At 65.0% G+C, this 56,681-nt stretch carries 51 protein-coding genes (2 of these 51 running past the window's edge); 27 read left to right on the top strand and 24 right to left on the bottom strand.

Features of this window, described 5'->3' with window-relative positions; translation table 11 throughout:
• The 7 genes from gcvT to ACT53K_RS11980 all read left to right on the top strand — a co-directional run.
• A protein-coding gene (gene gcvT / locus ACT53K_RS11950) for a glycine cleavage system aminomethyltransferase GcvT (protein ID WP_476228876.1) crosses the window boundary here: on the top strand, positions 1-802 show its 3' portion. The gene continues 362 nt to the left of window position 1, outside the view; only the last 802 of its 1,164 coding nucleotides appear in the window; its start codon lies off the left edge, out of view; its stop codon occupies positions 800-802.
• A gap of 1 nt (position 803) precedes the next feature.
• Positions 804-1,175 carry a glycine cleavage system protein GcvH gene (gene gcvH / locus ACT53K_RS11955; protein WP_476228877.1) on the top strand — a complete coding sequence of 124 codons (372 nt, stop codon included), beginning with the start codon at positions 804-806 and terminating at the stop codon, positions 1,173-1,175.
• Positions 1,176-1,311: 136 nt separating this feature from the next.
• Positions 1,312-2,670, top strand: coding sequence for an aminomethyl-transferring glycine dehydrogenase subunit GcvPA (gene gcvPA / locus ACT53K_RS11960; RefSeq protein ID WP_476228878.1), 1,359 nt, complete (start codon positions 1,312-1,314; stop codon positions 2,668-2,670).
• Positions 2,667-4,241: an aminomethyl-transferring glycine dehydrogenase subunit GcvPB gene (gene gcvPB, locus ACT53K_RS11965; RefSeq protein ID WP_476228879.1), complete on the top strand. Its 1,575-nt coding sequence runs from the start codon at positions 2,667-2,669 to the stop codon at positions 4,239-4,241. The genes gcvPA and gcvPB overlap by 4 nt, the downstream gene beginning before the upstream one ends.
• Before the next feature lie 319 nt (positions 4,242-4,560).
• Positions 4,561-6,906, top strand: a complete 2,346-nt coding sequence (locus ACT53K_RS11970; RefSeq protein WP_476228880.1) for a S9 family peptidase — start codon at positions 4,561-4,563, stop codon at positions 6,904-6,906.
• A 185-nt stretch (positions 6,907-7,091) separates the two neighbouring features.
• The gene (locus ACT53K_RS11975; protein WP_476228881.1) at positions 7,092-7,595 is read left to right on the top strand and encodes a CcdC protein domain-containing protein; all 504 of its coding nucleotides are present in this window, start codon (positions 7,092-7,094) and stop codon (positions 7,593-7,595) included.
• Positions 7,592-8,215: a DUF938 domain-containing protein gene (locus ACT53K_RS11980; protein WP_476228882.1), complete on the top strand. Its 624-nt coding sequence runs from the start codon at positions 7,592-7,594 to the stop codon at positions 8,213-8,215. The genes ACT53K_RS11975 and ACT53K_RS11980 overlap by 4 nt, the downstream gene beginning before the upstream one ends.
• Here the strand turns inward: ACT53K_RS11980 and ACT53K_RS11985 are convergent.
• From ACT53K_RS11985 to ACT53K_RS12015, 7 genes are all read right to left on the bottom strand, one after another.
• Entirely contained in the window at positions 8,190-9,098 is a 909-nt protein-coding gene (locus ACT53K_RS11985; RefSeq protein ID WP_476229052.1) for a DMT family transporter, read from the bottom strand. The two genes, ACT53K_RS11980 and ACT53K_RS11985, sit on opposite strands and share 26 nt — an antisense overlap.
• A gap of 86 nt (positions 9,099-9,184) precedes the next feature.
• The gene (locus ACT53K_RS11990; protein ID WP_476228883.1) at positions 9,185-10,735 is read right to left on the bottom strand and encodes an alpha-N-arabinofuranosidase; all 1,551 of its coding nucleotides are present in this window, start codon (positions 10,733-10,735) and stop codon (positions 9,185-9,187) included.
• 91 nt (positions 10,736-10,826) lie between these two features.
• A complete protein-coding gene (gene rfbD, locus ACT53K_RS11995; protein WP_476228884.1) occupies positions 10,827-11,717 on the bottom strand; it encodes a dTDP-4-dehydrorhamnose reductase in 891 nt (296 codons plus the stop codon).
• On the bottom strand, positions 11,717-12,775 hold the full coding sequence (gene rfbB / locus ACT53K_RS12000; protein ID WP_476228885.1) for a dTDP-glucose 4,6-dehydratase: 1,059 nt from the start codon (positions 12,773-12,775) through the stop codon (positions 11,717-11,719). The genes rfbD and rfbB overlap by 1 nt, the downstream gene beginning before the upstream one ends.
• A gap of 3 nt (positions 12,776-12,778) precedes the next feature.
• Complete coding sequence (gene rfbC, locus ACT53K_RS12005; RefSeq protein WP_476228886.1) at positions 12,779-13,345, bottom strand: dTDP-4-dehydrorhamnose 3,5-epimerase; 567 nt, start codon at positions 13,343-13,345, stop codon at positions 12,779-12,781.
• Positions 13,342-14,220, bottom strand: coding sequence for a glucose-1-phosphate thymidylyltransferase RfbA (gene rfbA, locus ACT53K_RS12010; RefSeq protein ID WP_476228887.1), 879 nt, complete (start codon positions 14,218-14,220; stop codon positions 13,342-13,344). Before rfbA ends, rfbC begins: the two co-directional genes overlap by 4 nt.
• A gap of 60 nt (positions 14,221-14,280) precedes the next feature.
• Positions 14,281-15,699 carry an exopolysaccharide biosynthesis polyprenyl glycosylphosphotransferase gene (locus ACT53K_RS12015; RefSeq protein WP_476228888.1) on the bottom strand — a complete coding sequence of 473 codons (1,419 nt, stop codon included), beginning with the start codon at positions 15,697-15,699 and terminating at the stop codon, positions 14,281-14,283.
• A gap of 652 nt (positions 15,700-16,351) precedes the next feature.
• Here ACT53K_RS12015 and ACT53K_RS12020 point away from each other — a divergent pair.
• Together ACT53K_RS12020 and ACT53K_RS12025 are read left to right on the top strand one after the other, a co-directional pair.
• Positions 16,352-18,538 carry a type I secretion system permease/ATPase gene (locus ACT53K_RS12020; protein WP_476228890.1) on the top strand — a complete coding sequence of 729 codons (2,187 nt, stop codon included), beginning with the start codon at positions 16,352-16,354 and terminating at the stop codon, positions 18,536-18,538.
• The gene (locus tag ACT53K_RS12025; protein WP_476228892.1) at positions 18,535-19,929 is read left to right on the top strand and encodes an HlyD family type I secretion periplasmic adaptor subunit; all 1,395 of its coding nucleotides are present in this window, start codon (positions 18,535-18,537) and stop codon (positions 19,927-19,929) included. The genes ACT53K_RS12020 and ACT53K_RS12025 overlap by 4 nt, the downstream gene beginning before the upstream one ends.
• Before the next feature lie 151 nt (positions 19,930-20,080).
• Here the strand turns inward: ACT53K_RS12025 and ACT53K_RS12030 are convergent, their stop codons facing one another.
• Genes ACT53K_RS12030 through ACT53K_RS12060 form a run of 7 tightly spaced genes read right to left on the bottom strand, consistent with a single transcriptional unit; the run spans position 20,081 to position 26,670 of the window.
• Positions 20,081-20,785: an FkbM family methyltransferase gene (locus ACT53K_RS12030; protein WP_476228893.1), complete on the bottom strand. Its 705-nt coding sequence runs from the start codon at positions 20,783-20,785 to the stop codon at positions 20,081-20,083.
• 39 nt (positions 20,786-20,824) lie between these two features.
• Positions 20,825-21,535: an exosortase-associated protein EpsI, V-type gene (gene epsI / locus ACT53K_RS12035; RefSeq protein WP_476228894.1), complete on the bottom strand. Its 711-nt coding sequence runs from the start codon at positions 21,533-21,535 to the stop codon at positions 20,825-20,827.
• Positions 21,519-22,421: an exosortase V gene (gene xrtV / locus ACT53K_RS12040; protein WP_476228895.1), complete on the bottom strand. Its 903-nt coding sequence runs from the start codon at positions 22,419-22,421 to the stop codon at positions 21,519-21,521. The genes epsI and xrtV overlap by 17 nt, the downstream gene beginning before the upstream one ends.
• Entirely contained in the window at positions 22,411-23,121 is a 711-nt protein-coding gene (locus ACT53K_RS12045; protein WP_476228896.1) for a CpsD/CapB family tyrosine-protein kinase, read from the bottom strand. Before ACT53K_RS12045 ends, xrtV begins: the two co-directional genes overlap by 11 nt.
• Entirely contained in the window at positions 23,121-24,473 is a 1,353-nt protein-coding gene (locus tag ACT53K_RS12050; RefSeq protein ID WP_476228897.1) for a Wzz/FepE/Etk N-terminal domain-containing protein, read from the bottom strand. The genes ACT53K_RS12045 and ACT53K_RS12050 overlap by 1 nt, the downstream gene beginning before the upstream one ends.
• Before the next feature lie 26 nt (positions 24,474-24,499).
• Positions 24,500-25,405, bottom strand: coding sequence for a polysaccharide biosynthesis/export family protein (locus tag ACT53K_RS12055; RefSeq protein ID WP_476228898.1), 906 nt, complete (start codon positions 25,403-25,405; stop codon positions 24,500-24,502).
• A gap of 14 nt (positions 25,406-25,419) precedes the next feature.
• A complete protein-coding gene (locus ACT53K_RS12060; protein ID WP_476228899.1) occupies positions 25,420-26,670 on the bottom strand; it encodes an outer membrane beta-barrel protein in 1,251 nt (416 codons plus the stop codon).
• 284 nt (positions 26,671-26,954) lie between these two features.
• On the opposite strand from ACT53K_RS12060, the gene ACT53K_RS12065 reads away from it, so the two are divergent.
• Positions 26,955-27,206, top strand: a complete 252-nt coding sequence (locus ACT53K_RS12065) for an XrtV sorting system accessory protein (RefSeq protein ID WP_476228900.1) — start codon at positions 26,955-26,957, stop codon at positions 27,204-27,206.
• A gap of 40 nt (positions 27,207-27,246) precedes the next feature.
• Positions 27,247-28,692 carry an ATP-binding protein gene (locus ACT53K_RS12070; protein ID WP_476228901.1) on the top strand — a complete coding sequence of 482 codons (1,446 nt, stop codon included), beginning with the start codon at positions 27,247-27,249 and terminating at the stop codon, positions 28,690-28,692.
• On the opposite strand, the gene ACT53K_RS12075 is transcribed toward ACT53K_RS12070, so the two are convergent.
• Together ACT53K_RS12075 and welK are read right to left on the bottom strand one after the other, a co-directional pair.
• On the bottom strand, positions 28,675-29,541 hold the full coding sequence (locus ACT53K_RS12075; protein WP_476228902.1) for a glycosyltransferase family 2 protein: 867 nt from the start codon (positions 29,539-29,541) through the stop codon (positions 28,675-28,677). The two genes, ACT53K_RS12070 and ACT53K_RS12075, sit on opposite strands and share 18 nt — an antisense overlap.
• Positions 29,538-30,545 carry a beta-1,4-glucuronosyltransferase WelK gene (gene welK / locus ACT53K_RS12080; protein ID WP_476228903.1) on the bottom strand — a complete coding sequence of 336 codons (1,008 nt, stop codon included), beginning with the start codon at positions 30,543-30,545 and terminating at the stop codon, positions 29,538-29,540. The genes ACT53K_RS12075 and welK overlap by 4 nt, the downstream gene beginning before the upstream one ends.
• A gap of 176 nt (positions 30,546-30,721) precedes the next feature.
• Between welK and ACT53K_RS12085 the strand changes: the two genes are divergently transcribed.
• Positions 30,722-31,645, top strand: a complete 924-nt coding sequence (locus ACT53K_RS12085) for an EpsD family peptidyl-prolyl cis-trans isomerase (RefSeq protein ID WP_476228904.1) — start codon at positions 30,722-30,724, stop codon at positions 31,643-31,645.
• 47 nt (positions 31,646-31,692) lie between these two features.
• On the opposite strand, the gene ACT53K_RS12090 is transcribed toward ACT53K_RS12085, so the two are convergent.
• Positions 31,693-32,640, bottom strand: a complete 948-nt coding sequence (locus ACT53K_RS12090; protein WP_476228905.1) for a glycosyltransferase family 2 protein — start codon at positions 32,638-32,640, stop codon at positions 31,693-31,695.
• A gap of 206 nt (positions 32,641-32,846) precedes the next feature.
• Between ACT53K_RS12090 and ACT53K_RS12095 the strand changes: the two genes are divergently transcribed.
• From ACT53K_RS12095 to ACT53K_RS12135, 9 genes are all read left to right on the top strand, one after another.
• Positions 32,847-34,865, top strand: coding sequence for a right-handed parallel beta-helix repeat-containing protein (locus tag ACT53K_RS12095; protein ID WP_476228906.1), 2,019 nt, complete (start codon positions 32,847-32,849; stop codon positions 34,863-34,865).
• Between the two features lie 80 nt (positions 34,866-34,945).
• Positions 34,946-36,226, top strand: a complete 1,281-nt coding sequence (locus ACT53K_RS12100; protein ID WP_476228907.1) for a lipopolysaccharide biosynthesis protein — start codon at positions 34,946-34,948, stop codon at positions 36,224-36,226.
• A 10-nt stretch (positions 36,227-36,236) separates the two neighbouring features.
• On the top strand, positions 36,237-37,868 hold the full coding sequence (locus ACT53K_RS12105) for an O-antigen ligase family protein (RefSeq protein ID WP_476228908.1): 1,632 nt from the start codon (positions 36,237-36,239) through the stop codon (positions 37,866-37,868).
• Between the two features lie 21 nt (positions 37,869-37,889).
• On the top strand, positions 37,890-38,528 hold the full coding sequence (locus ACT53K_RS12110; protein ID WP_476228909.1) for a class I SAM-dependent methyltransferase: 639 nt from the start codon (positions 37,890-37,892) through the stop codon (positions 38,526-38,528).
• Positions 38,529-38,543: 15 nt separating this feature from the next.
• A complete protein-coding gene (locus tag ACT53K_RS12115; protein ID WP_476228910.1) occupies positions 38,544-39,701 on the top strand; it encodes an acyltransferase family protein in 1,158 nt (385 codons plus the stop codon).
• A 12-nt stretch (positions 39,702-39,713) separates the two neighbouring features.
• On the top strand, positions 39,714-42,062 hold the full coding sequence (locus ACT53K_RS12120) for a hypothetical protein (protein WP_476228911.1): 2,349 nt from the start codon (positions 39,714-39,716) through the stop codon (positions 42,060-42,062).
• A 126-nt stretch (positions 42,063-42,188) separates the two neighbouring features.
• A complete protein-coding gene (gmd, locus tag ACT53K_RS12125) occupies positions 42,189-43,250 on the top strand; it encodes a GDP-mannose 4,6-dehydratase (protein ID WP_476228912.1) in 1,062 nt (353 codons plus the stop codon).
• A complete protein-coding gene (gene fcl / locus ACT53K_RS12130; RefSeq protein ID WP_476228913.1) occupies positions 43,240-44,199 on the top strand; it encodes a GDP-L-fucose synthase in 960 nt (319 codons plus the stop codon). The genes gmd and fcl overlap by 11 nt, the downstream gene beginning before the upstream one ends.
• Before the next feature lie 483 nt (positions 44,200-44,682).
• A complete protein-coding gene (locus ACT53K_RS12135) occupies positions 44,683-45,150 on the top strand; it encodes a DUF1203 domain-containing protein (protein ID WP_476228914.1) in 468 nt (155 codons plus the stop codon).
• Here ACT53K_RS12135 and ACT53K_RS12140 read toward each other — a convergent pair.
• A complete protein-coding gene (locus tag ACT53K_RS12140; protein WP_476228915.1) occupies positions 45,137-45,433 on the bottom strand; it encodes a hypothetical protein in 297 nt (98 codons plus the stop codon). The genes ACT53K_RS12135 and ACT53K_RS12140 overlap by 14 nt on opposite strands.
• A gap of 67 nt (positions 45,434-45,500) precedes the next feature.
• Between ACT53K_RS12140 and ACT53K_RS12145 the strand changes: the two genes are divergently transcribed.
• From ACT53K_RS12145 to ACT53K_RS12155, 3 genes are all read left to right on the top strand, one after another.
• Positions 45,501-45,968, top strand: coding sequence for a hypothetical protein (locus tag ACT53K_RS12145; RefSeq protein WP_476228916.1), 468 nt, complete (start codon positions 45,501-45,503; stop codon positions 45,966-45,968).
• 3 nt (positions 45,969-45,971) lie between these two features.
• Positions 45,972-46,742 (top strand): hypothetical protein, encoded by a 771-nt coding sequence (locus tag ACT53K_RS12150; RefSeq protein WP_476228917.1) that lies wholly within the window; start codon positions 45,972-45,974, stop codon positions 46,740-46,742.
• 196 nt (positions 46,743-46,938) lie between these two features.
• Positions 46,939-47,121 carry a hypothetical protein gene (locus ACT53K_RS12155; RefSeq protein ID WP_476228918.1) on the top strand — a complete coding sequence of 61 codons (183 nt, stop codon included), beginning with the start codon at positions 46,939-46,941 and terminating at the stop codon, positions 47,119-47,121.
• Between the two features lie 195 nt (positions 47,122-47,316).
• Here the strand turns inward: ACT53K_RS12155 and ACT53K_RS12160 are convergent, their stop codons facing one another.
• Entirely contained in the window at positions 47,317-48,297 is a 981-nt protein-coding gene (locus ACT53K_RS12160; RefSeq protein ID WP_476228919.1) for a nodulation protein NodZ, read from the bottom strand.
• Between the two features lie 111 nt (positions 48,298-48,408).
• Here ACT53K_RS12160 and proS point away from each other — a divergent pair, with 111 nt between their 5' ends.
• Entirely contained in the window at positions 48,409-49,941 is a 1,533-nt protein-coding gene (proS, locus tag ACT53K_RS12165) for a proline--tRNA ligase (protein ID WP_476228920.1), read from the top strand.
• 119 nt (positions 49,942-50,060) lie between these two features.
• On the opposite strand, the gene ACT53K_RS12170 is transcribed toward proS, so the two are convergent.
• Both ACT53K_RS12170 and ACT53K_RS12175 read right to left on the bottom strand, forming a co-directional pair.
• Positions 50,061-50,711, bottom strand: coding sequence for a FliH/SctL family protein (locus ACT53K_RS12170; protein ID WP_476228921.1), 651 nt, complete (start codon positions 50,709-50,711; stop codon positions 50,061-50,063).
• Positions 50,712-50,724: 13 nt separating this feature from the next.
• Entirely contained in the window at positions 50,725-51,762 is a 1,038-nt protein-coding gene (locus ACT53K_RS12175; protein ID WP_476228922.1) for a flagellar motor switch protein FliG, read from the bottom strand.
• Between the two features lie 90 nt (positions 51,763-51,852).
• Between ACT53K_RS12175 and ACT53K_RS12180 the strand changes: the two genes are divergently transcribed.
• Both ACT53K_RS12180 and ACT53K_RS12185 read left to right on the top strand, forming a co-directional pair.
• Positions 51,853-54,657, top strand: a complete 2,805-nt coding sequence (locus ACT53K_RS12180; protein ID WP_476228923.1) for a hypothetical protein — start codon at positions 51,853-51,855, stop codon at positions 54,655-54,657.
• A 3-nt stretch (positions 54,658-54,660) separates the two neighbouring features.
• Positions 54,661-55,074, top strand: coding sequence for a flagellar basal body protein (locus tag ACT53K_RS12185; protein WP_476228924.1), 414 nt, complete (start codon positions 54,661-54,663; stop codon positions 55,072-55,074).
• A gap of 275 nt (positions 55,075-55,349) precedes the next feature.
• Here the strand turns inward: ACT53K_RS12185 and ACT53K_RS12190 are convergent, their stop codons facing one another.
• The 3 genes from ACT53K_RS12190 to ACT53K_RS12200 form a co-directional block, all read right to left on the bottom strand.
• Entirely contained in the window at positions 55,350-55,859 is a 510-nt protein-coding gene (locus tag ACT53K_RS12190) for an FxDxF family PEP-CTERM protein (RefSeq protein WP_476228925.1), read from the bottom strand.
• Between the two features lie 258 nt (positions 55,860-56,117).
• Positions 56,118-56,543: a flagellar protein FlgN gene (locus tag ACT53K_RS12195; protein WP_476228926.1), complete on the bottom strand. Its 426-nt coding sequence runs from the start codon at positions 56,541-56,543 to the stop codon at positions 56,118-56,120.
• A protein-coding gene (locus tag ACT53K_RS12200) for a rod-binding protein (RefSeq protein WP_476228927.1) crosses the window boundary here: on the bottom strand, positions 56,540-56,681 show its 3' end. The gene runs 173 nt beyond the window's last position; only the last 142 of its 315 coding nucleotides appear in the window; its start codon lies beyond the right edge, outside the window — the gene reads right to left on this strand; it ends in the stop codon at positions 56,540-56,542. Before ACT53K_RS12200 ends, ACT53K_RS12195 begins: the two co-directional genes overlap by 4 nt.

The following is a 56,681-nucleotide window of genomic DNA, read 5'->3' on the forward strand; positions in this document are numbered from 1 at the left end:
TTTCGAGATCGAGGGCGGCACGATCTACATGGTCGTCAACGGTGCGACCAAGTGGGACGATCTCGGCGTGTTCCGCGAATTCCTGCCCGACGAAGTGACGATCAACCATCTCGAAGATCAGGCGCTGCTGGCGCTGCAGGGGCCGGAAGCGGTCACCGCGCTCGCCCGCGTGCTGCCGGGCGTCGAGAAGCTGGTGTTCATGACCGCCGGGGCGTTCGAGTGGAACGGCAACCCGCTCTGGGTGAGCCGGTCGGGCTATACCGGCGAGGACGGGTTCGAAATCTCGCTGCCGGGCGAGGCCGCCGAGGCGTTTGCCGACCTGCTGACTGCACAGCCCGAAGTGAAGCCGATCGGCCTGGGTGCGCGCGACTCGCTGCGCCTGGAGGCCGGTCTGCCGCTCTATGGCCATGACCTCGACCTGGAGACCACGCCGGTCGCTGCCGATCTCGGCTTCGCGCTGTCCAAGCGCCGCCGCGAGGAGGGCGGGTTCGCCGGTGCCGAGCGCATCCTCGCCGAGCGTGAGCAGGGCAGCGCCATGAAGCGCGTCGGCCTGATCGTCGAGGGCCGGCAGCCGGTGCGCGAGGGCGCGGCGGTGGTCGATGCCTCGGGCGCGGAAGTCGGCAAGGTCACGTCGGGCGGCTTCGCGCCGAGCGTGCAGAAGCCGATCGCGATGGCCTATGTGCCGTCGGCGCTTGCAGCGGCCGGCACCAAGATTACGCTTGTCCAGCGGGGCAAGCAGCATTCCGCGGAGGTCGTTGCGATGCCCTTCGTACCCCACCGCTATGTCCGAAAGGGAGCGTGACATGAGCCGTTATTTTACCGAAGATCATGAGTGGATTGATGTCGACGGCGATATCGCGACGGTCGGCATCACCGAATACGCCCAGAGCCAGCTCGGCGACATCGTGTTCGTCGAAGTGCCCGAAGAGGGCAAGGAATTCGCCAAGGGTGACGATGCCGCGGTCGTGGAGAGCGTGAAGGCGGCATCCGACGTGTACGCGCCGGTTGCGGGTACGGTGATCGAAGGCAATGCCGACCTCGCCGACAACCCTGCGCTGGTGAACGAGGATCCCGAAGGCGACGGCTGGTTCTTCAAGATGACGCTGGCCGACACCAGCGAGCTGGAAGAACTGATGGACGAGACCAAGTACCAGGCCTTCGTCGCGAAGCTGTGATCTGACTCTCCCCCTCCCGCTTGCGGGAGGGGTTAGGGGAGGGGGTGGCAGCCGCTAGTCCTTCCCGCAGAACTTTCAGCCCCTCCCCCGACCCCTCCCGCAAGCGGAAGGGGAGAAGAGGGAAGAAGGAACAACGATGCGCTACCTGCCCCTTACCCCGGCCGACCGTCAGGCGATGCTTGGCACGATCGGCGCCCAGTCGATCGACGATCTGTTCGTCGACGTGCCCGAAAGCGCCCGCCTGAGCGGCCCGATCGCCGGCCTGCCGATGCATGCGTCGGAGCTCGCGGTCGAACGCCACATGACGGCGCTCGCCCGCAAGAATCTGGCGGCCGGCGAAGCGCCGTTCTTCCTGGGGGCAGGGGCCTATCGCCACCATGTGCCGGCCTCGGTCGATCACCTCATCCAGCGCGGCGAGTTCCTCACCGCCTACACGCCCTACCAGCCGGAAATCGCGCAGGGCACGCTGCAGATGATGTTCGAGTTCCAGAGCCAGGTCGCTCGGCTGCTGGGCTGCGACGTCGCCAACGCCTCGATGTACGACGGCTCGACCGCGTGCTGGGAAGCGATTACCATGGCCCGCCGCGTCACCAAGCGCGGCAAGGCGATCCTCTCGGGCGGCCTGCACCCGCATTATGTCTCGGTCGCCAAGACGATGGCGCGCTTCACCGGCGACCAGCTCGTCACCAGCCTGCCGGTGCTGAGCCCCGAGCCCGACACGCTCGACCTGATCAACGCGATCGACGTCGACACCTCGTGCGTCGTCGTCCAGTACCCCGACATTCTCGGCCGCATCGAGGACATGTCGGCGCTGGCCGATGCCTGCCACGCCAAGAAGGCGCTGCTGATCGCCGTCGTCACCGAGCCGGTGGCGCTGGGGGCGATCAAGGCGCCGGGCGAAATGGGCGCGGACATCGTCGTCGGCGAGGGCCAGTCGCTGGGCGTCGGGCTCCAGTTCGGCGGCCCCTATGTCGGCCTGTTCGCCTGCTCGGAAAAGCTGGTCCGCCAGATGCCGGGCCGCCTTTGTGGCGAGACCGTCGACGCCAGCGGCAAGCGCGGCTTCGTGCTGACGCTCTCCACCCGCGAGCAGCATATCCGCCGCGAAAAGGCGACCTCGAACATCTGCACCAGCTCGGTGCTGTGCGCGCTCGCCATGTCGGTGCACATGACGCTGCTGGGCGAGAAAGGTCTGCGCCAGCTCGCCGAATTGAACCATGTCGGCGCCAGCGCCGCCGCCGATCGCCTGGCCGAGGTGAACGGAGTGGAACTGGTCACCGACCGGTTCTTCAACGAATTCACCCTGAAGCTGTCAAAGGAAGCACGGCCCGTCGTGCGCCAGCTGGCCGACAAGGGCATCCTGGCCGGCGTGTCGCTCGGGCGGCTCTATCCGGGCGTCGAGGCGCTGCAGAACGGCCTCGTCGTCGCGGTCACCGAAACCACCACGGAGGAGGACGTCGAGACGCTTGCCTCCGCACTCGAGGAGGTGCTGGCATGAGCACGATCAATCCGTCGGGCTGGCGCCCCACCACGCCGTCGCAGGATGGCGGAAATGCCGAGGCAACCTTCACCGGCAACCGCGCGCTGATGCTGGAAGAGGCGCTGATCTTCGAGATCGGTTCGGCCGACACCACCGGCGTCGATTTTGTTGAAGCCCCCGCGGGCAAGTCGCGCCTGGGCGGCATGGAGCGCAGCAAGGCGATCGGTCTGCCGGGCCTGTCAGAGCCGGAAGCGGTGCGGCATTACACTCGCCTCAGCCGCCAGAACTATGCCATCGACCTCGGCCTGTTCCCGCTGGGCAGCTGCACGATGAAGCACAATCCGCGCCTCAACGAGCGGATGGCGCGCCTGCCGGGCTTCGCCGACATCCACCCGCTCCAGCCGGTCGATACCGTGCAGGGCGCGCTGGAGGCGATCGACCAGCTCGCGCACTGGCTGATCACGCTCACCGGCATGCAGGCAGTGGCGATGAGCCCCAAGGCCGGTGCCCATGGCGAGCTCTGCGGCGTGCTGGCGATCCGCGCCGCGCTCGACGCCAAGGGCGAGACCGCGCGCCGCATCATGCTGGTGCCGGAGAGCGCGCACGGCACCAACCCGGCGACGGCGGCCTTCGCCGGCTTCGCGGTGGAGGACATTCCCGCGACTCCGGAAGGCCGGGTGGACGTGGCGGCGCTCAAGGCGCGGCTGGGGCCGGACATTGCCGGCGTGATGATCACCAACCCGAACACCTGCGGGCTGTTCGAGCCGGACCTGAAGGAAATCTCCGACGCGGTTCATGCGGCGGGCGGCTATGTCTATTGCGACGGCGCCAACTTCAACGCGATCGTCGGCCGGGTTCGCCCGGGCGATCTCGGCGTCGATGCGATGCACATCAACCTGCACAAGACCTTCTCCACCCCGCATGGCGGCGGCGGCCCGGGTTCGGGGCCGGTGGTGCTGTCGGCGGCGCTGGCGCCCTATGCGCCTTTGCCCTTCGTCGAGAAGACGGCGGACGGCTATCGCCTCGTCGAGGAAGAGAATGCCGAGGAGCATCATGCCGGCACCTTCGGCCGCATGACCGCTTTCCACGGTCAGATGGGCATGTTCACCCGCGCGCTGACCTATATCCTCAGCCACGGCGCCGATGGCCTGCGCCAGGTCGCCGAGGATTCGGTGTTGAATGCGAACTATGTGCTGCGCTCGATGGAGGACGTGCTCGACGCGCCCTTCGCCAAGACCGGCCCGTGCATGCATGAGGCGATCTTCAGCGACAAGGGCCTTCCCGAGGGCTTCTCGACGCTCGACATCGCCAAGGGGCTGATCGACGAGGGCTATCACCCGATGACGGTGTATTTCCCGCTCGTCGTCCATGGCGCGATGCTGGTCGAGCCGACCGAGACCGAGAGCAAGGCGGCGCTCGACCAGTTCATCGGCGCGTTCCGCTCGGTCGCCGCGCGCGCCCGCAACGGCGAGCCGGCGCTGAAGGCTGCACCGCACTTCGCACCGCGCCGCCGGCTCGACGAAACGCTGGCCGCGCGCAAGCCGGTGCTGGCGTATAAGGACGCGGCGCCGGCCGAGGCGGCGGAATAAACGACCAAGGATAACCGGGCGGGGGAAACTCCCGGGTCGCAGGCGCCGGTCGGACGTGGAAGCGTTCGACCGGCGTTTTGCGTTTTGGTTAGGCGCAGCTCCACGCGCCGCGAGGGCTGTGGGTGACGCCTGCCGAGCTCACGCCGACCACCCACCATTCGCCTGGTGGCCCGGGCTATTGCGATCACCGCCACCGGCCTGCATAAAAGCCTTCGCCCGTTGCGCTGCAGTCGGGCCGCGCGGGTGAGCGACGGGAGTGACGAGCCGTCGTCGATCCTTCCCGCGTGTTGCCGGATCCTCTCCTTCGGAAAGTTTCTCGATGCGTTTGATCGCCTGCTGCCTATTGGCTTCCATCACCGCCAGCACGGCGACCGCGCAACAACGGCCGGCCGTGACGGCCGCCGACTATACGCGCGCCATGCACCAGTTGAGCCCGTGGACGGCGCCGCTGGTCGACCATGCGGTGCGCTCGGCGCATTGGATAGACGCGCGGCACTTCTGGTATGTGGACATGGACCATGGCGTGCCGACGATCATGCTGGTCGATGCGACCAAGGGCACCAAGGCACCGGCGTTCGAGGCGAAGGCGCTGCGGGAATCGCTGCAGGCGGCCGGGCTCAAGGCAGCGGACCCGACGAAACTCTATATCGAGGGCTTTGAGCCGGATCTCGACAAGAACACCGCGGTCCTGAGCGTTGGTGGCAAGCGGTATGTCTGCGCCATGGCGCAGCCCTATGGTTGCAAGGAGTCGGCTGCGCCGAACGCCGGGCAGATTGCAGGTTATCTGGCCCGGCGCGGCCCTGCCGAGGCGGTGCTTTCTCCAGATGGCAAGCGCGCGGTCTTCGTGCGCGACTGGAATCTGTGGGTACGGGACATGCGCACCGGGGCAGAGCGTCAGCTGACGACCGATGGCGTGAAGGATTTCGGCTACGCGACGGACAATGCTGGCTGGAAGCATTCGGATCAGGCGATCGTGATCTGGTCCCCTGACTCCAAGAAGCTGGCGACTTTCCAGCAGGATCAGCGTGCGGTGGCCGACTTCACCACCACGACGACGCAGGTTGGCCACTCGAAGACGGATACGTGGAAGTACCCGTTTGTGGGCGACAAGGAGATCATTCGCATTCAGCGCGTCATTGTCGATGTGGACAATGCGCAGGTGATCCGTTTGAAAATGCAGCCGGATCTGCACCGGTCTTCACTGTGCGACGATGTCGTGTGCGGTGACGGCCCGCAGGACATGCAATGGTCGAAGGACGGCAAGACGCTCGCCTTCGTGTCAACTTCGCGCGACCACAAGGTGGAGACGGTGCGCATCGCCGACGCGAGCAGCGGTGCGGTGCGCGACGTTTTCACCGAGACGGTGCCGACCTGGTTCGACAGCGGCTACAACGACGAAGAAATCAACTGGCGCTACCTGTCCGAGCGCGGTGAGATTCTCTGGTGGTCGCAACGCGATGATTGGGGCCATTATTATCTGTACAACGCAAGCACCGGGAAGCTCGTGCGGCAGGTTACGCAGGGGCAGTGGAACGTCGACCACCTGGTCTATCTCGACGAGCGCTCGGGCAAGATGCTGGTCGCCGGGGTCGGAAGGGAGCCGGGCGTCGATCCCTATTATCGCAGTATCTATGCGCTCAACCTCAAGGGCGGCAAACCCAAGCTGCTGACACCCGAGCCGCAGGACCATATCGCCATCCCGTCGAGCGACGGACGCTACTTCGTGGACATCTACTCGACGCCGCAAGAGCCGCAGACCGCGGTGCTGCGCCGTGCGGACGGATCGGTGGTCGAGGCGCTGGCGAAAGGCGATGTGACGCGGTTGCGGGCGGCGGGCTGGCAGGCGCCGGAGAGCATTGCCGTTCAGTGCAGCGACGGCAAGACTTTGTGCTACGGCCTGCTGTTCAAGCCGGCTGGGCTCGATCCGCAGCGCAAATATCCGGTAATCGATTATATCTATCCGGGCCCGTTCATGGGGACGATCGCCTCGCGGCAGTTCTCCCCGTCGATGGGGGATGCGGGGGCGCTGGCGCAGCTGGGCTTTGCCGTCGTGGAGATTGACGCGCTGGGAACGCCGCGTCGGTCGAAGACCTTCCAGGACTTTTATTATCACGACATGGGCAAGCAGGCTGTCCCCGACCAGGTCAGCGGCATCAAGGATCTGGCCAAGCGGAACCCGTGGATGGACATCGACCGCGTGGGCATCTGGGGCCATTCGGGCGGCGGCAATGCGACCGCGGCCGCGATGTTCCTCTATCCTGACTTCTTCAAGGTCGGGATCGCCGAAAGCGGGAACCACGACAACCGCAATTATGAGGACGATTTCTACGAAAAGTATCTCGGCTTGCTGGAGACCAACGGGAGCAAGACGAACTACGACCTGCAGGCCAATCAGGACATTGCCCGGAACCTGAAGGGCAAGCTGCTGCTCGCGCACGGCATGCTCGATGACAATGTGCCCGTTTCCTCGACGCTGCTGGTGGTCGATGCGCTGGAGAAGGCAAACAAGGATTTCGATCTGGTCCTGTTTCCGCGCGCACATCACGGCTACGGCGATCAATCCAATTACATGATGCGGCGCCGGTGGGACTATTTCGTCGAGAATCTGATGGGAGCGACGCCGCCGAAGGAGTTCAAGATCGGAAGGCCGGGCGCCGGCGAGTGAAGTCGCGCAAGCCGGGGGCAGGCGGAGGGCCGCGTTAAACAGCGCGGTCCGCGGAAGCGCACTGCGGATTTCGATCGGCGGAGTTGCGGGCCGGCGAGTGGATGACGTTGGCGTCGGTCCTGCGGGATTTTGACCCCACCGCAGTTCGCCCTATGTTGCGCCGCGTCGCCTCCGGGGGGATTCGCATGCAGTTCGATACGCCGCACCTGATCCGTTACGGCATCACCGCGCTGGTGGTGGCCCTGGTACTCGCGTTCCGCCTGCGCCGCATGTCGAAGGCGCGGCCGCTCACCCTTGAGCGGCTGTGGATCATTCCCGCACTCTACGCGCTGCTAGTCGTCAGCTTGTTCGTGCAGACGCGGCCGAGCCTGGGTGGCTGGGCGCTGTGCGCCGCCGCGCTGGTCGTCGGGGCCGCGCTCGGCTGGCAGCGGGGCAAGCTGATGCAGCTGACCGTCGATCCCGGGACGCACCAGCTCAACCAGAAGGCGTCGATTGGCGGCCTATTGTTCATCGTCGCGCTGATCGGCATGAAGATGATCGGCCAGGCGGAAGGTTCGGCGCTGCACCTCAACGTGATGCTGCTGACGCAAGCGTTCAGCATGATGGCGCTGGGTCTGTTCACGGCGATGCGGGTAGAGATGTATATTCGTGGCCGGAGGATGCTGGCCCGCGCCCGCGGCATCGCGTGACGGATCGGGCCTGGCTGGCGCCGCGCGAAGGCGTGCGGCGCCACGCTCCCGCGACGCTTCGCAACCGCGCGCCGATTGCGGCGGTGTTGGACGAGTTGCTTCCGCCGGTCGGCTTTGTCCTGGAAGTGGCGAGCGGCAGCGGCGAACATTGCGCCGTTTTCGCCGAGCGTTTTCCCACGCTTGTCTGGCAGCCCAGTGACCCGGACCCCGAGGCGTTGGCGTCGATAGCGGCATGGTGTGAAGGGCTGGCCAATGTCCGGCCGCCGCTGGCGCTGGATGCGGGCGCGGTTCAATGGCCCCTGTCCGCCGCGGATGCGCTGCTCTGCATCAACATGGTCCATATCAGCCCGTGGGAGGCGACACTTGGCCTGATGGCCGGGGCAGGGCGATTGTTGCCGCCGGCCGCGCCGCTGATCCTGTATGGTCCTTATCGTCGTGCCGGCGTGCCTACCGCAGCATCGAACGAGGCGTTCGACCGATCGCTCAAGTCGCGTAATCCCGCATGGGGGCTGCGCGACCTGGAGGCGGTGGAAGCGGCCGCCGCAGCCGAAGGGCTGGCGTTCGATCGGCTGGTCGAGATGCCGGCAAACAATCTTATAGTGGTGTTTCGTCGTAGCTGATGTGCTCGCGCGCCAGCTTGTGCTCGCGCCACACAATGTAGAGGCCGCTGGCGATGATCACCGGGGCGCCCAGCCAGGTCGCCGTCGTCGGCAGTGCGCCGAACAGCAGCCAGCCATAGAGTGTCGCCCAGATCAGCCCCGAATAGTCCATGGGCACTACGGTAGAGACCGGCGCATAGCGCATCGCGCCCGTAAGCGCGAGTTGCCCGACGCCGCCAACGAGCCCGGTCGCGATCAGCAATGCCCAGGTAACCGCGTCGTGCGCGCGCAAATGGAAGAGGTAGAAGACGCCGAGTACCGGGACCGACAGCAGTGAAAACCAGAAGACGGTGGTGCCGGAGCTTTCGGTGCGCCCGATCTGGCGCAGCGTGATCGCTACGATGGCAACGAACAGCGCCGCGAGCAGCCCGACCACGGCTCCGAACAGCGGTATCGCCTCCCCGCCCGGATGGACGACGATCAGCACGCCGGCAAAGCCCAGGATCACGGCGCCCCAACGGTGCCAGCCGGTCGGCTCGCCCAGCACCAGCGCGCCCAGCAGCGTGGCGAAAATCGGGACCGTGAACTGGAAGGTCTGCGCTTCGGCCAGCGGCAGCAGGATGACCGCACCGAAGGTGAAGATCATGCCGGTCAGGCCGATGGCGGTGCGCCAGACATGGGCGCCGAAGCGCTGCGTGCGGATCGATGCAAGGCCGGGGCCCATCGCCACCCATAGCGTGACCAGCGGCACCGCCCAGAACTGGCGGTGGAACATGCTTTCCACCAGCGTGGCGCCATGGGCTTCGGCAAGCTTCACCAGCGCCGACATGGTCGACAGGCAGGCGATGGCAAACAGCCGCAGCGCCAGCCCCTTCATCACACGGTCGGATCGCTCGTTCGACACGAGAACCGGGTTAGGGATGCCGGCGCCGGGCAGCAACCCTGTTTCATGCGGAGGCGCCGGGCATTGCCGGCGCCTCCGCACAAAGGTCATCGCAGGTCGAGCATCACCACCGATTTCGACGGCAGCGTCACCGTCAGCGTGTCGCCGGAAAGGCTGGCGCCGGTAAAGGCGGCCGGCTTCACGGCATCGGGGGCGTCAAACGTGTTGTGCGCGTCCATCGTCGGTGCGGTCAGGATGCGGCCGCTCACCTGGCTGCCGGCGACGCCCTCCAGCTTCACCGTCACTGTGGCCGGCGCGTTGGGGTCGACATTGGTCATGCCGATATGGATGACGCCGTCGGTGCCGCGCACGGCACTGGCGCTTACGGCGGGCATGGTCCACTGGTTCTTGCTGTACCAGCGTGACTTCACTTCGACCGGGAGCACGGTGCCGTCCTGATAGGCCTTGTACAGGTCGAACGCCCAATAGGTCGGGGTGCGGACCATCTTGGCGCCGTCGGTCAGCAGCATCGACTGCAGCACATTGACCATCTGGGCAATGTTCGCGCCGCGCAAACGATCGGTGTGGCGGGCGAAGATGTCGAAGTTCAGGCTGGCGACCAGCGCGTCGCGCAGCGAGTTCTGCTGATAGAGGAAGCCGGGGTTGGTGCCGGGTTCGACATCGTACCAGGTGCCCCATTCGTCGACGAGCAGCGCGACGCGCTTGGCGGGATCATATTTATCCATGATCGCCGCATGGCGCGTGACATATTCGTCCATTTTCAGCGTCTTGGCGAGCGTGCGCGCCCACTGGTCCTCGTCGAACCCGGTCGCCGCGCCCTTTTTCGACCACTCGTACGGAATGGTGTAGTAATGCACGCCGATGCCGTCGAAATGGTTGCCGGCCTTGCGCATCATCACCTCGGTCCAATTATAGTCCGAGGCATTGGCGCCGCTGGCGATCTTCATCAGCTTCTGCCCGTCCGGCACCTTGACGAAGGTGGAATAGCGGCGCGTCACGTCTGCGGCATATTCCGGCTCCATATTGCCGCCGCAGCCCCACAGTTCGTTGCCCAGGCCGAACATGGTGAGGTTCCACGGCTTGGCGCGGCCATTCGCAGCGCGCTCCTTGGCGAGGCTGGAGCCGGTGGGCGAGGTCATATACTCGACCCATTCGGCCATTTCGAACGGCGGGGCGGAGCCGACATTGCCCGAGACATAGGGCTCGGCGCCGACGAGTTCGCTATAGTCCATGAATTCATGGGTGCCGAAGGCATTGTTCTCGGTCACGCCACCCCAGTTGGTGTTGATCTTCACCTTGCGCTTGGCGCGCGGGCCGATGCCTTCGCGCCAGTGATATTCGTCAGCGAAGCAGCCGCCCGGCCAGCGGACCACCGGCACGCGCAGTTCGCGCAGTGCATCGATAACGTCCTTGCGATAGCCCTTGATGTTCGGAATCTTGCTGTCGGTCCCGACCCAGATGCCACCATAGATGCCGTGGCCGAGATGCTCGGCGAACTGGCCGAACAGGTGCCGGTCGAACTTCGGCGCCGGCTGGCTGCCATGGACGATCACCGTTTCCTGGGCACGCGCGCCGGAAGCAAGGCTGAGCCCGGCAAGGACAGGCAGCAAGGCGTGGAGTAGCGGACGAGTTTTCATTCTTGGCCCCGAACTTGTGGCGGGCAGGAAGCGCCCCGCATGCCGTTGGTAAACCGAGCGGCGCGCGGGCGGCAAGAAAAATTACTCAGACTTATTGTTGCGCAGGCGTGCGTGTCTCCGCGAGGATGCGGGCCACCACAGGTGCCAGCGCGCTGCGCCAGGGCTGTGCCCGATAGCCGAAGTCCTGCGCGAAGCGGCTGCAGTCGAGCCGCGAATTGGCCGGCCGCCGGGCCGGGGTGGGATAGGCGCTGGTCGGAATGCCGGAGACGCTGGCAGTCGGGCCGCCGTGCTTCTCGCTCTCGGTAAAGATCGCGCGCGCGAAATCGGCCCAGTCGGTCTCGCCTGCACCGGCGAAATGCCAGGTGCCGCGCGACGCGCCATGCTGCTGCCAATGGGCGATGACGGCGAGGATCGCGCCGGCAATGTCGAGCGCGGAACTCGGGCAACCACGCTGGTCTTCGACCACGCTGAGACTGTCGCGTGTCTCCGCCAGCCGTAGCATGGTCTTCACGAAATTATGGCCGAACGGGCTATACACCCAGGCAAGGCGGACAATGGCGTGATCGGCGCCCGATGCCCACACCGCTTCCTCACCCGCCAATTTGGTGGCGCCATAGACGCCTAGCGGGCCGGTCGGGTCGTCTTCGCGCCAGGGACGGTCGAGGCTGCCGTCAAACACATAGTCGGTTGAAAGATGCACTACGGGGGCGCCGATCCGTGCCGCAGCGCGGGCCAGCACGCCCGGGGCCTCGCCATTCACGGCCATGGCGATATCGGGTTCGCTTTCCGCCTTGTCCACCGCCGTATAGGCTGCGGCGGATACGACCAGATCGGGATGGACACGCGCCACCGTCGCCTCGATCGTCTCTGGCTTGGCAAGATCCAGCGCCGGCCGCGCGGCGAACACCAGCTCGTGTCCCTGCGCGACTTCGGCAAGGCTCTGCGCGATCTGGCCGTCGCGTCCGGTGATCAGGATGCGCATCAGGCCGTCTGGCCCAGCCGCTCCCCGGCATATTTGCCGGATCGGATCGGCTCCCACCACCATGCATTGTCGAGATACCAGTCGATCGTGCGCGCGATGCCGGTCTCGAAATTCTCCTCGGCCTTCCAGCCGAGTTCGGTTTCCAGCTTGGTTGCGTCGATCGCATAGCGCCGGTCATGGCCGGGGCGATCGGCTACGAAGGTGATCAGTTCGCGGCGCTTCTTGCCGTCGGCCAGCGGCACGCGCTGGTCGAGCAGGTCGCAGATCGTCTCCACCACTTGCAGGTTGGTCCGCTCGTTGCGGCCGCCGACATTATAGCTCTCGCCGACCCGTCCCTTGGTGGCGATGGTCGCCAGCGCCTTGGCGTGGTCATCGACATACAGCCAGTCGCGGACATTCTCGCCCTTGCCATAGACTGGCAAGGGCTTGCCTTCGAGCGCGTTGAGGATGGTCAGCGGGATCAGCTTTTCCGGGAAGTGGAACGGCCCGTAGTTGTTCGAGCAGTTCGACAGCACCACCGGCAGGCCATAGGTATGGCCCCAGGCGCGAACCAGATGGTCGCTCGCGGCCTTCGATGCCGAATAGGGCGAGGAGGGGGCGTAGGGCGTTTCCTCGGTGAAGATGCCGCTATCGAACGGCAGATCGCCGAACACTTCGTCGGTCGAGATATGGTGGAAGCGGAAGCCGTCGCGCTTCTCGCCTTCCAGCCCGCGCCAATAGTCAAGCGCCGCCTGAAGCAGCCGGAAGGTGCCGACGACATTGGTTTCGATGAACGCGCCGGGGCCGTCGATCGAGCGATCGACATGGCTTTCGGCGGCGAGGTGCATCACCACATCGACCTGCTCTTCGCGCAGCAACGGCAACACCGTGGCGAGGTCGCCGATATCGGCCTGGACGAAGCGGTAATTGGGCGCATTCTCGATCGCGGTCAGCGACGCCAGATTTCCGGCATAGGTCAGCTTGTCGAGATTGATGACGCGCGCGCCCTGGCGAACGAGGTGGCGTACCACGGCCGAGCCGATGAAGCCGGCGCCGCCGGTGACGAGAAAGGTCTGCATCGCTCAGCCCTGGTAGAAGAAGGGGGTGTTGAAGCTGGCGAAGGGCGGCGCCTCCGCGTCCTTCGCCGAAAGGACCGGCTCTACGCCAATGTCCGGCCATTCGATGGCGAGATCGGGGTCGTTCCAGCGGATCGCCATTTCATCGTTCGGCGCATAGCGGGCGCTGACCTTGTAGAGAATCTCCGTGTCCGGCGCGAGCGTCATGAAGCCATGGGCAAAGCCCTTGGGGATCAACACCTGATTCCATTTCTCGGCCGAGACCTCCAGCCCGATCCACTGGCCATAGGTGGGCGAGCCGCGCCGGATATCGACCGCCACATCATAAATTGCGCCGCGCAGCACCCGCACCAGCTTTGCCTGGGCAAAGGGCGGCGCCTGCAGGTGCAGCCCGCGCACCGTGCCCGCCTGGGCGGAGAAGCTCTGATTGTCCTGCACCCAGCGGACGTCGACACCCTCGGCGTCGAGCACGGACTGTTTGAACACTTCCGAAAAGAAGCCGCGATGGTCGCCATGTTTGGGGGGCGTCAGTTCCATCAGCCCTTTGAGCGGCAGGTGGCGTACCTCGGTCATGCCGTCTGCACCCGCTTGCGCAGATAGTCGGCATAGCCGGTCTTGCCCAGGCCAGCGGCCCGGCGCAGCAGATCTTCCGCGCTCAGCCAGCCCATTTCATAGGCAATTTCTTCGGGGCAGGCGATCTTCACGCCCGTGCGGTGTTCGAGCGTGCGGACGAAGGCGCCGGCCTCGTGCAGGCTGTCATGCGTGCCAGTATCTAGCCAGGCATAGCCGCGCCCCAGCCGCGTGATCTTCAGGTCGCCGCGTTCAAGATAGGTGCGGTTGACGTCGGTGATTTCCAACTCGCCCCGCGCCGAAGGGCGGATCGAGCGGGCGATGTCGACGACATCCTGGTCGTAGAAATACAAGCCCGTCACTGCCCAGTTGGATTTGGGCTGGGCGGGCTTTTCCTCGATGCTGGTGGCGATACCCGTGTCGGGATCGAAGCCGACGACGCCGTAGCGCTGCGGATCGTCGACGTGATAGGCGAACACATTCGCACCGCCCTTTGCCGCCTCTGCCGCGGCCGCCTGGCAGCGCTCGCCCATCTTTTCGCCATGGTAGATGTTATCCCCCAGGATCAGCGCACTGGGGCCACCGCGCACGAAGTCCGCGCCGATGATAAAACTCTCAGCCAGCCCGTTGGGCGCTGCCTGCTCGGCATAGCTGAGGTTGATGCCGAAGGCCGACCCGTCGCCCAGCAGCGCCTGGAACAGGGGCAGGTCGCGCGGCGTGGAAATGACCAGAATGTCGCGGATACCCGTCAGCATCAGCACCGACAGGGGATAGAAGATCATCGGCTTGTCATAGACCGGCAGCAACTGCTTCGAGATCGACAACGTCGCCGGATACAGGCGGGTGCCGCTGCCGCCCGCCAGAATAATCCCCTTCATCAAACCCCCTTCGTTCCACCCCGGCGCGGGCCCGCCATGCGGCAGGTTCGCCACCGCCTATCAGAATGCGTTGGAATGTACGATCACCCGCAGCGTCTTCACCAGGATCGTCACGTCGCGCCAGATGTCCCATCCGTCGATATATTCCATATCCGCCTGTAGCCGGTTGACCAGATCGGCGCGCTTGTCGGTGGCGCCGCGAAAGCCGCGAATCTGGGCAAGGCCGGTCATGCCCGGCTTCAGCGAATGGCGATGCCAATAGCGCTCATCGATTTCCCAGAAATAGTGATCGGCGGCGCGCGAGCCGAGCGCGTGGGGGCGCGGACCGACTACGCTCATGTCGCCGCGCAGCACGTTGATGAGCTGCGGCAGTTCGTCGATGCTGGTGCGGCGAATGAACCGGCCGACCCGCGTGATGCGCTGGTCATCGCGGCTGGCCGATACGGTGCCGTTCGCATCGCACTGCGCGACGCGCATCGAGCGGAACTTCAAGATCTTGAACAGCCGGTTGCCGCGGCCAACGCGGTCCTGCGCGAACAATACCGGCCCCGGCGATTCCAGCCGGATCGCGATCGCCACCAGAACCATCAGCGGTGCCAGCACCATCAGCGCGGGCAGGGTGATCGCCAGGTCCAGCGCGCGCTTCTTCGCGCGGTTCGGCATGCTGAGCGGGCCCTGCGACACGATCAGCGTGTCGCGCCCGCCATAGCTGTCGACGCCGATCGCCCCCAGCGCGCGGAACTGCGGCACCAGTATCTCGCCCTTGATGTTCATCCCCTTCAGCAGCAGCGCCCAGACGGCGCGGCGCTCCTCGGTACAGGCGACGACGACGCGGTCGAACCCCATCACTGTGTTGCCTAGCCGCTGGAGCATCTGCGGATCGCGCGGGTTGGGAGAGAGGTTGACGATCCGCGCGTCGAGCGCGACGGCGCCTTCCGCCACGTCCATCGCCACGCCATCGACGATCACCAGCTCGTCGAGCAGCTTGCCGCCGGTCGTACGGCGTACGTGGCTGCGGAACACCAGCCTGCCGGCAGCGATCAGCAATAGCGCGCAGAACGCCCCGGCGACGAGCTGCGCGCGCGACAGCGGCAGTTCGGTGGTCAGCAAATAGCTGCCGAGCAGTACGACCAGGATCGCGAAGAAAAAGGCGGAAAGTATGCCCTTGATGCCGCTCAGCGGATAGCGCAGCGCGTGGATGGAGTAAGTGCCGCTCGCGATTGCAATGCCCAGCGTGATCGGAAGGACAAAAAAGCCGACATTGACGCCCGCCAGCGAAAGCCAATGCCCCTCGCGTACGGAGGCGGCAAGGCAGAAGCCGAGCAGCACCGCAACGCCGTCCAGCAGGACCAGTTCGATATAGAGCATCAGCCGCAACAACGACTTGCGCCACATCGTCCGGGGTGGATGCGGGACCGTTGCGTGTACGTCCGCCCGTCCATGCGCCTCGAACGTGCGCTGTGCTTCGAAAGCGTTCATAGCCTTGCCGGATTCCCTCAACGGAATAAACGCATTTTCAGCGGCCGAGTCGGTCCGTTGCATCGCACCATAGCCCTCCCCCACAGCCATAATACCAACCAGTGCGACCAGCGGGTCTAATTCTGGGACGAAGAAGGATAATTAAAACAATGCTATGAGCCGGGTTATTGCGAGCAATCCATACCCTTTGCCGCGCCCGGCATCCCTCCGCGCCGAAGCCGCTTCTCTAGAGAAAGTGTATTAAATGTGGAATAACAAAGGTAAGTAAAGTTGCGGGCGTCGGTGCGGTGGGGCGTTCGCCAGCAATGGAAGTGGCGATCCTTGGCCTGGGACCAGCGGGCCCATCCTGTCATCGATTTGCCGATACGCGCGAATCGACAGTGCTGGCGCGAACATGACGCCTCCCGGAACACAGGCGCGTCTGCACAATGCGCGCAGCGCTACCTTGCGTTAATATCGCATTTGCGGAGATTAGGTTCCTTCGGCAATGCGACCGGCTACCGGAATTCAGCGCCGACCCGTGTGTTCGTGAAATGGCTATGAAACAGCCATTTAGCTAGGTAGTAGTGCGGGCGTTAATAATTAACTGAGCGTTTACCAAAGTAGGTCAGAGTCGCCCGCAAACGACCCTTGTCGGAGGCTGTGTCCCGAAATGATACGCGATGATTTGCAGGCGCGCCTGCGAAGCGCCCTTGCGGCTGGAGCCACGGCCGAACGCGAAAGCGCCGCGCGGGAGTCGGGCCTTCAGTCGCTTTCGGCGCTGCTGGCGGTGCACCGCATCGGCGTCACGCCCGAGCAACTGCGCCACGAACTCGGCCATGCCGATGCGGCCAGCGCTGACGATCTGATCCGGCTTGCCAAGCGCCATCACGGCGTGCGCGCCAAGGCGGTCGAGGTGCCGCGCGGTGCGCTAGCCCGGCAGCCGCTTCCGGCGATCGCGGAAGGCCCCGAGGGCTGGTTCCTGATCGGCGGGCTGACCGAACATGGCGTCATCATCCAGCGTGCCGGGCAGGCCCCGGAGCAGGTCGACCGCGAGGGACTGGACGCGCTGTGGTCGGGCACGCTGATCCTGCTTACCACCCGTGCGGTTGCCGCGCCGGGCGCGCGGTTCGGCTTTGGCTGGTTCGTGCAGCAGATGCAGCGCTATCGCCGCCTTCTGCTCGAAGTTCTGGGCATCACCTTCGCGCTCAACCTGCTGGGGCTGGCGGCGCCGCTGCTGTTCCAGAGCGTGATCGACAAGGTGCTGATCCACAACAGCATGAGCACGCTGAGCGTGCTCGCCTTCGCCTTCCTCGCGGTGTCGGTCTGGGAAGTGGCGCTGGGGTGGATCCGCACCCGCATCTTCACCGAGACGGCGCAGAAGATCGACGTGGAGCTGGGCGCCCGCCTGTTCCGCCATCTGCTCGCGTTGCCGCTCGACTATTTCGAGAAGCGCCGTGTCGGCGACACCGTCACCCGTGTGCGCCAGCTGGAGACGATCCGCGAGTTCCTGACCAACGCATCGCTCAGCGTGATGATCGACCCGCTGTTCACCGTCGTCTTCCTGGCGGCGATGCTCTTCTATTCGCCGATGCTGTTCGGCATCGTGCTGGTGTCGCTGGTCGCGTATGCGCTGGTGTCGTTCGCTGTTGCCGGGCCGCTGCGCGCACGGGTCAACGACAAGTTCGAGAAAAGCTCGGCCAGCAACGCGCTGCTCGTCGAAAGCGTCGCCGGCATCCACACCATCAAGGCAACCGCGGTCGAGCCGCACTGGCAGAACCGCTGGGAGCATCAGCTCGCCGCCTATACCGCATCGTCGCAGCGGCTGATCAACGTCGCCAACACGGGCAGCCAGGCGATCGAGCTGATCTCGAAGCTCAGCTTCGCGGCGATCCTGTTCTTCGGCGCGCAGGCGGTGATCGGCGGGGCGATGACCGTCGGTGCGCTGGTCGCGTTCAACATGTTCGCCCAGCGCGTCGCGGGGCCGGTGGTCCGCATGGCGCAGTTGTGGCAGGACTTCCAGCAGGTCCGCATCGCGATCGAGCGGCTGGGCGATGTGATGAACCATCCCGTTGAACCGCGTCCCGCCTCGGCCGCCACCCTGCCGGTGCTGCGTGGCGCAATCCGGTTCGAGAATGTCAGCTTCCGCTACAGCGAAGACACGCCGCCGGTGCTGAGCGACATCACCATCGACATTCCGGCAGGGTCTTCGCTGGGGATCGTCGGCTCCTCCGGCTCGGGCAAGTCGACGCTGGCCAAGCTGCTCCAGCGCCTCAATACGCCGGATATCGGCCGGGTGCTGGTCGATGAAGTGGATGTTGCCCAGCTCGACCCCGCCTGGCTGCGTCGCCAGATCGGCGTGGTGCTGCAGGAAAACCTGCTGTTCAGCCGTACGATCCGCGAGAATATCGCGCTGTCCAACCCCGCCATGCCGTTCGAGCGGATCGTCGGCGCGGCGACGCTGGCCGGTGCGCACGACTTCATCCTGCGCCAGCCGCGCGGGTATGACACCGAGATCGTCGAGCGCGGCGTCAACCTGTCGGGCGGCCAGCGCCAGCGGCTGGCGATCGCCCGTGCGCTGGTGGGCAACCCGCGCATCCTGGTGTTCGACGAAGCGACCTCCGCGCTTGATGCCGAGAGCGAGGAGCTGATCCAGACCAACCTGCGCGCGATTTCGGCCGGGCGCACCATGGTCATCATCGCCCATCGCCTGTCGGCGGTGCGCGCCTGTGACCGGATCATCACGCTGGAACAGGGCCGGATCGTCGAAAGCGGGCGGCACGAGGACTTGCTGCGCCTGGGCGGCCGCTATGCCGACCTGTATCGCCGCCAGAGCGGCCTTGGGGAGATTGCCGCATGAACGCGGTCGTTCCGTTCGACGCCGCCCAGCGCGGCCGTGGCTTGCTCCGCCCGCTGATCGGGCATCGCGAGCGCGATTACGATACCGAATTCCTGCCCGCCGCGCTCGAGATCGTCGAGCGGCCGGTATCGCCGACCGCGCGCATCACCGGCCGGGTGATGCTGGTCGGGCTGGCGGCAACGGGCCTGTGGCTCACCTTCGGCAAGGTCGAGGTCGTCGCCCCCACTGAAGGGCGCATCGCCCCGGTGGGTGAGACCAAGATCGTCCAGTCGCCCGAAAGCGGCATCGTCCGCCGCATCCTGGTGGGTGAGGGGCAGAAGGTGCAGAAGGGCCAGGTGCTGATCGCGCTCGATCCCACCGTCTCCACCGCCGAGGCTGAACAGGTGCGCGTCGGCCTGCTCAGCGCCGAACTGGAAGTGGCACGCAACACCGCGGTGATCGACGCGCTCGACAGCAAGGGCTTCCGCTTCGTCGCGCCCGATGGTGCGACGCCGGCCGATGTCGAAACCAATCGCGGCCTCGCCCGCGCCCGGCTGAGCCAGATCGAGGCGATGGCGGCGAGCGGCCGTTCGGACAGCGGCGCCGCTGCCTCCGCTTCGGCCGAGGCGCAGGCACAGGTCCGCAAGCTCGAACAGTCGCTGCCGCTGCTCGAACAACAGATCGCCGCCAACGAGACGCTGGCCGCCAAGGGCTATGTCTCCAAGCTGCGCGTCGTCGAGATGCGCCGCCAGCTCATTTCCGAGCGTCAGGATCTCGCCGCCGCCCGCGCCAGCGTGTCGCGGCTCGCCCAACAGTCGCGCAGTACCGCCAGCGGCTCGCTCAAGTCACGCGAAGAGGCACGCGCCGCGATCCTGCAGGATCTGGTCAAGGCCGAAGACGATGTCCGCGCCCGGCGCGAGGAACTCGCCAAGGTCACGCTGCGCAGCTCGTTCCGCGAACTGCGCGCGCCGGTGTCCGGCACGGTGTCGCAGCTCAGCGTCCATACCGAAGGCGGGGTGATCGAAGGCGCCAAGCCGCTCCTGTCGATCGTGCCCGACAATGCCCGGCTGGAAGCCGAGGTGATGATCCAGAACCGCGACATCGGCTTCGTCCGCACCGGCATGCCGGTGAAGGTAAAGCTCCAGGCCTTTCCCTATACCCGCTACGGCATGATCGGCGGCACGGTGACGGCGATCGCGCCCGAGGCAGTGCAGGTGAAGGAAGGCCAGCCGCCCGCCTATAAGGCCCGGATCGCGCTGAACCGCAGCTATATCACTGCCGACGGCGCGAAGATCCCGCTGCGCCCGGGGCTGCTCGCTTCGGCGGACATCGTCACCGGCAAGCGGACGCTGCTCAGCTACCTGGTCGGCCCGGTGCTGGAAACGGGGACCGACGCGCTGCACGAGCGGTGAGAGGGTTCGTTCGCTCCCCTCCCTGCAAGGGAGGGGCCGGGGGTGGGTCCGCCGCCGCAGGCGGCGGGTCTCGCTGTCGGCGAAGATGTAGATTCTTTGAAGCGCGCAGACGCGCGCACCCACCCCAACCCCTCCCTTGCAGGGAGGGGCGTCACCCCCCGCGCACCAGCGCGCGCTGGACGAACAGGTAATTGTCGCGGTCAATATCGGCCAGCGCATAGCCGATACTGCGCAGCGCGCGGATCGTCCGCGCGACCTTCAGCGTCGAGGTGGGGCTGTCGAATTCGACGCAGAACAGGGTGGGGCGGATATTGTCGCGGACCATGCTGTCGATGATTTCTTTCCACGCGCCTTCCACATCCACCTTCAGCAGGTCGATATGGTCATGGCCCAGCCTGGCCATGATCGTCGCCAGCGTCATGCATTCGGCCTTCACCGATTCGCCGGTGAGGTGGACATTCTTGACCGAGAGGTTGATCACCCCGTCGGCCGGCATGAAGAACTCCAGCGTGGTATTCTCGCTCCACACGCCGATCGGCAGGAAGGTCAGCCGGTCGCGCGGATAATCGAGCATGTCCATATAGGCGACGGCATTGGGCGTGGGATCGAACGACCAGACCCGGCAACCGCTCTCGGCCAGCTCCAGGTCGAACGACGCCTCGACGCCTACGCCGACGCAATAGCAGATCATGTCGCGCTGAATGGCCGTGGCCGGCACCCGCCACGCGCCATGGTTCTTCCCCATCGTCACGATAGGAGCGGTCTCCGCGGTGCGATAGAGCGCCGGGATCAGGTGGCGCGCAGCGTGCTTGTTGAGGCCGTTGTACAGGCGGCGGAGATTTCCCCGGATGTTCAACTGCGTCTCCTGTTTGTTGGATTGCCCGGCGGGCGGAATTCAGACCGCGTGGCTGCCTTGCGCGGCCACCGCCCGCCCGAACTGGCGGCCGATCAGCGGATCGAGCAGCGGGCGCGGCAGCGTGTCGACCAGCTGCCGCGCGAAATCGAGGTTCACCGCCAGCCCGGCGGCGGCGTCCTGGATCACCGTGGAGATGCGGACGAGCACGCCGTCGACGATCAGCCCCTGCACCTGGCTCTTCAGCCGCGCCATCAGTTGCTGGTTGCCGTCCTGCGGCAGATAATCGCCCACCCGCGCCCAGTAGAGCACCTGTTCGGTGCGGTTGAAGCTGGTGGCGGTGATCGCCCGGCCCGGCAGTTGCACGCCGCCGCTGACCGGAATCATCTGCGGATGGCTGTCGGTGACGGTGAAGCCGAAAAAGGGGTAGCAGATTTCCGGCCGGTGGAGTTGCAGCAGGTCGGTCTGGGCATTGCCATAGGCGATGAGCAGCATCACCACGGCGCCGTCCTCACGCGAGAAGACGCGGCTGACCACCTGGTTGTACAGCTTGTCTTCCAGGCTGCCTTCGCGCGGCGGGGCGATCAGGCCGGCACTGTCCTCCGCCTTCCACGGGCCGAACGCATGGGGCAGCGCGGCGTCGAGCTTGGTCGCGCCCAGCAGGTCCATGCGGTTGCGCGGCTTCATCGCCGCCGCGCTGCCGGCTGCGACGAAACAGCCTGCGCCGATCAGCAGGTCACGCCGGTTGAACATGCGGCCTCCGGCGCATCAGGGAAATCCGTTCGACCAGCCAGTCGATCGCGAAAATACCCAGCAGCGCGACGACGAACATCACGAAGCCGGTGGTGTTGTGGAGAAAGCTCTGCGCCGCTGCGTCGCCCCAGTAATAGGTGATCAGCACCAGCGCGACGATGCGGATGATGTTGGCCACCACCGCTACAGGAATCACCAGCATCGCGATGAACAGCGCATAGCGCCATGACGGCTTGTTCTTGATGTAGATGTAGAGGAGCGTCACGACCACCAGGCTCGACAGCGAGCGCAGGCCGGAACAGGCATCCTCCACCAGCAACTGATAGGGGCCGATGAACAGCGTGACGCCCTGCCGCAGGATCGGATAGTCGAACGCCGTCAACAGCCCGGTCGCGGCATAGGAGACAAAGGCCTTGAGCGGCGCCGTCACCCGGTCGACCACCCAGCCGGGTGGCGGAACCAGGAAGAACAGCCACAGCACCGGAAACCAGCAGGCCCGGATCGCCCGGCCACCGAAATACAGGTAACCGGCCGAGACCACCGCTGCGACCATCCCGGCAGTTTCCACGCTGATGAAATCGAACACCCGGCCGCAGACATACAGAAGCAGGGCGGCCAGCAGCATCAGCGTGCCGGCCAGCAGGTTGCCGGGGCGACGCAGCGCCTCGATCGTCACCCGCTGGCGCGCGAGCATCCAGACGCCGGTGGCGAGCACGATCGGCCCGTGCACGCCGCCTTCGGCGCTCCACACCTGCCGGCCGAGCGTGAAGAAGGTCGGCACCGCCAGCGCCAGCAACCCCGCTATGGCCAGCCATGCGCCGCCGGGTGCCGGGCGCGCCGGCGCGCGCACGTCCGGCGCGGCCAGCGTCGACACGTCAGTAGCCATTCATCACGCAACCGACGACATGGGCACGGTCGGCGCGCAGCATGCGGCTGAGCGTCGTGACATCGCGCAGATAGGTCGAATCCTTGCGCGCGACGATCAGGCCGTACCCGGCGACGTTGGCGACGCGCTGGGCGTCGGCGCAGCGGTTCGACGCGGTGGTGTCGAAAATCGTCAGGTCGAACTCGCGCAGCAACTGCGCCACCAGCTCGCGGAACCGCTCGGAGGAGAGCAGTTCCTGCGGGCTGTGCAGCACCTGCCCGGCGGGAATTACCGATAGCTGGTCGAGCCCGGTCTGGTGCAGGATCGAATCGATCGAGACATCGCCCGACGAGAGATAGTCGGCCAGACCCAGCTGTGGCGCAGTGATGCCGAAGGCAGTGCCGATCGACGGATCGCGCAGATTGGCATCGACCAGCGCGGTCTTGATACCGATCTGCGCCAGCGCGGTCGCCAGATTGACCGCAATGAAGGTGCAGCCGACGCCGGCCGAAGGCGCGCAGATCGCCAGCGCGCGGCGGCCCTCGCGCAGATGCTGGGCGACGATGCGCGTGCGGATGCCGCGGATCGCTTCTGCCTCGATGCCGTTCGGATCGGCCAGGACGAGCTGATATTCCAGCACGTTCAGCGTCTCGGGTACCGCCGGGGTATAGCCCGAGCGGTCATAGTCGGGATGGTTCGCGGGGGAGGTGATGCTGTCCATTATTCCGCTGCCACTTCCTGGGGTTCGTCGATATCCTGTGCCGACTGGAAGCCGCGGCGCAGGCGGCTGGGCAGCGTGAAGCTCGATTGGACGACGCCGAACACCGGCGCTTCGACGGCGGTTTCCAGATCCTCCGCGCTGCGCACCCGGCGGCCGAGCAGTTCGACGAGCAGCGCGATCAGCACGCCGATGCCCAGACCGAAGCCGGCGGCGCCGCCCAGGATCAGCGGGACATTGGGGTAATAGGGCTTTTGCGGCGCGGCAGCTTCGCCCAGCGTCGACATGCCGGCATCGTTGCTGCTCGCTTCCAGCCTCAGGTCGGCGACGCGCTGCGCGGCCTTCAGATACTGGTCCTGCTTGAGCTGCACGTCGCGCTGCAACTCGTTGAGCTTGTCCACCTGTTCGCGGTTTTGCAGCACGCGCGACCGCTGGGCATTGGCGGCGCTGACGATCGCGCCGCGATTAATCGTGCCGGCAGCGACGCTCTGGGTGCGTTCCTTGGCGGCGGCCTGGGCATAGACCTGGCGCTGGCGCTGGAGCGCCTGGAACGCCGGGTGGTTGGGGCCAAGCGTGGTGGCTGCCTGCTGGATTTGCTGGTCGATCGCGGCAAGCTGCATCTGCGCCGGGCCCATGCCGGTGCTGACGGGGGCCGCGGCCGGGGCGCCTTCGGCGGCGGCGGTCTGGCCTTCGAGCTGTTCCAGCTTCTGCGTATCGAGGTCCGATCCGGTGCCGGTCAGGACGATGCCCGACTGTTTGGCATAGGCGGTGCGGGCGTTGACGGCACCTTCCAGCGCCTTGCGCGCGGCATCTGCCTGCTGGCTGTACCATTCGGCCGATTTTGCCGCGGTTTCGCGCTTGTAGGTCAAGCTTTCGGTCAGGAATGCCGAGCGGATCATGTTGGCGATCTGTTCGGCCTGATCGGGCCTGCTGGCCGAATAGGCGATTTCGAGGATGTTGCTCCCCTCAATCACATTGGCCTGCGTGTTCTGGATGATCTGGTCGGCCAGCCAGCGGCGGATGTCGCCGCTCGCGGCCGCTGGCGAGGCGTTGAACGCAGCGATATTCGCCGGATCGTTCGCCCAGCCGAGCTGGTCGACGACGCGGCCGGCGGTGCGATAATCCTCGATCAGCTCGATCTGCGTCTGCACATAGGCGCGCATGAACTGCGAGCTCATCACCTGTCCGGTGACGGGATCGGGCTTGAACGTGTCGAGCACGATCCGCGTGCTCGCCTTGTACCGTTCCGGCAGGAACTGGATGACGATGGCGGCGGTGACGACGCACACCAGGAACGACGGCAGGATGATCCAGCGTCGCGCCCAGAGGATCCGGAAAAACTGAACTATACTCACCGTATCGCCTCGCGATTGGAGAAGGGTCAGAAGGCGCGCTCGCCCACCACCACGACGTCACCGGGCTTCAGAGGATCGTCCATCTTCAGCTTGATTTCGGTGCCGTCGCGCGTGACCTTGACGCGCTTGGCCGACCCCGAAGGCGTCAGACCGCCACCGCGCGCCAGCGCCCGTCGCAGCGTCATGTCGGACCGGAATCCGTACACGCCCGGCGCATTGACCTGGCCGTAGATGTAGAATTGCTCCGCCTCGGGCACGAATATCTTGTCGCCGGGCTTCACCACCGGATCGGCATCGGCGCCGCCCTGGGCGAGCTTCTGATAGTCGAGCTTCTGGCTGGTGCCGTCCTGATGGGTGAGCATGACATACTCGCCCGCCGTCTGGCGCAGGCCGCCGGCGCGGGCGATGATTTCGCTGACATGATAGCCGCGGTCGACCGGCTGCAGACCGGCATTGCCGACCTCGCCCAGCACCACGACATAGTTGCTGACGAAGCTCAGAATTTCGACGCTGACGATCGGCTTGGCATAATAGCCGCCGGCCTTGAGCTGTGCGCCCAGCTTGTCGGCGAGCGACACGGCGGTTTCACCTGCCACGGGCACGCTGCCCAGATAGGGCAGGGTTACGGTGCCGTCGGCGCGCACGCGCGAGCGGGTCTTGAAGTCCGACTGGCCGAGCACGTCGATTTCCAGCACGTCGTCCGCGCCGATGCGATAGCCGGCGGGTGCGGGGACGCCGACGCCGTCGACGGCGCCGGGTTGCGCCATCGGTGCCGACGGTGCGGTCGTGGCGGTCGCCGGCGGGGTCTGTTGCTGCATCGTCGCGCGCGGGGCGCTTGGCGCATTCGGCACGGTGCGTGTCGGAATCTGCGCGGCTGCCGGCGTGGCAGCCGCAGAGGCGAGCAGGAGGAGGGAGGTCAGCTTGAGGTGCATGGCGAAACCCTCGGTCATAGAGCCAGGAAAGTGGTGAGGCTGACGCGCTTCACGTCATAGCCGAAGAGCTGCACGTCCGAGGTGCGCTTCTGATAGCTGCCGTCGAGCGAGAAGCGCAGGCGGCGCGTGGCGCGATAGGCCAGCCCGGTGCTGAGTGTCAGCACGTCCTCGCTGCCCGAAACCGCCACGGGGAAGGCGGGGGACGCGACGAACTGGCGGTGGCGGTAATTGGCGCCGGCGTTCCAGGTGAACTGCGTCGTCAGCTGCTTCGTAAAGGTGGCGCCGATCGTCGTCTGCACGTCATAGCTCACGCCGATCAGCTGCGAAGGCTGGGCCGCACGGCTGCCGATCACGGCAATCTGGAAGAAGTCGCCGCTATAGGTGGCCGACAGATCATAGCCGATGCCGCTGAACTTGCGGGTGGCGCTCAGCTTGGGATCGACCTTGGTGTAGTTGACCGATCCGCGGAAGTTCAGCCGGGTGCCGATCGTACGCTCCAGCTGCACGCCGGCGGCGTAGCTTTTCACGCCGTCGCGTTCGCCGCTCGTGGTCGGCCGGTGGAGATAGCTGCTGTTCGAATAGCGGCCGAACAGCGCGATCGTGCCGATCGCCGGTGCCCCATAGCCCAGCTGGCCGGTAAGGCTGGTGGTGTTTGCGTCCGCGAAGCGCCGCAGCGCGGTGCTGTTGCGGGTCTCGGCATGGCTCACCGCGATCGACGGGCGCAGGCCGATGGCGCCGCCGCAGCCGATGTCGCCGGATATGCTGCGGTCTTCCTCGGTATTGTTGATGCTTTCGGCGGGCGTGCCGATCACCACATTGCCGATATCGCTGAGCTGGCGGGCATAGCTGCCTTCGACATGGGCGATGCAGGTCGCGGCCAGCCGCTGGTCCGCACCCGCGGTAAGGTTGATCCGCTCGCGGTTCAGCCGGGTATAGCGGCGGTAGAAGTTATACCCGGCACTGCCGGTCAGATAGATGTCGCCGCCGGCCCGGGGGAGGAACAGGTCTACGTTCAGGCTGGGGGCGGCGCTGATGTCGTCGCGCGGGCGGCCGCTGCTGGTGCGCGTGTCGCTCAGCAGCACATCGCTGTCATATTGCAGCTTCACCGCGGCATCGAGATCGATGTGGCGGGTCTGCTGCTGTTGCTGCCGCACCTGCGCCACCGCCGGATGCGCGGCGAGGATCGGGCAGACTGCCGCAGTCAGGAACGCTGTACGGCGCCATGCGTTCGTTCCTGATCGTGTCGGAATGGTATCACCCTGCACGCAAATCCCCCAAGAATCTTATGCCCATTAACAACAGGATTACTTACAAGCAACCAATCTGCGCCGAAGGTGCTGCACGGTCTGTCGCGCATGTCCCGTTTTGTATCATCGCGCTCCGAAATCTTATTATGACAACGGAAATGAGCTGAATTGCAGCGGATTTGCTTTTAACGCTGTGTTATAGAAGATTAGCCATCTGGCGAGCAACGCAGATCGCTGCTAGGCGTTCCAGCCTCTCGAAAGGGTTGGGGCCGGCCGGTTGTCGCCTTAGGGAAGGGGTATGCATGCAAACGCCCTATGACTGGGTCACGATCGCCATCTTCGCGGGGCTGATCGTCATTTTCCTGCAGCGTTCGCAGGAAGACTCGGCAGTGCGCGATACGATGCTCAGCTATTTGCCGCCCGCCCTCGGCTGCGCGGTCGCGAACTACCTGGGCAACGAGGAATATCACGCGTTCGCGATCCTCACGATCGCACTGGTGATCGCCTATGTCGCCCTGATCATCAAACCCTATGAGTTTTTCCGGCGGCGCTGAGCGGTGCCGTATCCGTTGCCAATGAGTATGAGGTGAGCGAGTGGCGGGACGTTCTGCGCTGAGGTTTCTGTGGCCCTTTTCCCGCCGGGAGGCTGCGGAAGAGGAATTCGCAGGCACGCCTGGCTACACCGCCGCGGCGGCCCGCGAGGGCGGTGCTTCGGCGCGGATGCGCCCCGAATTTCCGGGTTTTCGCGCGACGGCACTCGACCGCCCGCTGGAGCGCAAGCGGAACGAGCGGCGCGAAATCACCCGCGCCCGCTTCGCCATCGCCAGCTATCTGACACCCACCCAGCCCGTGACCGACCGGTCCAGCTTCGCCGGGCGGCTCGGCATGCTCAGCCGGCTCATTTCCGCGATCGAGACTCAGCGCAGCCATGTCGTGCTCTATGGCGAACGCGGCATCGGCAAGACCTCGCTGTTGCATGTGCTGACCGACGTGGCGCGCGAATCGAGCTATATCGTCAGCTACGCGACCTGCGGCGCGACGACCGACTTTGCGGAGATGTTCCGCGCGGTGCTGCAAGATGTGCCGATGCTGTTCCACCGCGGCGTGGCGCCGACGACAGGCGAGGCCGAGAGCGGCGCCAGCCTGGCCGATCGGCTACCGGCGGGCACGTTCGGATCGCGCGAACTGGCCGATCTGTGCGCCGAGATCACCGGCACCCGCGTGCTGATCGTGCTCGACGAATATGACCGCGTCACCGATCCGTTTTTCCGCCAGCAGGTCGCCGAGCTGATCAAGAACCTGTCCGATCGGGCGGCGCGCGTGCAACTGGTCATTGCCGGTGTCGCATCGAACCTGCAGGAACTGGTCGGCTATGTCCCGTCCATCCGCCGCAACATCATCGGCCTGCCGATGCCGCGGTTGCAGGAAGTCGAAGTGCAGGAAATGATCGCGCTGGGTGAGGCGGCGTCGGGCGTTCGCTTCGATCCGAAGTTCGGCCATCTCATCAGCCTGCTGGCACTTGGATCGCCCTATCTGGCGCGGCTGCTCTGCCATCACGCCGCGCTCGAGGCGCTCGATCAGGGGCGGTTGACCGTCGATCTGGGGCATTTGCGGTCGGCGCTCGATCTGGTGATCAGCGAGAATGAAGGCCGGATGGCACCGCGCACCGTGACGGAAATGCGCCGCTTCCTCGCCCAGAACGACACCCAGATTGTCGCCGCCCTGGGCGAAGCATCGCGCTCGGCCGATGGTTGGTTTACCGCCCGGACCATTGCCGACCTGCTCGGCTCGGGCCGCAGCGTCGCGCAGATTGAAACGTCGCTTCGCGGCCTGATCACAGCACTGGGGCTGGAGACCGACGTGGAGGATGGCGAGACCCGCTATCGCTTCGTCGACGACAATCTGCCGATTTATCTGTGGCTGGTGATCGCCCGCGAACGGCTCAACAACGGCAAGCTCGACAATGCGTCACCGTCGCCTGCCCCGGAGCTGCGGGCTACGAAGCCAGTGCTGGGCGATCTCTCAAAGGTTAAACCCTAGGCACTGGCGCACGCCGGCGCTGGCCCGCCACAGGCGGATGCGGACCATGGTGGCCAGCGCGGCGGCGCGCGAACCGGCAATGTCGGGCGCGCGCAGGATGCGGGGGGCCTCCAGCGCCATCATGCCCGGCAGCAACATCGAGCGGACGAGCCAGCGCGCCCGGCCGTTGGGCCGTTCCTTGTGGAACAGGAACAGCTCACGTTCGATGCGGCGCGTCTTGCCGAGCAGCGCCTTGTAATCATCGCGCGGCGGGTGGCCGACGGCTGCGTCGGGCGCATAGCCGATGGTAAGGCCGGTCGCGATCGCGCGATGCGACCATTCCATGTCCTCCGACACGCCGGTACGAAAGCCGCCGACCCGTTCAAAATCGGCGCGCATCACGAACAGATTGCCGGAACCAGTGAAGTTCTTCTTGCGAACATAGCGTTCATTGTCGAACGCCACGACCATCTCCAGCGCCTGCGCACCGTTCAGCCGTCCCTCTGGGCGCAGCACGAACACCTTGCCACCGACGAAATGGCCAGGGCGCACCCGTGGCACGCCGCCCGCGAGCCAGCCTGGCTCGGGCACGCAATCGCTGTCGACAAAGGCGAGCAGTTCGCCATTTGCCACCGCCGCCGCCCCGTTGCGGGCGGGCCCGGCGCCTTTTTCCGTCACGACGACCACGCGCGCACGGCCCGCCACCGCTGCCTCCACGGCGGCGAGGCCGCATGGGGAATTGTTGTCGCCGACGATAATCTCGAACGCCTCGCGGCCGATCGTCTGCCGTTCCAGCGCGGCAAGGCAGCGGCGCAGGCCGTCCAGGTCATTGTAATGCGGGATGACGACACTGATCCGGGCGGTGCTCATCGTTTGTCTCCCTGCCACGCTTCGATCCACTGGTTCAGCCGCACCGCGAGTGCGCTATGATCCGTTGTCGCCATCCTTGGGGTGGCGGCACGGGCAGCGGCGATCGCCTCACCAAGCTTGCCTTCGTCACGTACCACCTGAAGCAGCCCGCGATCGGCGAATGTCTGTGCTATCTCTTCCTGGTGATCGTCATAATGCTCGCCCAGGTCATACCGGCGCGGAAATGCCACGACCCGGCAGCCGGCGCGGAGCGCCGTGACCAAAGAGCCGGTCCCGCCATGGCAGATGACCAGATCGGCATCGCGCAGGATCGCCTGCACTTCCTCGAATCCGATCGTTGGGTGTAGTTCCACGCCGGGAAGGCCGGGATCTTCGACGATCTGGTCGCCGTGCTGGAGAATCAGTCGTCCCTCGATTTCGCCTGCGCGGCGAAGCGCCAAAACAGCTTCGACCAGCCGGGGGAAGGGCAAGGTGGCGCCCACGGTGGCAAAGGTCAGCGCCTGTTTGGGCGGGCGCTGGCCGTCGAGCAGGCGGAATGGATCGAACAGTTCGGCATCGGGCCAATGTGCCTTCAGCGCAGGCGATTGCACGACTGTGACGGTGGCGAAGCGCTTTACCATTCGACCGAATGCGGAAGGATGATCGAAGCGGGCAAAGCTTTCGATATGGACGAAGCGTGCGCCTGAGAACCGCGCGAGCAGCGCGGTGAAGAATACCGCGCCCGCACCGGTGGAAATCACCAGATCCGGCCGAATGCGACGGACGATTCGCCAGGACTGGGCGAGGTTGCGCCAGGCGCCGGCCAGCATGCGCAGCGGGTGTCCCAGCTTCGCTTGGCCCAGCGCATAATGTGTCACCATCGATACCGGATGCTGCTCGGCCAGGCTGCGGCCAAGCGCCGTGTCCTCCGTGACGAAATGATAGTCATGCGCGCGCCAGACCGTCTCCAGATCAAGAATCTGTCTAAGATGACCACCGCCCGAAGCGGCGAGAATCATCGTCATGCGGGGCTGCCGTTCGGGGGCGTTTTCAGCGATTCGATTCATGCGCCTCGGTGTTTCCAATGTCCCTTGTCGGGAGCGGCCAGCGCGCCTGCGCTATTGCGGATGCCCTTGTACCCGAATAGGTTCAAGCAGAAGTTTGTGACGCCTGTACTTCCACGGGCGGCGGGGAGGCTTTCATGAAGAAGTTGTTGCTGGTGTCTGCCGTCGCGGCCGCCTCGCTGTCGCTGGCGGGCTGTGTAGGTGGTAAGGCAAAGGATAAAATTGATAAGGGGCAGGTGGTTGCAACCGTCGATGGCGACGAGATCACCATCTTCGAGCTGAATGCCGAACTGCAGAACAGCCCCGTTCCCCCCGGCACCGACCGCAAGCTGGTCGAGCAGATGGCGCTGCAGCGGGTGATCGACCGCAAGATTCTCGCCAAGATCGCGCTCGACCAGAAGCTGGACAAGACGCCTGCCTTCCTGTTGCAGGAGCGCCGTGCGCGCGAATTGTTGCTGGCGACGATGTTGCGCGAAAAGATCGCATCGGGCGTCGCCCAGCCGACCGATACCGAAATCGCGCAATATCAGCAGTCGCATCCCGAGTTCTTTGCCCAGCGCAAGATTTACACCGTCGACCAGATCGTCTTCCCGCCGCTCGCCAGCCAGGCGAAGTTCAAGGAGCTGGAGCCGCTGAAGACGCTCGATCAGCTGGCCGCCAAGCTGACCGCCGATGGCGTGCAGTTCCGGCGTGCGCAATCGCAGATCGATACGATCCAGCTACCGGCCGAAGTGGTGCAGAAAATGGGTGCGCTGCCGGCGGGCGAAATGTTCATTCTGCCTTCGGGGCAGGGGCTGACCGCGAACGTCATCACGGGACAGACGATCCAGCCCTTCACCGGCCCCGAGGCGCGTGCTGCAGCGATCAACGCTTTGCGCAGCGAGCGCTTCGCCAAGGCGAGCGAGGCGCAACTGGGCGAAACGATCAAGAAGGCGCGCGCCAGCGTGACCTATCAGCCCGGCTACAGCGCGCCGCCGCAGCTGCAGGCACGGGCGGCCCCGGCTGCGGGTGCTACCCCTGCGACGCCGTCGCCTGCCGCGAGCCCCAGCGCCGCACAATGATGATAGGGGGGGCGGGCGTCCGGCCTGCCCCTCCGCTAGCGGTCGCTTCATGCGCGTTTGCGATAGCCGTGCCACCAGCGGCCGGGATGCCAGAAAATGCCGCCCCATGCCTTGCCCAATGCGCGCAGACGATCCCGCTTGGCCGGCATCAGCAGCGCAGCGACCGGCGCGGCGAAGCAGTATTTCCCCGCCAGCAGCCACAGCCCCGCACCGGCGACCCAGGCGCCGGTTCTCCCGAAATGCTTGTGCGCGTAATGCATCTGTCCGGTTGTCCGGTACAGGAAACGCGCGGGCGAAAGCGCGTTGCCGCCCCCCGCATCGTGTACGACCGCGACGTCGGGCGTCACCAGCACATGGTAGCCGCGATCCTTGATTCGCCGGAACAGGTCAATTTCTTCTGAATAGAGGAAAAAGCTTTCGTCGAAGCCGCCCAGCTCGCGCCAAATGTCGGTGCGGACCATCATGAAGCCGCCGCTCAGCACATCGACTGCGCCCGGTTCGCGGGCGTCGGCGGGGAGGCCGCCCCGGGCCATGCCGCGCATCGAATCGAGTGGCGCGCGAACGAAATCGCGCACGCGGGGCAGCGACAGGAAATTGGCGGCGTCCAGCCGGCCATCCGGTCCGCGCGATCGGCCGCCCCAGGCCGCGGCCTCGGGATGTGCGCGGGAAAATGCGACCAGCGCGTCGATCGCGCCCGGTTCGGGCACCGCATCCGGGTTCACGAGCAGCAGACGGGGCGTGCGGGCCTGTGCGGCGCAGCGATTGTTGCCGGCACCGAATCCGATATTGCCTTCGCTCGGCACGATTCGGACATGCGGGAAGCGCGCCTGCACCAGCGCTGCAGTCCCGTCATCGCCATTATCGATGAGCAGTATTTCGTGTGGGGTAACCGGAGCTGCATTGGCTATGCCGCGCAGGCACTGGTCGATAAAAGCGGCGGATCGATAGGCGACCACCAAAATGCTAACCGCCGGGCGTTCGCTGCCATTTTGCATGAAACCCCTCGTAAAGTGCCTTCGATGAAAGGGAAAGTGGCTCCGCACTCCTCCTATCCGAACGAGTGCGTATTGGGCAAAATCCTTAGACTCGTGATGTGATAATTAACCCTATCATGAAAACAAAGCTTCAGGCGCGACTGGTACAAGCCTGGCTTAGTTAAGGGTGTATCGACCTTCGCGGGTCGTAGGGAAAAGGTGCTTACATGCCGGATATCGTCGTCAGTACTCAGGCCCAGCTCGACGCCGCGCTAAAGGCGGCGAAGGGGGGAGAAACGATCAAACTTGCGGCTGGCACCTACACCAGCATCGCATTGAACAATACCAACTATGCCAGCAACGTAACGATTACTTCGCTCGACGCTAAGAACCCGGCTACCGTGCAGCGTGTGGCGCTGAACAGCGACAGCAACATCACGTTCAAAAATCTTAGCCTTTCCCGCGATGTCGCGTCGACTGAGGTGGATTGGACCCAGCTCCACAACGTCAACAAGTCCAAAAACATCGTGTTCGACAATGTGACGATCTCGGGCGGCTCGGGCGACGTTACCAAGAGCGTGGGCTGGGGCCTGTTTGTTCGCGACAGCGCGAACGTGACGGTCCAGAATTCGTCCTTTGACCATGTCGGGCTCGGGCTGAACGTCACTGCGTCCAGCAATGTCGTGGTGAAGGACAACAGCTTCCACGACATTCGTCGCGACGGCATGAACCTCAGCGCGCTCACCAATGTGGTGGTCGACGGGAACATGTTCACCAACATGTTCCCGGTCAACGGCGAGCACCCGGATGCCATCCAGTTCCTCACGCGCGGAACGACGACCGCGTCGACGAACATCGTCGTGAAGAACAATGTGGTGCTGCAGGGCGCGGGCGACGCGATCCAGGGCGTCTTCATGAACGACGAGGAGGGAAACCTTCCCTACACCAACGTTCAGATCAGCAATAACTTGATCTATGTTAATGGTCAGTACCAGGGGATCTCGATCACTGGGGGCAAGAACGTATCGATCCAGTCGAACACGATCGTGTCGCGGACGGACGACGCCATTCCTGCCTGGGTACGGCTCGACCGGGTCGACGGCGCCAATGTCGCCGGCAATGTCGGAGACCGCCTGGTCACCACCGCCACCGTCACGCACCTCAATGCCAGCAACAACAGCTGGCTGCAGACCGATTCGGCGACGCTGCGCAAGTTTGCCAATCTCAACGGCGTCAGCACCACGAAGCTGTCCGAACTGATTGTCGATGGCTATGGCTATCATCCGCCGGTCGGCAGCGTTGCCGCTGCGCTCGTCGCGAGCGAGCTTTCGACCGCCGGCGCCACGGCGTCGGTGGCGAAGTCAGGCACGAGCGGGTTGCTGCTCGATCTGGAGTTCGGTGCAACCGGCATGTCGGACAAGTCGCGCTGGGATTCGGTTGCGACCTCCAAGGCGGTCGATACCAGCGCGATCAGTGGCGCGATGTACCATGTCCAGACGGGCAAGGGGTTCGAGCTCAACCGGTCGAATTCGGTCCAACTCTATGCGCTGCCGGCGTTCACCCTGTCGTTCGACATGAAGCGCGATTCGCGCACGGCGACGGCGGGCCAGATCATTGGCGTGTACCAGAGCTGGTCGATGTCGTTGCGGTCTGACGGGGAGCTGGTGTTCACGATCAAGAACGACGCCGGCAAGACCTTCACCCTTGCCACGTCGGGCGCGAAGATCACCGATACCGCCACGCACAAGATCGCGCTGACCTATGACGGCAAGAGCGGCAAGGCGACCATCTATGTCGACAGCGTTGCGCGCGGATCGACGGCGGTTAGTGGAGCGAGCCGGGCGATCGAAAGCTGGGGCCTCTATGTCGGCAGCCCGTTCAGCACGGCGTTCAGCGGCAGCATCGGCAGCATCGAGATGCGCGATCAGGCACTTAGTGCGGCCCAGGTGCTCGCGCTCAACACGGGCACGGCGGCGGCTGTGCCCACCAATATTGCTTCGCCAGCGGTAACGCAGCCGATGGTAGCGTCGGCTACGGCGGACAGCAGCAAGACCGCCCTGACATCGAGCATGGTGCCCGACACGTCGAGCGCAGCGCCGCAGATCACCGTCGCCAACCTCGCCAACAATCCTACCGTGCAGGCCAATCTGCCGGTCGCGACGGCGGTGCTCGGCAATACCGGCACCTTGTCGCGCAACAGTCTCGCCCTGGCGAAGTTTTCCACGATGGACCTGTATCACGTCTAATCTTGGTAAAGCGACTATTGCCCCACGGAATTGCCTGCCATAAGGGCGGCAGGCAGTTCCTGGGGGTGTAACGGAAGATCGTGAAGCGAAGCTCGTTCCACCTCAGAGGATTGCGCGGCCAGATGGTCCTCGGCTTCGGGGTGAAGGGGCTGGGCGCGGTAACGAGTTTCGCCTTCACCTGGTTGATTGCGCGGGGTTTCGGCCCCGCCGGCGTGGGCGCGTTCGGCACCGCGCTGACGACGGCGTTCATGGCGGTCACGCTCGCGCTGCTCGGGCTCGACTTCATTCTGGTGCGTACGGTTGCGACGGCGCTGAGCGAAGGGCGCAGCGGCATCGCCCGTACCGCCATTCGCCGCGCCCTGCGGATTTCGCTTAGCGCCAGCGCGGTTATCACGGTCGCGCTGATCCTGTTTCGTGAGGCTATTGCCAGCCGAATGCTCGGCGAGCCGCTGATTGCGCCGCAATTGCTCGTGCTCGCGCTGGTTATCCCCGGCATGGTCTATAGCCGGCTGGTTTCCAATGCGCTGCGGGGGCTGGGCCAGATCGGATCCTCGCAGCTTATCGAGGGGCCGATCGGCACGATCGTCGGTGGCTTGTGCCTGGCGGCGGCGCTGCTGTTAGGCGCGCGTGAGCCGCTGCTGCCGGCGATCTGCTATCTTGTCGGGTGGAGCGCTGGCGATCTGTTCGGCGCGGTGCGGCTCACCCGGGCGATGCGCGGCTGGGAGCCGCCGGCGCCGCTCGACCGGCCGATGGTTGGCCCGGGCTTCTCGGTGCTTGTCTCCAATGCCAGCAACCTTTTCATCGACTGGTTCGCCACCGTGCTGCTCGCGGCCACCCATGGGCCGGCCGAGGCCGGCATCTTCCGTATCGGCTATCAGATCGCTTCGTCGCTAAAGCTGCTGGCGGCGACGTCCGAGACCATTCTGCACCCGGTGTTCGCTGCCAGTTTCCAGCAGGGCGACCTCGCGCGGATCGGCCGCATCCTGCGGCTGACGGTTCTGGGGCTTGTCGTTGCGTCCGCGCCGATCGTGGTGGCGGTGCTGCTGGCGCCGCACTGGATCATGGCGCTGTTCGGCAAGGGGTTCGTCGTGGGATCGCTGGCCATGCAGATTCTGGTACTCGGGCAGGTGCTCAGCCTGGTGCTTGCTGCCTCGGGTGGCGTGCTGATCATGGCGCATCGCGAGCGGCTGATGCTGTGCTTCACCATCGTTTCGGCGGCGATGGCCGCCGCGCTCGCGGTGCTGCTGATCCCGCCTTACGGCATGCTGGGCGCGGCGATCGCGACCGTGGTGCCGTATGTGTTCCTGCGACTGGTCAGCATGGCTTCGGTGCGGCTCGTGCTGGGAATCCGTTTCTGGTGAGGGGCGCACGATGACCGCAGCAAGCGATCTTCAGGGTTCTGCGCTCTCCTTGCAGATGCGCATTGCCGCCCGACGCTTCCGGACCTGGGTGCTTCGGCGCGGCCAGCCGGTGCTCCCCCTGTACGAGCGCGAGCGCGGCACTTGGTGGGTGCTGCTGCGGCGCGGGATGCTGCTGGCGATCGTGTGCTTCGTGGCGATGGCATATGGGCTGTTGCTGGCGATACTGCCGCCCTCGCTGCTGGTGCCGGTTGCCGCGCCGCCGGCGATATTGGTGCTGGTTGTGATCTGGGCACTGCCAGCTGCGCCGCGCGCGCCCACCCGAACGATGGGGCGGATGTTCATCGTCTTCACCGCGGTGATGCTGCTCTGGCCCAATTACCTGGCCTTCTCCGTCGGCGGCCTGCCCTGGATATCGCTGCGGCGGCTGATCGGCGCGTCGACGATCCTGCTGCTGCTGGTCTGCACCTCGATTTCGCGCAAGTTCCGGCAGGATGTTGCGGAAATCCTGCGCAGTTCGCCCTGGCTTGCGCGGATGGTGCTCGGCTTCATGGCGGTGATCGCCATCTCCACCTTCACCTCCACGTCGCCCGGCGAGACGATCAACCGCTTCGTCGACATCCTGATCACCTGGATCGGCATGTTCTTCCTCAGCACCTGGTATTTCGCGAAGAATCCACGCGGATCGGGGCGCTGGGTGAACCTGTTGTTGTGGATCGCAGCGATCCTGATGGTGGTCGGCGCATTCGAATATCGCGCCGAGCATGTCCTCTGGGCCGACCATATCCCCAGCTTCCTGCAGATCCAGGACGAGACGGTGCAGCAGATCCTGCGGCCCCATTTCCGCGACCGGTACCGCGTGGTCACGACCTTCACATCGCCGCTTTCCTATGGCGAGTTCCTGGCGCTGGTCGCGCCGCTGATCCTGCACAAGCTGGCCAATGCCCGATCGGTTTGGCGGCTCGGGCTGTGGGCAGTCGCCGATCTGGTGCTGCTGGTTTCGGCATTTTTCAGCGGCGCACGGCTCAGCATGGTCGGGTTCATCGTCGCGCATATCGCTTATCTGCTGCTCTGGGGCATCCGGCGCTGGCGCTCGGCACCCGGCGGGCTGATCGGCCCGGCGATCACGCTGATGTACCCGGCGATCATCACGGCGCTCTTCATCCTGATCATGTCGGTCGACGGGTTGCGGATGCGCGTGTTCGGTGGCGGCGCCGCCCAGCAGAGCAACGAAGCGCGGACCCAGCAATTCCACATGGCGGTGCCCGCCGTCGCCCGCCGCCCGCTGTTTGGCTATGGCCCCGGCGAGGGCGGGGAGGCGATCGGTTGGCGAACGATGGGCGGACAGCTCAGCGTCGACAGCGGCTATCTGTCGATGGCCGCCGACTATGGCCTTGTCGGGTTCACCTTGCTCTATGGCGGGATCGTGCTTGCCATCGTGCAGGTCGCGCGCAGCGGCCTGTTCGCACGCGAGCCCGGCTACCCGCTGCGTCTGGCGGTGGCGACCATGCTGATCGTGCTGATGAACACGAAGCTGGTGCTGTCGCAAACGGACAACTTCCCGCTGATGTTCATGCTGTTGGGGCTGGTGTTTGCCCTGCTCTATCGCGACAAGGCCGGTTCGGCCGGTCCGCTCCCTCGATAAGGTGATCAAGGAGCCTGAAACATGGTCGAAGCCGTCCAACAATATCACGACCTGATCCGCCACGATGCATTTGAAGTGATGCCCGAGCGGCTGGGCCGCGTGCTCGATGTCGGCGGCGGCATCGGCGCAACCAGCGTAGCGCTGAAGCAGGCCGGGCGCGCCGACCGGGTGGTGGTGGTGGATCAGGTCGCCGATCATGTGCTGGATGGCGTTGACCGCGCCTTTGCGGGCAACCTCGAGGATCCTGCATTTCTGGAGCGCGTGGTGGCCGAGGCGGGAACGTTCGACACCATTCTGTGTCTCGACGTGCTCGAGCATCTGCGCGATCCGTGGAGCGCGGTCGACCGGCTGCGGCAGTGTCTGGCGCCCGGCGGCACGATCATCGCCAGCATTCCCAACGTCAATTATATCGGCCTTGTCGGGCCGCTCTTCTTCCGTGGCCGCTATGACCTTACCGACGCCGGCATCCTCGACCGGACGCATCTGCGCTGGTTCGTGAAGGATGGCGCGGTCGACCTGATGAGCCGCGGCGGCCTGCGTGTGGAAGCCGTGGTCGACCGGGTGCCCCGGACCAAATACCGCATTCTCAGTGCCCTTAGTCTGGGCGCGCTGAAGCGCTTCTTCGTCATGCAGTTCCTGATCCGCGCACGCGCGGCCTGAGCGGGGAGGGCGGCGATGGACCAGGCCGATCGTTCCGGGGCTGGCGGCATCGACGATGTTCAGCTGCGCCCGGCCAATAACGACCTGACGCTGGTGCGGCTGCTGCTCGCCAGTCTGGTGATCTATTCGCATTCTTTCTACGCCGTCTATGGCAGCGACCACGACGATCTGGCGAACTGGCTGGGTGCGCCGATTTCCAACTATGCGGTGGACGGCTTTTTCACCCTGTCCGGCTTCCTGGTCTATCGCAGTCTCGTCACCAACCATTCGCTGCGCTTCTTCCTGATGGCGCGGCTCGCGCGGCTGTGGCCGGGGCTGATGGCGATGCTGGTGGCGGTAACCGTGGCAGGGCTGGCCTATAGCCGATTACCGGCCGCCGCCTATTTCACCGGCAAGGAGACGCTCAAGTTTCTGGGCCTCAACGGCACGTTCGTCTTTTCGAGCTTCAGCCTTTCGGGCGTCGATTGCGGCACCGCGCCGTGCAACGTCAACGGCTCGCTCTGGACGCTCCCCTGGGAGGCCCGCTGCTATCTGCTGCTGGCACTGTGCGGCGTGCTGGGGCTCAGTCGCCCGCGCTGGATGTGCTGGGCGGTGCTGCCGGCAACCCTTGCCTTCGCGCTGCTTTGGGATGTGGCAGCCGCGCACAATGTGCCGCACCTGCTGGGCGGCGGCATCAGCTATCAGTTCGAGCGGCTGGACCGGTTGTGGGTCGCTTTCGCGCTGGGCATCGCCTGCTATCTGTTCCGGCGCCGTATCCTGCTTTCTTGGTGGCTTTGCCTGGCGTTGCTGATCGTCAACATCGCCGTGCAGCATTTCTCGCCCGGCGCGGGGCTGCATGTCCGCCAGCTCTTCACGGCCTATTTCGTGCTGTGCCTCGGCTTTCTGGGGATCGGGCGCCGCAGCCTGTCGGCGCATTGGCCGGACTATTCCTACGGCATGTATATCTATGCCTTTCCCGTGATGTTCGCCCTTCAGCGCGGCTTCGCCTTCCATTCCCCCTACGCACTGGCAGTACTCAACTTCGTGTGCACGCTGCCGCTTGCCGCCTTGTCGTGGCACTTCGTCGAAAAGCCCGTGCTCGACCGGCTGAAACGCTATCGCAAGCAATGGACCGGCGCGAGTCACCGTGCGGCGCCGCTGGCCGGCGAGCCGCTGGCACCCGGCGCGCAATAAAGGAGCCAGGTCATGACCGACACCACTCGCCGGGCCTTTGTGGGAAGCGCGCTGGCGCTGTCGGTAGTGCCGCTCGCCTGCTCGGCCCCCTCGGCGCCGGCGCAAGGCCATGGCCGCAAGGCCCGGGCGGGTGTGTTGCAGCCCGGGCCGCGCTGGACCGGTGTTGCCGGCAGTGGCGGAACGGCACCGGCGCAGAGCGACCGGCCGCTCGGGACACTGGTGCCCGACGAGCGCTTCACCGGCGGCTTCTCCGCCATCCCCGGGCAATGGGTGCACGGCGAGGGCGTGAAGATCACCGCGCTGGGCCTGCCGCCGCAATCGGCCGACCGCGAGACAATCAACTATTTCAAGGAAGCCGTCTTCTTCCTGGAGGGGAACAGCGTCACCGTTACCGACTGGAGTGTGAATGATACGCCGGTGCGGATGCATGACGGCAGCGTCGCGCCACAGGGATCGATCGGCTTTTCGGTGGAGATTGGTGCCGGGGAGGGCACGGTCACAGCCGGCGATGCCATCCTCTATTGCTATCTGCGCGGCGAACATGGGCTGGAACGGCGGATCGAGATCCCGCTCGTCATCAATGTCGATCGCGCGCTCGATGCACGGCGACGCACCGGTTTTGTCGATCCGGTCGCGGGGGATGATGCTGGGCCCGGTAGCCGGGGTGCGCCGTGGCGGACGCTGTTCCGGGCGCTGGGCGGCGACGGCGTGGGCGATGGCGGCAAGGTGGTAGTGCTGCGCGCGGGCGCCTGTGTCGAAGACCAGAACGCCGCGCCCCGCGCCCGGCCGATGGACAATCGCCGGATGATCGAAGTGGTTGCGGCCGAAGGGCTGAAGCCGGATCAGGTGATTGTCACGCGCAGCCAGCGAATGTTGCCCGAGCCGCGCTGGGTGGTGCCCGCGCGCCGGGTCCACTTCCAGGGGCTGACGCTCGATCTTGGCAAGATGCTGACGCTGCAGTCGCGCGTCCCCGATTATGTGCTCGGCTTTTCCGGCTGCCGGCTGGTTGATGGCGTGGGTGCGAACGGGCCCCGCGACATGCGGGGCCTCGATGTCGGCTATAACCTCACCGCGGGGCCGGTGCCGCTCCGCGATGCCGTCAACAACCCGTTCCCCTATGCCCGGGGCGGCATCTACCTCACCGAATGCCTGTTCGCGAACTACACCACCCAGGGCGCGCGGCTGTATCGCAATGTCACCGCACACGAGGCAAGCGATAGCTTCGCCGGCGGCCCGGGCTATGACGATGTCGTCGTCGACGGCTATTTCGTGACGATGGACCGCGAATTTCACCAGCGCGTCCATGGCCAACCCGACCTGATCGTGCAGTCTGTTGCCCATGGGCCGAAGGGGCAAACGCTTGTCCAACTTGCCGGGACCGCAGATTTCGCGCGGATGGGCCGGCGCCCGGACTGCAAGGCGTCGATCACCACCGGCGCGCTGGCAGGGCAGGACGGCATTCAGGTTGCCGGCGCGGACCCTGCGACCAACCAGTTGCTGCTCGAAGGCAGCTATCCCGGCCTCGCCCCGGGCGACCGGCTGCGCTTCTACCTGATCTGGCATGCCGATTTCTGCCAGCAGCAAGGTGTGGTGCGGCCGGAGCAGATCGGCATGCGGAACACCACCATCTTCCGCTACCATGGCCGTTCGCCTACGGCGCAGCTCTTCCTCACCCAGGCCAATGTGAAGCTGGAGGAGGGCAGCACGCTTTCCAGCAGCGGACGACGCTTCACGCTGACGAGCGGCAGCGGGCGGCCGAACATGGTGATGCCGAACGACGTGCTGCGGGTACTGGGCGGCGGGCAGGCGGGCGAGTATCGGCTGGTCGAAAGCTTTGATCCGGCAACCGCCAGCGGCACGCTGCTCGAACCGTTCAGCCGCGACCAGGCCGGGGTGCCGGTGGGGCGCGGCAAGTCGATGGTCGGCTTCGCCATGGCGCTTTCGATCCTCCGCAAGACCGGCAATGCCGCGGAAATGGGCCAGTTCCAGGACGGGCACCGCAACTTCGTGCTCGCCCAGAACAGTTTCTTCAGCCAGCCCATGTGCCTCACCTTCCGTAACAAGTCGCCGGGCCATGGCCATCGCAACCATGTCCAGCTGTTCAACCTGTGCACCCGCATGGATGCGGACACGCCCGATCTGCCGCGCGACGGGCTGCGGATCGCGCGCTGCCACTTCCTCACCGGCCGGGCTCGGGGCGAGCAGGCGGTGGTGGGCAGCGGCCCGCTGCAGTTCGGCCCCGACAACCGATACGCTCCGTTCCACGGCCAGCAGGTCTACGGCACCCGGCCGCTCATCCCCTTTGATACCTTTGGTCGGCCGGTCGCATCCGACTCTCCGGTGGGCGCGATTGTCAGTTAATTCATGACTAACGTAGCTCTATAATTATCCTCAGTGCTGGACGGCCGTGCTGGGCCTGATGTAGCGCGATCAACAACTTGGTTCGAATGAATCAGGTTTGATACATTTTATGGAGATAAGCTGCGGATGACGAAAACGGCACTGGTCACCGGCGTCACGGGGCAGGATGGCGCCTATCTGGCCGAACTGCTGCTCTCCAAGGGCTATACGGTCCACGGCATCAAGCGGCGCTCCTCCTCGTTCAACACCGGGCGGATCGAGCATCTCTATCAGGATCCGCACGTCGAAAATCCGCGGTTCATCCTCCACCACGGCGACCTCACCGATTCCACCAACCTGATCCGCATCATCCAGCAGACCCAGCCGGACGAGATCTACAATCTCGCTGCACAGAGCCATGTGCAGGTGAGCTTCGAGACGCCCGAATATACCGCCAATGCCGATGCCGTCGGCACGCTGCGGCTGCTGGAGGCGATCCGCATCCTGGGGCTGGAGAAGAAGACGCGCTTCTACCAGGCCTCGACCTCCGAACTCTACGGCCTGGTGCAGGAAGTGCCGCAGCGCGAAACCACGCCCTTCTACCCGCGCAGTCCCTATGGCGTCGCCAAGCTCTATGGCTACTGGATCGTCGTCAATTACCGCGAGGCGTACGGCATCCACGCCTCCAACGGTATCCTCTTCAACCATGAGAGCCCGTTGCGCGGCGAGACGTTCGTCACCCGCAAGATCACGCGGGCAGCGGCGGCGATCAAGCTGGGGCTGCAGGACCGGCTGTACCTGGGCAACCTCGACGCCAAGCGCGACTGGGGCCATGCCCGCGAATATGTGCGGGGCATGTGGATGATGCTGCAGCAGGACCAGCCCGACGACTATGTCCTCGCCACCGGCGAGACCACGCTGGTCCGCGACTTTGTCGCCCATGCCTTTGCCGAACTAGGCATCGCGCTGCGTTGGGAAGGCGAGGGCGCCCACGAAAAGGGCATCTGTACCCAGACCGGTCGCACGCTGGTGGAAGTCGATCCGCGCTATTTCCGCCCGACCGAAGTCGACCTGCTGATCGGCGATCCGGCCAAGGCCCGGGCGAAACTCGGTTGGCATCACAATGTCGGCTGGCAGGAACTGTGCGCCGAAATGGTCCGCGAAGACCTGATCCGCGTGCAGCAGGAGCAGCGCGGCAATGGGGAGTGATGCGGCCTATTCGCTGGCCGGCAAGCGCGTCTGGGTCGCCGGCCATCGCGGCATGGTCGGCGCGGCCATCGTTCGCCGGCTGGCGCAGGAGAATTGCGACGTCCTGACCGTCGGCCGCGACCAGGTCGACCTGAAGGACCAGCGCCAGACCTTCGACTGGATGGCCGGGGCGCGGCCGAATGCCGTGTTTCTGGCGGCGGCCAAGGTCGGCGGCATCCTCGCCAATGATCGCTATCCGGCCGATTTCCTCTACGATAACCTCGCCATCGAAGCGAACATCATCGAAGGTGCGCGGCGGGCGGGAGTGGAGAAGCTGCTGTTCCTCGGCTCGAGCTGCATCTACCCCAAATTCGCCGACCAGCCGATCGTCGAGGAGGCGCTGCTGACCGGGCCGCTGGAGCCGACCAACGAATGGTACGCGATCGCCAAGATCGCCGGCATCAAGCTGACCCAGGCCTATCGCCGGCAGTACGGGCTGGACTTCATCTCGGCCATGCCGACCAACCTGTACGGCCCGGGCGACAATTTCGACCTCAACTCCAGCCATGTGCTGCCCGCGCTGATCCGCAAGGCGCATGCGGCGAAGCTGGCGGGCGAGCGCGACCTGCCGATCTGGGGCACGGGCACGCCGCGCCGCGAGTTCCTCCACGCCGACGACTGCGCCGATGCCTGCGTGTTCCTGATGCAGCGCTATTCGGGCGACAGCCATGTCAATGTCGGCTCCGGCAGCGACCTGACCATCCGCGAAGTCGCGCAGATGGTGTGCGACGTGGTGGGGCTGGACGGCGAGATACTGACCGATCCGACCAAGCCCGACGGCACCCCGCGCAAGCTGATGAGCGCCGACAAGCTGCGCGGGCTGGGCTGGGAACCGCGTATCGGCCTTCGCGAGGGGCTGGAGGCGACCTATCGCTGGTTTCTCGAGCATGTGGCGGAGGCCGGGGCGTAGCGGGGGCTGCGTCCTTTCCCCGGCCCAAGGGAGGCGAAGTTTAGGAAGTTTAGGCTCGCGCGCGTGTTTTTGCGGCGCAGGGGACTGCGGCCGCTATGCCCGCGGCGTGCGGCATGGCCCTCCTTCCCCCTCCCTGAAAGGGAGGGGAGCACATGAGACGAATGCGACTGTCCCGCGCTTGCCGTGCCTGCCTGACCCGTGAAGTGAAGTTTAGGAAGTTTAGGAAGTTTAGGAAGTTTAGGGTGACTCGCGTGCGATCGCGAGCGGGTGCGGTGTCCTGCAGGGTCAAAGAGCGGCACCCGCCTTACGGAGGATGCAGGCCGAACAAATAAGGAACGACACCGCCGGCGACAAGGTCCGGCGGGCTGGTCTGCATGCTCTCCGAAATGCGCAAGACCTCGGCGCGAAGCTTCGAAAGCAAGGCGCGGGAAGCGCGCTATGGAGGCCGCGCCTATTGCTCCTGCAACCGGCAGGAGAAATTGGATGGCATATCGCGTTCAGGGTCTGGACCCGCAGCAATTCACCCATTTGTACGGCCTGTCCGACGCCGGACTTGCCGCATTCGGCGCGCAGCGTTTTGTCGTCGACGCCAGACCCGGCTTCCCCGATCGCATCGAGCTACGCGATCTGGAGATCGGCGAGACCGCGATCCTGCTCAATTACGAGCATCAGCCCGCCGACACGCCCTATCGCGCCCGGCATGCGATCTTCGTCCGCGAGGGCGCGCAACAGGCGCTGGACGTAACCGATACGCTGCCCGAAGTCCTCCGCATCCGGCCGATTTCGCTGCGGGCGTTCGATGCGGCGGGGACCATGCGCGATGCCGATCTGGCGGAGGGGGACGCGCTCGAAGCATGCATCCTGCGCCTTCTGGCCGATCCGGCGGTGGCCTATCTCCACGCGCATTATGCCAGGCGCGGGTGCTATGCGGGAAGGATTATCCGGGGCTGAGGGGGAGGAATGGGTATACTGTCCCCGGTTTTCCGGGGCTGAGGGGGGAGGAATGGGTATACTGTCCCCGGTTTTCTGTCCTGGTTTTCTTGCTCATAACCTTGGTGGCGTGAGTATCGACCGCGACGAGCTGGGCAGATTCGTTCAGCGTCGGATTCTTCGCGACGCCCGCCTTCGCGTCGTGGATGGATTGCAGTGCCTTGAACGCCTCATCCACCGCCGTTTCGGTCTGGCCGAGTAACGGGCGAGTATTTGCGGCGATGACCACGGTGAGCTGTGGCACAAACTAGGAAACTCTTGATCCTGAGCTTCACTCCGGCAAGTATGTGCTGGGGGTAAAGGGGGGTAAGATGACGAACAGGGTTCATATAGACGCACCTGCCGGTGTGGTGGAAATCGAAGGCGAGAAGGACTTCGTTGAGGGCCTTCTTGCGAAGCTCTTCCCACTGTTGGAGGAGGCTGGCTTCGGTAGCCGACCGCCCAACGGCAGTGCAGCACCCGCTGATGACGCAGCTATGTCGCAGTCAACCGATGCCGGCACCTCAGAAGAACAGGGGAAATCTAAGCCGAAAAAGAGGCGAGTTAGCGCTCCTCCTAAGGGGCAGTCATGCGGCGCGAGAATATTGACTCTTAAAGAAGAGGATTTCTTCAAAACCCACCGCTCGGTTGGGGATATTGTTGAAGGCCTGAAAGGTAAAGGCTGGACGCACAATTCCAGCCAAGTCAGCGCGTCTCTCTCCCAGATGTTCACAAAAGGCGACATTCAGCGCACCACAGAAGGCAACGGCGCGTGGAAATACTTCTGGGATAGGGGCTGATATTTGAGCCTTCCAAGCCTGAAAGACACGCTGAACGCGATTCCTGCTGGGCTACGCGCGCCCCTCATCGAAGAGTTCGAGCAAGCGCTTGACGAATACCGCGCCGCCGATTGGGAGAAGGTGGGCCTCAAGGCAGGTAAGTTTTGCGAGATCGCCTATTGCGTGTGCGCTGGGCACGCGACCGGCACCTATGCAGCCACCCCGTCGAAGCCGAGCAACTTCCCTCAGGCCTGTCGGAACCTTGAGCAACATAACGGAACTAAGGGCAAGTCGCTCTGTATGCAGGTCCCGAAAGTGCTGACTGCGCTCTACGAGCTACGAAACAATCGTGCGATTGGGCATGTGTCTGCCGAAGTGAGCCCTAACCACATGGACGCCGAGCTTTTCCTGCGCGGCATGAAATGGGTGATGGGAGAGCTGGTTCGAAATTATTCACAGCTGCCGCTCGCCGACTCCCACGCGGTTGTAGAAGCCGTCACGGCTCGGACATTCCACATGGTGTGGTCCAGTGGCGATATCCGGCGCGTTCTCGAACCGGCGAAAACGTCAGGTCAGAAGGTGCTGATCCTCCTTTACGCCGAGAGTAAGCCGGTGCCCGTCGCTCAACTCCAAACATGGGTTGAGTACAAGAACGGCACCGACTTCAAACGGAAGGTACTGAAGGTGCTGCACAAGTCCGCGCTGGTCCATTACGACGAAAAGGCTGGCACGGTTCAGATTCTTCCAACCGGCCAAGCGCATGTCGAGAAGTCTGGCCTACTTGTGACGAATTGACCACAGCCCACGGACGCGCTGGTCTGCGTAACGAAACCCCGCAAGGTGGGGAAAGTGGTCAAGTGGGGGAGCAGGTCACGTGGAAGATTTCGACGGACTTTTGCTGCGGGGTAAGGGAAATGCTTTCCCAGTTTCCATGCTGTTACCCGGCCCGCAGCTGTGGTAAATTGCTACTCAGCAATATGAGAGATTGGTCATGAATCGCCCCATCCAGCATGGCAGCGATAAGCAGTCCGAGCGTCTAAAGAGTATTGCCGCTTTTGAAGAGTTGCGGACGCTGCTTTGCCAAAGGATCGCCGAAGGCTTGGCGGGCGGCGTGTCCACCAAGAGCGTCGAGGCCATTGTTGACGAGGAACTGGGGCCGGACAGCGACGCTTGAACTGGGCTCGGCTGGGCGGTCTCGTTTTTCGCCCCGTCCGTTATCCCGGCCAAATGCCCGGATCCCGTCGACTATTGGTTCCAGAAAGAGCCGCTCCGCCGCTGCCAATAGATTCCGGCTTTCGCCGGAATGACGGTTTGCGGAGAGGGATGGGGGCGCGGGGCTTCTTCCCAAACGCCCCGGCAGCGCCCGCACCTATTGCAACAACCGCTTCACCCAGCGCTTCCCCTGTATCCTGAGGCTGTACCGCTCGATATCCACCACATGCGCGCGCGGCATGCGCGAGATCAGGCTGGCGATCTTCGAGAAGGTCGAGCTGCCGGGGAAGACCAGATAGTCGCACTCGGCGAGCAGGTACATGTCGACCAGCGCCTCCACCGCATTGTTCAGCCGGTCCGGGCATTCGGGGTTCTGGTGCATCGAGATGCCGCCCTCCGGGAACCATTTGGGCGTGGTGACGACGCGGGGATAGCGGGCGCGGATGCGGTCTTCGGCGTCCTTGTTGTCGGTGGCGAGGAAGATCATCGCCTCCGGCCGGCGGGCATGGAGCCGGTCGATATGGCGGAGGAAATCCTTGAGCGACGTCCTGCGGTCCATGTAGCGGACATGGACGCCGATCACCTCGCCGCGGAAATGTTCGGCGCGGAACGCATCGACCCTGGCGCGGATGTCGTCGGACAGGACGATATGGTCCTGGAGCACGCGGGCGATCACCTGATCGTCGCTTAGCCGCGCCCAGTCCGCCCAGGCGCCCCTGAAGTGCGGGCGCAGCAGCTTGATGTGCTGGGTATAGCTCCAGAACATCGCATAGCGCTCGGGATGGTCTAGCCGCCCCAGGTCAACCGAGAATTTGCGCCAAGCAGTCATGCCGCGGTGATCGTCATTGCCCAGTTCGGTGACGGCATCGTTCGCCGACAGGTCGAGATGGCCGATCCAGATCGGTGGCGCGACCGAGGTTTCGCTTAGGTCGGGCAGGGCGGGCAGGCTGCCGGGGCAGGCGAACAGCGCGTGGAACACGTTGCTGCCGTCGTTGGAATAGGTGAAGTCGGACCAGTCGGGCACGAACACGCGGCCGCTCAGCCCGGCATAGAGCCAGCCGGTAATCGCCGCGAGCATCCGGTTGCCCAGCCCCGCCTTGCCCTTGGTACACAGATATTTGTCGGTCGAAGCTGCCATCGTTGCCCTATCCCGGTAAGCGGTGCGCTTACTCTCTTCGCGGGGTTGGCAGCGCTTGGCAAGCCGGGTTGGGCATTGCTTCCGGGCGCGGAGGCGCTAAGCGCTGCACCCATGATCAAGCACGCCCTTTCCGTCACGCGCGACGGCGATTTCGCGCAATGGTACCAGACCGTCATCAGCGAAGCCGACATGGCCGAGGATTCGGGCGTGCGCGGCTGCATGGTCATCCGGCCATGGGGCTATGGCATCTGGGAGCGTATCCAGCGCCTGCTCGACGATCGCATCAAGGCGACGGGGCACGAGAATTGCTATTTCCCGCTGTTCATCCCGCTTTCCTATTTCGAGAAGGAAGCGGAGCATGTCGACGGCTTCGCCAAGGAAATGGCGGTGGTGACGCACCACCGGCTGGTGCAGAAGGACGGGCGGCTGGTGCCCGATCCCGAAGCGAAGCTGGAAGAGCCTTTGGTCGTGCGGCCGACCTCCGAGACGGTGATCGGCGCGGCGATGTCGCGCTGGGTGCAGAGCTGGCGCGACCTGCCGGTGCTGATCAACCAGTGGGCCAATGTCGTCCGCTGGGAAATGCGCACCCGCATGTTCCTGCGCACCGCCGAATTCCTGTGGCAGGAAGGGCATACCGCCCACGCCACCGTGGACGAGGCGCAGGAAGAAACGCTGAAGATGCTCGAAGTCTATCGCAGCTTTGCCGAGGAATGCCTGGGCATGCCGGTGGTGGCGGGCGAGAAGCCGGAGAATGAGCGCTTCCCCGGCGCGGTCTCGACCTTCTCGATCGAGGCGATGATGCAGGACGGCAAGGCGCTGCAGGCCGGCACCTCGCACTTCCTGGGCACGACCTTCTCCTCGGCGCAGGACATCAAGTTCCAGAATAGCGAGGGCCAGTTCGAGCTGGCGCAGACGACCAGCTGGGGCGTCTCCACCCGCATGATCGGCGGGTTGATCATGGTGCACGGCGATGACGACGGGCTGCGCGTGCCGCCGCGCGTGGCGCCGTGGCAGATCGTGATCGTGCCGATGCTGCGCGACCAGCCCGAGGATGCGGCGCTGATCGACTATTGCAAGGCCCTGCAGGCCGAGCTGGCGGCGCAGAGCGCGTTCGGCGAACCGGTGCGCGCGCTGCTCGACCTCAAGGCAGCCAAGGCGGCGACCAAGCGCTGGGGCTGGGTGAAGAAGGGCGCGCCGATCGTGATCGAGGTCGGCGGGCGCGACATGGCGGGCGGCAATGTCTCGGTGATCCGCCGCGACCGGCTGTACCGCGAGGACGGCAAGCTCGACAGCGCGGTGGTGGCGCGCGATGCGTTCGTCGGCGAGGCGGCGGCGATGCTGGGCGACATCCAGCAGGCATTGTTCGACCAGGCCAAGGCGAAGCTGGACGCGAACATCGTTCGCGGCGTGACCGACTTTGCCGCGCTGGCGGCGCATTTCGACGAGGCGGCGAAGTTCCCCGGCTGGGTCGAGGTGGAGTGGGCAAAGCCGACCGGTGCCGAACTGGACGCCGTGGTCGAGCGGCTGAAGGCGCTGAAGCTCACGTTCCGCAACGTGCCGATGGACGCGGCGCCGGCGACGGGCACGTGCATCTTCACCGGCAAGCCGGCGGTAGAGCGGATCCTGGTCGCGCGGGCCTATTGAGGATAGGTTCCCCTCCCGCTTGCGGGAGGGGAGTGCGGTTGGGAATCGGAAATCCTCCCTGCCGGGGAGGATCGGGAAAGCGCAGGCGCTCGACGCGCTGGGGGTGTAGCCCCCCCCGCTCAATGCGGCAGCAGCGAATCCAGTTCGGCGGCCACGGCCTCGCGGCGGGCGGCGGCGGTCAGGGCGAGGGCGCCTTCGTCCCAGTTGATCGCAGCATCGCCCATCGCGATCGTTGCGTCGGCCACGACGTGCAGGTTGAGCTTGCGGCGGTCCTTCGACTGGCGATCGGCGATCTTCGCCTCGATGTCTTCTACCAGATCGGGGTGGACGCGGATCTGCAGTTCGGTGCCGCGCGCCACCTGGGCCAGTACCCGCCCGATCGCATCGTCGATCGCGGCGCCGGGGGAGGTGGCGATGGCGCGGCCGGCGATCAGGTCGGCAGCGGCGAGCGCGACTTCGGCGGCCTCGCTCGTCACCCGCTCGGATACCTCGGTGAATTGCGCGTCGATGATTTCGATGCCCGCGTGCAGCGCATCAACGGCGTTCAGCAGCGCAACCTCGCGCTCGGCCCGCGCCTGGGCGAGGCCGGCTTCGAAGCCTTCGGCGCGCGCGCGGGCGACGGCATCGCCCTGATCTGCCTTCAGCGCCGCCAGCTCGGCCTTCAGGGCTGCCAGCTCGATCAGCAGATCGTCGTCGACCTTGGTCGGCCCCGATACCGGGGGCGCCGCGAAGATGCGGTCGAAGGCAAAGCGTTCGACATGGACACTCATGCGACCCGGCTCCTCAAATGATCATCGCATCGTCGGCCTTGGGGTCGACCAGCAGGATTTCGCCGCGATCGGCCAGATCCTTGGCGAGGCGGACGAGCGAGGACTGGGCCTCTTCGCAATCGCGCGCCCGCACCGGCCCCATCGCCGCCATGTCGTCGCGCATCAGCTTGGCCGCGCGTTCGGTCATCGAGCTGAAGAACATGTTCTTCAGCTGCTCCGGTGCGCCCTTCAGCGCCAGCGCCATCTCGCGCTTGTCGGCGCTGCGGACGATCGCGGCGATTGCCGGCGGCAGCAGATTGGCGAGATCCTCGAAGGTGAACATCAGCGCGCGGATGCGTTCGGCGCTTTCCGGTGCCTTGGCGTCGAGCGCGGTGAGCATCGCTTCCTCGGTCGAGCGGTCGAGCGAGTTGAACAGCTCGGCCATCGCCTCGTGCGGATCGCGGCGCTGCGAACGCGACAGATTGGTCATGAACTCGGTCTTCAGCGTCTGCTCGACCTGGTTGATGACTTCCTTCTGCACCGTTTCCATCCGCAGCATGCGCATGATCACGTCCACCGCAAATTCGCGCGGCAGTTCGGAAAGGACGCGGGCGGCATGATCCGGCCGCAGCTTGGAGAGGATCACCGCAACGGTCTGCGGATATTCCTGCTTCAGCGCGCCGGCGAGCACGGTTTCGGACACGTTGGACAGCTTGTCCCACATCGTCCGGCCGGAGGGACCACGAATGTCCTCCATGATCTCGCGCACCTTGTCGTTCGGCAGGATGCCGGCGAGCAGGCGTTCGGTGGTTTCATAGCTGCCGTGCAGCGAGGCCATGCTGGCGACTTCGCTGGTGAACTGCACGAGCAGATGCTCGACGACGGCGCTGGGAATGCGGCCCAGGCTGGCGATGGTCGAGGAAAGCTCCTTGATCTCATCGGTCGACATCTGGTCCCAGATCGGCGCGCCATGCTCGCGGCCCAGCGCCAGCATCAGCGCCGCCGCCCGCTGGGCGCCGGAATAACGTTTCAGTTCTGGGGGTTCCCCCGTCAGCGTTGCGGTCGATGCCATGCTTTTCCCTGCGCAAAAAGGCACGCGTACGCGCACGAAGCGGCGCACACCCCTCTATTATAGGATTGTTAGGGGAAAGGACGCGCACGGATGTCGGTGAATTTAACGGCAAACCTGATCGGGCTAAGCGTCCTGACCGGGCAGAACAGCTTCCAGTCCGTTTCGCAGGTGACGGTGGAAAGCCAGGCGGTGCGCGCCGCCAAGGCCCAGTTCACGCTGACACCGACGACCCCGCCCTGGAAGGATCCCAACGCGGCCAACGCCAGCGACACCCAGTTGTCGTCGATCCTGGCGGCGAAGACCGTGGTGAACCCGACCGATTCCTTCAACAGCACGGGGGTGCTGTTGCCCGACGACGTCCAGACCACCTTCACCACCTACAAGGCGCTCGACAAGTTACGGGTGCTGGCCGAACAGGCGACCAGCACCACCTCGTCCGACGCCCAGCGCGCGCAGTTGCAAAAGGCATTTTCGCAGGGGCTGTCGGATATCCAGAAATATCTGGTGACTGCGCCGTCGGACAAGGTGAACCTTGCGTTCGGCAAGCCCAGCTCGACTGCCACCTCCAGCACGCTTGCCTCGTCGAGCCTCTATTCGGTCAGCGGCAAGTCGTTGGTGACGAAGCGGTCTGATCCTCTGCCCGGCCTGACCGGCAACGAGCAATTCTCGATCACGCTCACGCGCCCCGGCCTGACCCAGCAATATACCGTCGATCTGTCGAAGGGGCCGCAACCGCCGACGATGGACTCGGTTGCCAACGCCCTGAATGCCCAGATCAGCTCGCAGCTGGTGTACAAGGCCGACGGCACGCCCCAACTCGATTCCAAGGGCAACCCGGTGTCGCGCTGGTCGTCGCGCTTCGTACCGGAATATAAGAACGGCAAATGGGATCTGAAGCTCGACGCGCCGGACTCGCTGGAGCGGGTGTCGCTCGACCAGATCAATTCGGGGGACTCGCTGGTCGTCGCCACCGGCCAGACCGCGCTGGATGCGCCCACCGCGACGCAGGTGTTCCGCCTGAACGATCCCGCCGGCGCCGACACCAAGGTAGCGATGGGGACGATCCAGGCGCTGGATCGCGACAAGACCGCGCAGAATGTCGCAGCGAACAAGACCACGACGGTCACGACCACCACGGTCGACATGGACGGCAAGGTCCAGACGCAGAAGACGCAGACCAGCAACGTCTATGCCAATACCGATGCGGCGGCGGTCGTTACCGACAGCCAAGGCTATAGCTATGTCGTCGGCACCACCAAGGGCGATCTGGGCGCCAATCGTTCGGATGGCGACAACGGCCTGTTCCTCACCAAGATGGATGGCGCCGGCAAGGTGGTGTGGCAGCGTAGTCTGGGCGCCCCCGGTTCGTCGAGCGGCGCGGCGGTGTCGATCGCGCCCGATGGCGGCGTGGTCGTGGCCGGCACCGTCACGGGCAGCTATAACGGCGTTACCAGCGATGGTGACATGGTCGTCGCCAAATACGCCACCAATGGCGACGAGCAATTCTCGACCGTGGTGCGCTCCACCGGGCTCGACGTGGCCAAGTCGGTCGCGGTCGGGGCGGACGGATCGGTGTTCGTCGGTGGCCTCACCTCGCACAGCCTGATCACCACCAATAATGGCGATGCCTTCATCGCCCGGCTCGATCCTACGGGCAAGCTGGCCGAGCGCCGCACGATCAGTTCCCCCGGCACCGATGCCGTCAACGGGCTCGCCGTCGACAAGGACGGTAACGTCCTGGCGCTTGTGACCAAAGGTGGCGATGCACAGGTAATGAAGATGCAGGGATCGTCGCTGGCGACCGACGTTGCCAGCATCGATCTGGGCAATGCCGATGCGCGCGCGATCGCCGTGGGGGCGGACGGCACCATTGCCGTGGGTGGCGCCACCAGTGCGGCGCTCAACGGCAATCAGGTGAACAGCACCAGCGGCGGGCGCGACGGGTTCGTCACGCGCGTCGCCAGCGATCTTTCCAGCGCCAGCACCACCTATATCGGTACCAGCGCCGACGATCAGGTCGACAGCGTCGCCTTTCTGGGCAGCGACCTTTATGCCGGCGGCCGGACGACGGGCGATCTGGGCGCCACCCGGCGCGGCCCGACCGACGGCTTCGTCACGCGGATCAACAGTTCTGACGGCTCCATTGCGCATACGCAGCAATTCGGCCAGGCGCTGCTTCGCACGGAGCCTGTGCGCATCGCCGCCGACAAGGGCGGCAACAACGCGATTGCCGCCCTCGGCTTCGGTCGCGGCATGATCAATCCGCCCGTGTCGGACAAGCTGGCGACCCAGACAACGCTGCGGCCCAATGACTATTTCTCGATCAAGGCCGATGATGGCGCGGTTCGCAGGGTAACGATTGCCGCCGGCGACACGCTGAAGACGCTTGCCGACCGCATCCAGGGGATGATCGGCGCATCCAAGGGCACCGTTACCGCCACGGCCATGGACGGTCAGCAAACGCTGCGCATCACGATGAAGGCGGGCCACTCGCTCGATCTTATCGCGGGCAATGGCGATCAGGATGCGCTGGCCAAGCTGGGGATCGATCCGCAGCGCATCACCGTGGCCACGCCGGTTTCCAGCTCGGCGCCGACGGTCCGGCCCGGCGGCAATTACGGCATGGATTTGAGTGACTCGCTGAGTATCGCCAACCTCGACAATGCCAAGGTCGCGCTGGGCAAGATCAAGGACGCTATGTCGATGACGCAGACCGCCTATCGCTCGCTATATTGGGACGACACCAAGGCGCTGCTGGTCGATGGCGCCAAGAACACGGGCACCGGCAAGGGTACCCCGTATCAGCAGTCGCAGCTTGCCAATTATCAGGCCGCGCTCAACCGCCTGTCTGGCTCGGGCACCTCCAGCTCGAGCGCCTCGCTCTTCGGATCATAAGCCATGTCGCAAATGCCCCCGATTTTCGCCGCGATCGAAACGCGCATGAAGAACCTGTCGCAGCGCCAGCAGGTGATCGCGCAGAACATCGCGAACAGTGAAACCGCCGGCTACAAGTCGCGTGACGTGTCCGAGCCGAGCTTTGCCGGGATGCTTGATGGCGCCGGCAGCGGCGTGGTGCGGCCGACGGTGGAACTGACACCCGGCATGAAGCGGCTGGGCGCGATCCAGCCGATCAGCGCGGGCGTGGTGCTCGACAAGGACGTGTCCGAAACCAAGCCCGACGGCAACAATGTCACGCTGGAAGATCAGCTATTGAAAATGGGCAAGGTGCAGGCGGACTTCAACGCGATGACCAACCTGTACCGCAAGCAACTGGTGATGCTGAAGACCGCGCTGGGCAAGGCGAACGGGTAACAATCCACCTCTTGTTCCCCTCCCTGCTTGCAGGGAGGGGTTAGGGGTGGGTCCGCCGCCGTGAGGCGGCGGGATTCGTTGTCCACCCAGCAGCAGAATCTTTTGGAGCGCGCAGACGCGCGCACCCACCCCCGGCCCCTCCCTTGGCAGGGAGGGGGGGGGCAAGAGAACAAAGTGCGTACGCCTCCGGCACCACATCACCCGCAAAAGAAAAGGGACGCACCGGCCAGGCCGGGCGCCCCTTTTTTTCATTTCCGGAGGCCGGAAAGACGGGCTCAGGCGAGCGCCGTCTTCGCCTTCGGCGCGCGACGACGGCGCAGTGCGCCACCGGCGAGCGCGACGCCGCCCAGCATCATGCCCCAGGTTGCCGGTTCCGGCACTGCGGCAAAGTCGATCGTGCCGCTGAACGACGACTGCGCCGACGACGGGTTCTGGACCTTCAGCACCAGATCATAGGTGCCCGCGGCCGCGACCTTGAACACATTGTCGGCCTTCTTCACGATGGTGAAGGGCGAGCCGTTGAACGACGCTTCGAGGAACTTCACCTGCGCCGAAGTGAAGGTGAGCGTGAGCGTGCCGGCCGAAGCCAGCGCGATTTCGAAAATGTCGGACTCGGTGGTCTTCTTCGCAATGAACTTCGCGATCGTGCCGGTCGTGCCGTCGAACGTGCAGACGCCCGGGGTCGTATCGCAGGTGAACGTGGTTGCGGCCTGAGCCGAACCAGCGATGCCGGCCAGGCCGGTTGCAAGCGCGCCCGCCGCGACGAGTAGCTTCAAAGACTTCATAAACGCCTCCCTCTTACAGCAGCAGCGGACACGCCGCGTCCAACGCGCCGCTGCCGAATCCACTTTGCACGCAGGTTAATAGCAGAGTTACGGAAATTTAGGATTCATTAATTTGCGCGCTGCGACAAAAACGCGACGAACGTGCAAAGTTCCGGGAATCCCTAGCGTTTTGTGCGAAAATGGGCTCGTCAAGCGAGGCGGGTAGGCTCAATATGATACAAATAAGCCGACAGTATATAATTCAAGTAAGCGAATCGCTTACAATCTGGCGTTGATCGAGATGGGCGCGGGCGCATCGATGCCGGCAATGCCCCCGCACGCACTATAGGTGGTGCTGCGGCTGCCGGTAAGGCGTTGCGCCTCGGCTGCGATTGCCGCCATCATTTCGGCGGAAAGCTCGATCTGGCGCGACAGGATGCGCGAGTTGACGATCGAGGCATCGCGCAGTGCCTGGCTTGCTTCGGTCAGCGCCGCGCGCGCTTCCGGTTCCAGTGCCTCCAGCCAGTCGTCGAGATGCTCGCGCTTCATCCGCGCGACCTCCGCCTCGATCTTGCCGGCAAGGCGCAGCTTGGCGTTCGCGATTTCGCCGAGTTCGGGAATATAAGGGGTGCGCGCGAGGCGTTCGCTCTCTTCCTCCATCAGGGCCGTGAGCGAAACCATGGCGTCGATCAGCTGCGCGATCATGACTGTCCTTGCTGAAGCTTGATGATCTGTTGAAGCACGCTGGGGGCCAGGCCGATGCCGCCGCGGCGCGCCATTTCGGTGCCGAGCTTTTCGGCGAGGACGCCGCGGAACATCTCTTCGCCGTGCCCGCCCGAAAAC

It is taken from the genome of Sphingomonas sp. DMC8 (assembly GCF_056314185.1).

Excerpts from the sequence above, each read along its gene's own strand:
- gcvH (WP_476228877.1), top strand. The coding sequence starts at position 804 with ATGAGCCGTTATTTTACCGAAGATCATGAGTGGATTGATGTCGACGGC.
- gcvPA (WP_476228878.1), top strand. The coding sequence starts at position 1,312 with ATGCGCTACCTGCCCCTTACCCCGGCCGACCGTCAGGCGATGCTTGGC.
- gcvPB (WP_476228879.1), top strand. The coding sequence starts at position 2,667 with ATGAGCACGATCAATCCGTCGGGCTGGCGCCCCACCACGCCGTCGCAG.
- ACT53K_RS11970 (WP_476228880.1), top strand. The coding sequence starts at position 4,561 with ATGCGTTTGATCGCCTGCTGCCTATTGGCTTCCATCACCGCCAGCACG.
- ACT53K_RS11975 (WP_476228881.1), top strand. The coding sequence starts at position 7,092 with ATGCAGTTCGATACGCCGCACCTGATCCGTTACGGCATCACCGCGCTG.
- ACT53K_RS11990 (WP_476228883.1), bottom strand. The coding sequence starts at position 10,735 with ATGAAAACTCGTCCGCTACTCCACGCCTTGCTGCCTGTCCTTGCCGGG.
- rfbD (WP_476228884.1), bottom strand. The coding sequence starts at position 11,717 with ATGCGCATCCTGATCACCGGACGCGACGGCCAGATCGCGCAGAGCCTT.
- rfbB (WP_476228885.1), bottom strand. The coding sequence starts at position 12,775 with ATGCAGACCTTTCTCGTCACCGGCGGCGCCGGCTTCATCGGCTCGGCC.
- rfbC (WP_476228886.1), bottom strand. The coding sequence starts at position 13,345 with ATGACCGAGGTACGCCACCTGCCGCTCAAAGGGCTGATGGAACTGACG.
- rfbA (WP_476228887.1), bottom strand. The coding sequence starts at position 14,220 with ATGAAGGGGATTATTCTGGCGGGCGGCAGCGGCACCCGCCTGTATCCG.
- ACT53K_RS12015 (WP_476228888.1), bottom strand. The coding sequence starts at position 15,699 with ATGAACGCTTTCGAAGCACAGCGCACGTTCGAGGCGCATGGACGGGCG.
- ACT53K_RS12020 (WP_476228890.1), top strand. The coding sequence starts at position 16,352 with ATGATACGCGATGATTTGCAGGCGCGCCTGCGAAGCGCCCTTGCGGCT.
- ACT53K_RS12025 (WP_476228892.1), top strand. The coding sequence starts at position 18,535 with ATGAACGCGGTCGTTCCGTTCGACGCCGCCCAGCGCGGCCGTGGCTTG.
- epsI (WP_476228894.1), bottom strand. The coding sequence starts at position 21,535 with ATGTTCAACCGGCGTGACCTGCTGATCGGCGCAGGCTGTTTCGTCGCA.
- xrtV (WP_476228895.1), bottom strand. The coding sequence starts at position 22,421 with ATGGCTACTGACGTGTCGACGCTGGCCGCGCCGGACGTGCGCGCGCCG.
- ACT53K_RS12045 (WP_476228896.1), bottom strand. The coding sequence starts at position 23,121 with ATGGACAGCATCACCTCCCCCGCGAACCATCCCGACTATGACCGCTCG.
- ACT53K_RS12055 (WP_476228898.1), bottom strand. The coding sequence starts at position 25,405 with ATGCACCTCAAGCTGACCTCCCTCCTCCTGCTCGCCTCTGCGGCTGCC.
- ACT53K_RS12065 (WP_476228900.1), top strand. The coding sequence starts at position 26,955 with ATGCAAACGCCCTATGACTGGGTCACGATCGCCATCTTCGCGGGGCTG.
- ACT53K_RS12075 (WP_476228902.1), bottom strand. The coding sequence starts at position 29,541 with ATGAGCACCGCCCGGATCAGTGTCGTCATCCCGCATTACAATGACCTG.
- welK (WP_476228903.1), bottom strand. The coding sequence starts at position 30,545 with ATGACGATGATTCTCGCCGCTTCGGGCGGTGGTCATCTTAGACAGATT.
- ACT53K_RS12085 (WP_476228904.1), top strand. The coding sequence starts at position 30,722 with ATGAAGAAGTTGTTGCTGGTGTCTGCCGTCGCGGCCGCCTCGCTGTCG.
- ACT53K_RS12090 (WP_476228905.1), bottom strand. The coding sequence starts at position 32,640 with ATGCAAAATGGCAGCGAACGCCCGGCGGTTAGCATTTTGGTGGTCGCC.
- ACT53K_RS12095 (WP_476228906.1), top strand. The coding sequence starts at position 32,847 with ATGCCGGATATCGTCGTCAGTACTCAGGCCCAGCTCGACGCCGCGCTA.
- ACT53K_RS12105 (WP_476228908.1), top strand. The coding sequence starts at position 36,237 with ATGACCGCAGCAAGCGATCTTCAGGGTTCTGCGCTCTCCTTGCAGATG.
- ACT53K_RS12110 (WP_476228909.1), top strand. The coding sequence starts at position 37,890 with ATGGTCGAAGCCGTCCAACAATATCACGACCTGATCCGCCACGATGCA.
- ACT53K_RS12115 (WP_476228910.1), top strand. The coding sequence starts at position 38,544 with ATGGACCAGGCCGATCGTTCCGGGGCTGGCGGCATCGACGATGTTCAG.
- ACT53K_RS12120 (WP_476228911.1), top strand. The coding sequence starts at position 39,714 with ATGACCGACACCACTCGCCGGGCCTTTGTGGGAAGCGCGCTGGCGCTG.
- gmd (WP_476228912.1), top strand. The coding sequence starts at position 42,189 with ATGACGAAAACGGCACTGGTCACCGGCGTCACGGGGCAGGATGGCGCC.
- fcl (WP_476228913.1), top strand. The coding sequence starts at position 43,240 with ATGGGGAGTGATGCGGCCTATTCGCTGGCCGGCAAGCGCGTCTGGGTC.
- ACT53K_RS12135 (WP_476228914.1), top strand. The coding sequence starts at position 44,683 with ATGGCATATCGCGTTCAGGGTCTGGACCCGCAGCAATTCACCCATTTG.
- ACT53K_RS12145 (WP_476228916.1), top strand. The coding sequence starts at position 45,501 with ATGACGAACAGGGTTCATATAGACGCACCTGCCGGTGTGGTGGAAATC.
- ACT53K_RS12155 (WP_476228918.1), top strand. The coding sequence starts at position 46,939 with ATGAATCGCCCCATCCAGCATGGCAGCGATAAGCAGTCCGAGCGTCTA.
- ACT53K_RS12160 (WP_476228919.1), bottom strand. The coding sequence starts at position 48,297 with ATGGCAGCTTCGACCGACAAATATCTGTGTACCAAGGGCAAGGCGGGG.
- proS (WP_476228920.1), top strand. The coding sequence starts at position 48,409 with ATGATCAAGCACGCCCTTTCCGTCACGCGCGACGGCGATTTCGCGCAA.
- ACT53K_RS12170 (WP_476228921.1), bottom strand. The coding sequence starts at position 50,711 with ATGAGTGTCCATGTCGAACGCTTTGCCTTCGACCGCATCTTCGCGGCG.
- ACT53K_RS12175 (WP_476228922.1), bottom strand. The coding sequence starts at position 51,762 with ATGGCATCGACCGCAACGCTGACGGGGGAACCCCCAGAACTGAAACGT.
- ACT53K_RS12180 (WP_476228923.1), top strand. The coding sequence starts at position 51,853 with ATGTCGGTGAATTTAACGGCAAACCTGATCGGGCTAAGCGTCCTGACC.
- ACT53K_RS12185 (WP_476228924.1), top strand. The coding sequence starts at position 54,661 with ATGTCGCAAATGCCCCCGATTTTCGCCGCGATCGAAACGCGCATGAAG.
- ACT53K_RS12190 (WP_476228925.1), bottom strand. The coding sequence starts at position 55,859 with ATGAAGTCTTTGAAGCTACTCGTCGCGGCGGGCGCGCTTGCAACCGGC.
- ACT53K_RS12195 (WP_476228926.1), bottom strand. The coding sequence starts at position 56,543 with ATGATCGCGCAGCTGATCGACGCCATGGTTTCGCTCACGGCCCTGATG.